General features: G+C 60.5%; 52 protein-coding genes and 2 tRNA genes (1 of these 54 running past the window's edge). 15 read left to right on the top strand and 39 right to left on the bottom strand.

The genetic code is table 11. The features are described from left to right. The 12 genes from KL786_RS21360 to rnr form a co-directional block, all read right to left on the bottom strand. A protein-coding gene (locus KL786_RS21360; protein WP_215518903.1) for a hypothetical protein crosses the window boundary here: on the bottom strand, window positions 1–9 show its 5' portion. 438 nt of this gene lie to the left of the window's left edge; only the first 9 of its 447 coding nucleotides appear in the window; it begins with the start codon at window positions 7–9; the stop codon falls past the left edge of the window. A gap of 156 nt (window positions 10–165) precedes the next feature. Then, a complete protein-coding gene (locus KL786_RS21355) occupies window positions 166–615 on the bottom strand; it encodes a hypothetical protein (RefSeq protein ID WP_215518902.1) in 450 nt (149 codons plus the stop codon). 69 nt (window positions 616–684) lie between these two features. Further along, the gene (locus tag KL786_RS21350) at window positions 685–1125 is read right to left on the bottom strand and encodes a hypothetical protein (RefSeq protein ID WP_215518901.1); all 441 of its coding nucleotides are present in this window, start codon (window positions 1123–1125) and stop codon (window positions 685–687) included. After that, on the bottom strand, window positions 1125–2042 hold the full coding sequence (gene ssp4, locus KL786_RS21345; RefSeq protein ID WP_215518900.1) for an Ssp4 family T6SS effector: 918 nt from the start codon (window positions 2040–2042) through the stop codon (window positions 1125–1127). Before ssp4 ends, KL786_RS21350 begins: the two co-directional genes overlap by 1 nt. A 250-nt stretch (window positions 2043–2292) precedes the next feature. Further along, window positions 2293–4596 (bottom strand): YgiQ family radical SAM protein, encoded by a 2304-nt coding sequence (locus KL786_RS21340; RefSeq protein WP_215518899.1) that lies wholly within the window; start codon window positions 4594–4596, stop codon window positions 2293–2295. Window positions 4597–4727: 131 nt separating this feature from the next. Further along, window positions 4728–6122, bottom strand: coding sequence for a replicative DNA helicase (gene dnaB / locus KL786_RS21335; RefSeq protein ID WP_032862036.1), 1395 nt, complete (start codon window positions 6120–6122; stop codon window positions 4728–4730). Between the two features lie 109 nt (window positions 6123–6231). Further along, window positions 6232–6678 (bottom strand): 50S ribosomal protein L9, encoded by a 447-nt coding sequence (gene rplI / locus KL786_RS21330; RefSeq protein WP_003171376.1) that lies wholly within the window; start codon window positions 6676–6678, stop codon window positions 6232–6234. 18 nt (window positions 6679–6696) lie between these two features. After that, complete coding sequence (locus KL786_RS21325) at window positions 6697–7590, bottom strand: YybS family protein (protein ID WP_029299607.1); 894 nt, start codon at window positions 7588–7590, stop codon at window positions 6697–6699. Between the two features lie 36 nt (window positions 7591–7626). Then, on the bottom strand, window positions 7627–7857 hold the full coding sequence (gene rpsR, locus KL786_RS21320) for a 30S ribosomal protein S18 (protein ID WP_003171373.1): 231 nt from the start codon (window positions 7855–7857) through the stop codon (window positions 7627–7629). A 29-nt stretch (window positions 7858–7886) separates the two neighbouring features. Beyond that, a complete protein-coding gene (gene rpsF, locus KL786_RS21315; protein WP_003217491.1) occupies window positions 7887–8309 on the bottom strand; it encodes a 30S ribosomal protein S6 in 423 nt (140 codons plus the stop codon). A gap of 332 nt (window positions 8310–8641) precedes the next feature. Continuing rightward, entirely contained in the window at window positions 8642–9397 is a 756-nt protein-coding gene (gene rlmB, locus KL786_RS21310; protein ID WP_215518898.1) for a 23S rRNA (guanosine(2251)-2'-O)-methyltransferase RlmB, read from the bottom strand. Further along, on the bottom strand, window positions 9394–12024 hold the full coding sequence (gene rnr, locus KL786_RS21305; RefSeq protein WP_215518897.1) for a ribonuclease R: 2631 nt from the start codon (window positions 12022–12024) through the stop codon (window positions 9394–9396). The genes rlmB and rnr overlap by 4 nt, the downstream gene beginning before the upstream one ends. A 224-nt stretch (window positions 12025–12248) precedes the next feature. Here rnr and KL786_RS21300 point away from each other — a divergent pair. The 4 genes from KL786_RS21300 to KL786_RS21285 all read left to right on the top strand — a co-directional run bounded on the left by KL786_RS21300 (window position 12249) and on the right by KL786_RS21285 (window position 15334). Continuing rightward, a tRNA-Leu gene (locus tag KL786_RS21300) sits at window positions 12249–12335 on the top strand. Between the two features lie 177 nt (window positions 12336–12512). Further along, window positions 12513–12599, top strand: a tRNA-Leu gene (locus KL786_RS21295). A 144-nt stretch (window positions 12600–12743) separates the two neighbouring features. Then, the gene (locus tag KL786_RS21290) at window positions 12744–13769 is read left to right on the top strand and encodes an extracellular solute-binding protein (protein WP_215518896.1); all 1026 of its coding nucleotides are present in this window, start codon (window positions 12744–12746) and stop codon (window positions 13767–13769) included. Then, the gene (locus tag KL786_RS21285) at window positions 13769–15334 is read left to right on the top strand and encodes an ABC transporter permease (RefSeq protein ID WP_215518895.1); all 1566 of its coding nucleotides are present in this window, start codon (window positions 13769–13771) and stop codon (window positions 15332–15334) included. Before KL786_RS21290 ends, KL786_RS21285 begins: the two co-directional genes overlap by 1 nt. Window positions 15335–15406: 72 nt before the next feature. Here KL786_RS21285 and KL786_RS21280 read toward each other — a convergent pair whose 3' ends face one another. The 12 genes from KL786_RS21280 to KL786_RS21225 form a co-directional block, all read right to left on the bottom strand. Then, window positions 15407–17341, bottom strand: a complete 1935-nt coding sequence (locus tag KL786_RS21280) for a methyl-accepting chemotaxis protein (RefSeq protein WP_215518894.1) — start codon at window positions 17339–17341, stop codon at window positions 15407–15409. 139 nt (window positions 17342–17480) lie between these two features. Continuing rightward, the gene (locus KL786_RS21275; protein WP_215518893.1) at window positions 17481–18770 is read right to left on the bottom strand and encodes an adenylosuccinate synthase; all 1290 of its coding nucleotides are present in this window, start codon (window positions 18768–18770) and stop codon (window positions 17481–17483) included. Between the two features lie 54 nt (window positions 18771–18824). Then, window positions 18825–20012, bottom strand: coding sequence for an ATP phosphoribosyltransferase regulatory subunit (locus KL786_RS21270; protein WP_032862046.1), 1188 nt, complete (start codon window positions 20010–20012; stop codon window positions 18825–18827). A 296-nt stretch (window positions 20013–20308) separates the two neighbouring features. Further along, a complete protein-coding gene (hflC, locus tag KL786_RS21265; protein WP_017849753.1) occupies window positions 20309–21175 on the bottom strand; it encodes a protease modulator HflC in 867 nt (288 codons plus the stop codon). Then, window positions 21175–22353, bottom strand: coding sequence for an FtsH protease activity modulator HflK (hflK, locus tag KL786_RS21260; protein WP_032862048.1), 1179 nt, complete (start codon window positions 22351–22353; stop codon window positions 21175–21177). The genes hflC and hflK overlap by 1 nt, the downstream gene beginning before the upstream one ends. A gap of 96 nt (window positions 22354–22449) precedes the next feature. After that, a complete protein-coding gene (hflX, locus tag KL786_RS21255) occupies window positions 22450–23751 on the bottom strand; it encodes a ribosome rescue GTPase HflX (protein WP_029299582.1) in 1302 nt (433 codons plus the stop codon). A gap of 12 nt (window positions 23752–23763) precedes the next feature. Continuing rightward, the gene (gene hfq, locus KL786_RS21250) at window positions 23764–24024 is read right to left on the bottom strand and encodes an RNA chaperone Hfq (RefSeq protein WP_010221594.1); all 261 of its coding nucleotides are present in this window, start codon (window positions 24022–24024) and stop codon (window positions 23764–23766) included. 95 nt (window positions 24025–24119) lie between these two features. Then, window positions 24120–25091, bottom strand: coding sequence for a tRNA (adenosine(37)-N6)-dimethylallyltransferase MiaA (miaA, locus tag KL786_RS21245; RefSeq protein ID WP_215518892.1), 972 nt, complete (start codon window positions 25089–25091; stop codon window positions 24120–24122). Further along, window positions 25091–26989 carry a DNA mismatch repair endonuclease MutL gene (mutL, locus tag KL786_RS21240; RefSeq protein WP_175403888.1) on the bottom strand — a complete coding sequence of 633 codons (1899 nt, stop codon included), beginning with the start codon at window positions 26987–26989 and terminating at the stop codon, window positions 25091–25093. The genes miaA and mutL overlap by 1 nt, the downstream gene beginning before the upstream one ends. Window positions 26990–27003: 14 nt before the next feature. Further along, window positions 27004–28425, bottom strand: coding sequence for an N-acetylmuramoyl-L-alanine amidase (locus tag KL786_RS21235; RefSeq protein ID WP_032862336.1), 1422 nt, complete (start codon window positions 28423–28425; stop codon window positions 27004–27006). Between the two features lie 17 nt (window positions 28426–28442). Then, complete coding sequence (gene tsaE, locus KL786_RS21230) at window positions 28443–28910, bottom strand: tRNA (adenosine(37)-N6)-threonylcarbamoyltransferase complex ATPase subunit type 1 TsaE (RefSeq protein WP_215518891.1); 468 nt, start codon at window positions 28908–28910, stop codon at window positions 28443–28445. After that, a complete protein-coding gene (locus KL786_RS21225) occupies window positions 28898–29758 on the bottom strand; it encodes an NAD(P)H-hydrate dehydratase (protein ID WP_215518890.1) in 861 nt (286 codons plus the stop codon). The genes tsaE and KL786_RS21225 overlap by 13 nt, the downstream gene beginning before the upstream one ends. A gap of 63 nt (window positions 29759–29821) precedes the next feature. Here KL786_RS21225 and queG point away from each other — a divergent pair, with 63 nt between their 5' ends. Next, on the top strand, window positions 29822–30901 hold the full coding sequence (gene queG / locus KL786_RS21220; RefSeq protein WP_215518889.1) for a tRNA epoxyqueuosine(34) reductase QueG: 1080 nt from the start codon (window positions 29822–29824) through the stop codon (window positions 30899–30901). On the opposite strand, the gene KL786_RS21215 is transcribed toward queG, so the two are convergent. After that, the gene (locus KL786_RS21215; protein ID WP_215518911.1) at window positions 30883–31497 is read right to left on the bottom strand and encodes a trimeric intracellular cation channel family protein; all 615 of its coding nucleotides are present in this window, start codon (window positions 31495–31497) and stop codon (window positions 30883–30885) included. The two genes, queG and KL786_RS21215, sit on opposite strands and share 19 nt — an antisense overlap. A gap of 104 nt (window positions 31498–31601) precedes the next feature. After that, the gene (gene orn, locus KL786_RS21210; RefSeq protein WP_003188046.1) at window positions 31602–32144 is read right to left on the bottom strand and encodes an oligoribonuclease; all 543 of its coding nucleotides are present in this window, start codon (window positions 32142–32144) and stop codon (window positions 31602–31604) included. 108 nt (window positions 32145–32252) lie between these two features. Here orn and rsgA point away from each other — a divergent pair, with 108 nt between their 5' ends. Then, on the top strand, window positions 32253–33284 hold the full coding sequence (rsgA, locus tag KL786_RS21205; protein WP_032862057.1) for a small ribosomal subunit biogenesis GTPase RsgA: 1032 nt from the start codon (window positions 32253–32255) through the stop codon (window positions 33282–33284). A gap of 232 nt (window positions 33285–33516) precedes the next feature. Then, the gene (locus tag KL786_RS21200) at window positions 33517–33963 is read left to right on the top strand and encodes a type II toxin-antitoxin system PemK/MazF family toxin (protein ID WP_314388102.1); all 447 of its coding nucleotides are present in this window, start codon (window positions 33517–33519) and stop codon (window positions 33961–33963) included. Window positions 33964–34026: 63 nt separating this feature from the next. On the opposite strand, the gene motB is transcribed toward KL786_RS21200, so the two are convergent. Then, entirely contained in the window at window positions 34027–35049 is a 1023-nt protein-coding gene (gene motB / locus KL786_RS21195; protein WP_215518888.1) for a flagellar motor protein MotB, read from the bottom strand. A 3-nt stretch (window positions 35050–35052) separates the two neighbouring features. After that, the gene (motA, locus tag KL786_RS21190) at window positions 35053–35904 is read right to left on the bottom strand and encodes a flagellar motor stator protein MotA (RefSeq protein WP_032862061.1); all 852 of its coding nucleotides are present in this window, start codon (window positions 35902–35904) and stop codon (window positions 35053–35055) included. A 166-nt stretch (window positions 35905–36070) separates the two neighbouring features. On the opposite strand from motA, the gene KL786_RS21185 reads away from it, so the two are divergent. Genes KL786_RS21185 through asd form a run of 3 tightly spaced genes read left to right on the top strand, consistent with a single transcriptional unit; the run spans window position 36071 to window position 39356 of the window. Further along, window positions 36071–37606: an HDOD domain-containing protein gene (locus tag KL786_RS21185; protein WP_215518887.1), complete on the top strand. Its 1536-nt coding sequence runs from the start codon at window positions 36071–36073 to the stop codon at window positions 37604–37606. 57 nt (window positions 37607–37663) lie between these two features. Continuing rightward, window positions 37664–38479: a thiosulfate sulfurtransferase gene (gene rhdA, locus KL786_RS21180; RefSeq protein WP_032862064.1), complete on the top strand. Its 816-nt coding sequence runs from the start codon at window positions 37664–37666 to the stop codon at window positions 38477–38479. A 16-nt stretch (window positions 38480–38495) separates the two neighbouring features. Beyond that, on the top strand, window positions 38496–39356 hold the full coding sequence (gene asd / locus KL786_RS21175) for an archaetidylserine decarboxylase (RefSeq protein ID WP_032862065.1): 861 nt from the start codon (window positions 38496–38498) through the stop codon (window positions 39354–39356). Window positions 39357–39482: 126 nt separating this feature from the next. Here asd and serB read toward each other — a convergent pair whose 3' ends face one another. Continuing rightward, window positions 39483–40694 (bottom strand): phosphoserine phosphatase SerB, encoded by a 1212-nt coding sequence (gene serB / locus KL786_RS21170; RefSeq protein ID WP_215518886.1) that lies wholly within the window; start codon window positions 40692–40694, stop codon window positions 39483–39485. A gap of 133 nt (window positions 40695–40827) precedes the next feature. On the opposite strand from serB, the gene KL786_RS21165 reads away from it, so the two are divergent. After that, window positions 40828–42360 carry an AhpA/YtjB family protein gene (locus KL786_RS21165; RefSeq protein ID WP_215518885.1) on the top strand — a complete coding sequence of 511 codons (1533 nt, stop codon included), beginning with the start codon at window positions 40828–40830 and terminating at the stop codon, window positions 42358–42360. Between the two features lie 175 nt (window positions 42361–42535). On the opposite strand, the gene KL786_RS21160 is transcribed toward KL786_RS21165, so the two are convergent. From KL786_RS21160 to KL786_RS21135, 6 genes are all read right to left on the bottom strand, one after another. Beyond that, complete coding sequence (locus KL786_RS21160; RefSeq protein ID WP_215518884.1) at window positions 42536–43243, bottom strand: PqiC family protein; 708 nt, start codon at window positions 43241–43243, stop codon at window positions 42536–42538. 177 nt (window positions 43244–43420) lie between these two features. Further along, entirely contained in the window at window positions 43421–45685 is a 2265-nt protein-coding gene (gene parC, locus KL786_RS21155; protein ID WP_215518883.1) for a DNA topoisomerase IV subunit A, read from the bottom strand. 10 nt (window positions 45686–45695) lie between these two features. Continuing rightward, on the bottom strand, window positions 45696–46217 hold the full coding sequence (locus KL786_RS21150) for a retropepsin-like aspartic protease family protein (RefSeq protein ID WP_032862072.1): 522 nt from the start codon (window positions 46215–46217) through the stop codon (window positions 45696–45698). Further along, window positions 46214–47197: an esterase-like activity of phytase family protein gene (locus KL786_RS21145; protein WP_215518882.1), complete on the bottom strand. Its 984-nt coding sequence runs from the start codon at window positions 47195–47197 to the stop codon at window positions 46214–46216. Before KL786_RS21145 ends, KL786_RS21150 begins: the two co-directional genes overlap by 4 nt. Beyond that, on the bottom strand, window positions 47197–49101 hold the full coding sequence (gene parE / locus KL786_RS21140) for a DNA topoisomerase IV subunit B (protein ID WP_076961594.1): 1905 nt from the start codon (window positions 49099–49101) through the stop codon (window positions 47197–47199). Before parE ends, KL786_RS21145 begins: the two co-directional genes overlap by 1 nt. 44 nt (window positions 49102–49145) lie before the next feature. Then, window positions 49146–49754, bottom strand: coding sequence for a YqiA/YcfP family alpha/beta fold hydrolase (locus KL786_RS21135; protein WP_215518881.1), 609 nt, complete (start codon window positions 49752–49754; stop codon window positions 49146–49148). Window positions 49755–49887: 133 nt separating this feature from the next. Here KL786_RS21135 and KL786_RS21130 point away from each other — a divergent pair, with 133 nt between their 5' ends. The 3 genes from KL786_RS21130 (at window position 49888) to KL786_RS21120 (ending at window position 53376) form a co-directional block, all read left to right on the top strand. After that, window positions 49888–50778, top strand: a complete 891-nt coding sequence (locus KL786_RS21130) for a LysR family transcriptional regulator (protein ID WP_215518880.1) — start codon at window positions 49888–49890, stop codon at window positions 50776–50778. Window positions 50779–51001: 223 nt separating this feature from the next. Beyond that, window positions 51002–52318, top strand: coding sequence for an MFS transporter (locus KL786_RS21125; protein WP_215518879.1), 1317 nt, complete (start codon window positions 51002–51004; stop codon window positions 52316–52318). Between the two features lie 71 nt (window positions 52319–52389). Next, the gene (locus tag KL786_RS21120; protein WP_215518878.1) at window positions 52390–53376 is read left to right on the top strand and encodes a M14 family metallopeptidase; all 987 of its coding nucleotides are present in this window, start codon (window positions 52390–52392) and stop codon (window positions 53374–53376) included. Here the strand turns inward: KL786_RS21120 and cpdA are convergent. From cpdA to KL786_RS21105, 3 genes are all read right to left on the bottom strand, one after another. Next, window positions 53370–54185, bottom strand: a complete 816-nt coding sequence (cpdA, locus tag KL786_RS21115; protein WP_215518877.1) for a 3',5'-cyclic-AMP phosphodiesterase — start codon at window positions 54183–54185, stop codon at window positions 53370–53372. The genes KL786_RS21120 and cpdA overlap by 7 nt on opposite strands. A 98-nt stretch (window positions 54186–54283) precedes the next feature. After that, window positions 54284–54733, bottom strand: a complete 450-nt coding sequence (locus KL786_RS21110; RefSeq protein WP_215518876.1) for a DUF1249 domain-containing protein — start codon at window positions 54731–54733, stop codon at window positions 54284–54286. Continuing rightward, complete coding sequence (locus KL786_RS21105; protein ID WP_215518875.1) at window positions 54724–55341, bottom strand: NUDIX domain-containing protein; 618 nt, start codon at window positions 55339–55341, stop codon at window positions 54724–54726. The genes KL786_RS21110 and KL786_RS21105 overlap by 10 nt, the downstream gene beginning before the upstream one ends. A gap of 202 nt (window positions 55342–55543) precedes the next feature. Here KL786_RS21105 and KL786_RS21100 point away from each other — a divergent pair, with 202 nt between their 5' ends. Continuing rightward, window positions 55544–56290, top strand: a complete 747-nt coding sequence (locus KL786_RS21100) for an RsiV family protein (RefSeq protein WP_215518874.1) — start codon at window positions 55544–55546, stop codon at window positions 56288–56290. On the opposite strand, the gene cytX is transcribed toward KL786_RS21100, so the two are convergent. Then, a complete protein-coding gene (gene cytX / locus KL786_RS21095) occupies window positions 56259–57548 on the bottom strand; it encodes a putative hydroxymethylpyrimidine transporter CytX (RefSeq protein ID WP_215518873.1) in 1290 nt (429 codons plus the stop codon). The genes KL786_RS21100 and cytX overlap by 32 nt on opposite strands. Window positions 57549–57671 lie beyond the last annotated feature (123 nt).

The raw sequence follows: 57671 nt of genomic DNA, 5'->3' as shown, positions 1-57671 counted from the left end.
TAGCGTCATCAATTCGCTTACTTCCTCGTAAAGTCCAATCGCGATTCAGTTCGAGTGACCGCAGAGGCCTCATTTCTGTAGGAGCGAGCTTGCTCGCGAAAAACTCACAAGCACCGAGTCTGCCCAGGCAGCTCGCATTGAGGCAGGGCGAGTGAATCCACACAATCACCATTTTTTGTACTTTGCTATCGCAGCCTGGCGCAGATGACGGACCTCGACGAGTTTCTGTCGCATTTCCCGATGACGCTTACTATTGAGCAACAGCAGCCCCAGCAATGGACACAGTAAGCTCAAACCATAGATTAATGAATGCTGCTGATCACCGAGGGTGGGCAATACACCCAGGAAGCACAGCCCCAGGAGCACCGCCAGCGGCCACACCCATTGCGCACGCCCGCGAGCAATCATGAAATTGCAATGCACGATCACTAGGGTGAGCGCGATGCCACCCAGGAACGAATACTTAGCATTGGTCTCCATGGAAAGGTCCTGAAAATAGCTGTCGAAAAACAACGGAACCGCAAACACCAGAGTAAAAATGGACGCGAATATCGCCCCCATAAAGACCGGGAAATACTTCGACAAAAAACTACGGATGCTGGGCAGCTCATTCATTGCTCGCGTTCCTAGTGCAGACCACAGCAGTTGCTACCCTCTGAATAATGTTGAGGTTGTGAGGGGGCATCATTTTTTGCGCTGTGATTTCAAGGATTGGCGCAGACGACGAATCTCCAGAAGCTGACGGCGCATTTCCCTATGACGTTGACTATTGAGCAACAACAGCCCCAGCAACGGAAACAACAGCCCTATTACATACGCAGCCATATGTGGCCGATAGCTATAGGTCGGCAGCACGACCAGAAAACAGACAACGTAGAAGGCTGCGATGGCCCAAGCCCCCCACTCTCGCCCTCTAATCATGACGAAATGGCTGAACGCCAAGAGCAATCCCAAGAAAACTGCCGCCAGAAAAGAATAACGCGCCCGCTCTGGGTCACTGCGAAAAAATGTACTTGATGCCAGTGAAATAGCGACAGAGAGAGAGAAGCAGGCAAGGAAAAATGCGCATATAAACGCTGGAAAATACTGGGCTAAAAAAGCTCTCAACGAACCTTGGCGATCCATCACTCAAGCTCCTCATACAGGCCAACTGCAACAGTTCGAATGTTGCCTGATAAGGCGCTCCCGGTAAAACCAATGGCAGCGCCCAGGGAATCTCTGATCTGCGTCACTGTAGCGTGATTGATCTCGGTCGCCGAATAGCGCTTGGTCAACTCACCGGAGCGCTGGCGCAGTTTCAAGAGCTTATTGCTCAAGCTTGGATCTTTCAGGCTTAGCAACTCCTTGGTGAGCGCCTTGCGTTGCTGACGGGTCAACCCCTTGGACAACTCGTACCAACTTCTGCCAGTCGTCACCTTTCGAGCCTGCAGCAGCCGAAGAGTCGTCAGAGTTGAGGCGCCGGCACCCAGCAGTGAAGCGGCGTCCAATACCGGCATTGCATAGCGATACCAGTCTTCGCTATCCATATCGTCGTTGGCTGCCGGGTCATTGAGTTCGTTGATAGTTCTCATGCCCCCGACTACACATTGCGCAGTACTGGCCGCTGCAGCAGTCGCGCCGATGCCCGTCACCACTAGGCTAGCGCCCCCCGTGAAAGGCACGGCGACTGTGCCGCTGAAGACGACAATCCAACCGAGGATTGCACCCGCACAAGACAGGGTCGTATTGACCGCCTCCCCCACCAAGCGAGACTCACGCGGGTTGTTAGTCACCTGATTGGCAAACTGCGCCGGCGCAATGTACTTCTGCGCCTCACGCAAAATGAGGCGCTTGGGCCTGATGCTGCAGATCGGCTTGAACTCGCGCAGGGTCACGACATTGAAGTCCGCATCGATATACACCACGCCCGCACCGACGATGCTGGGGTCGGCGTCGATGGCGGCGAACAGGCGGGGCAAGTTGATCTGGCTTTCGATGCGCTGGCGCGCCATGAACTGCGAGCGGTTGGAGTCCATGCCGATGTTGAGCAGGGGGTTGCTCATGGGGTGTTCTTCCTTGAAGGGTTCGAGTGACCGCAGAGGCCTCATTTCTGTAGGAGCGAGCTTGCTCGCGAAAAACTCACAAGCGCCGCGTTTGTCCAGGCAGCTCGCGTTATCGTTGACGCTTTTCGCGAGCAAGCTCGCTCCTACAGGTATGGCGGTTTAACGGGCGCCACCTTAACAAACAGGTTTCCCTGCCGCTAGAAAGCAAAACGCCAGCACGGAGGCTGGCGTTTGGCATTTCAGGCTGCAATCAACGCGGCACGACCGGCTTGCGCGCAGGCTTGCCGCCCTTGCCCTTGGCCGCATCAGCGCGCTCCTTGGCCGCCTGCTTGTTACGCGCCTGAGCTGCGGCCTTGGCCTGCTCACGCTTGTCCCACGGGTTGCTGCCGTCGCTGCCACGGGGTGGCAGGCCGGTGTGCTGGGTGAGGATCTTGGTGGTGGTTTCCTTGGCGACCTTATGGCTGCCCACCGGCGTCGAGTTCTTGCGACGGGCGCTCTGGTAGCTATCGGTGGACGGCTGGTGCAGCGGGATCAACTGGTCCTTGCCCGGTCCGATCAGGTCGGCGCGGCCCATGCGGGTCAGTGCTTCACGCAGCATCGGCCAGCCCTTCGGGTCGTGGTAACGCAGGAAGGCCTTGTGCAGGCGGCGCTGGTCTTCGCTCTTGACGATGGTCACCGCATCGCTCTTGTAGGTGACCTTGCGCAGCGGGTTCTTGCCCGAATGGTACATCGCCGTGGCGGTGGCCATTGGCGAGGGGTAGAACGCCTGCACCTGGTCGGCACGGAAGCCATTGCCCTTGAGCCACAGGGCCAGGTTCATCATGTCTTCATCGGTGGTGCCCGGGTGGGCGGCGATGAAGTACGGGATCAGGTACTGCTCCTTGCCCGCTTCCTTGGTGTACTTCTCGAACATGCGCTTGAACTTGTCATAGCTGCCAATGCCCGGCTTCATCATCTGGTTGAGCGGACCTTCCTCGGTGTGTTCCGGGGCGATCTTCAGGTAGCCACCGACGTGGTGGGTCACCAGTTCCTTGACGTACTCCGGCGACTCGACAGCTAGGTCATAGCGCAGACCGGAAGCGATCAAAATCTTCTTCACACCCGGCAACGCACGGGCGCTGCGATACAACTGGATCAAGGAGGAGTGGTCGGTGTTCAGGTTCGGGCAGATGCCCGGGAATACGCAGGATGGCTTGCGGCACGCAGATTCGATTTCCGGGCTCTTGCAGGCGATGCGGTACATGTTCGCGGTCGGGCCGCCGAGGTCGGAAATCACGCCGGTGAAACCCGGGACCTTGTCACGGATCTCTTCGATCTCGCGAATGATCGACTCTTCGGAACGGTTCTGGATGATCCGGCCTTCGTGCTCGGTGATCGAGCAGAAGGTGCAGCCGCCGAAGCAGCCACGCATGATGTTCACCGAGAAGCGGATCATGTCGTAGGCCGGGATCTTCTCCTTGCCGTACACAGGATGCGGGACACGTGCGTAAGGCATGCCAAACACGTAGTCCATTTCTTCGGTGGTCATGGGAATGGGCGGCGGGTTGAACCACACGTCCACTTCACCATGCTTCTGCACCAGAGCGCGGGCGTTGCCAGGGTTGGTTTCCAGGTGGAGCACACGGTTGGCGTGGGCATACAGCACGGAGTCGCCACGGACTTTTTCCACGGACGGCAGACGAATGACCGTCTTGTCACGGGTCATGCGCGGGCTGGCCAGGATCTGTACGACCTTGGCCTCTTCCGGATCATCAACCGGGCCTTTCTCTTGCTCGATAGCGCAGGCCTGGGTGTCCTGGGTATTCACGTACGGGTTGATGATCTTGTCGATCTTGCCCGGACGGTCGATACGGGTGGAGTCCACCTCGTACCAGCCTTCAGGCGTATCACGGCGAATGAACGCAGTGCCGCGCACGTCGGTGATGTCTTCGATCTTGTGGCCCCACGACAGGCGCTGGGCGACTTCGACAATCGCCCGCTCGGCGTTACCGTACAGCAGGATATCGGCGGTGGCGTCGATCAGGATCGAGTTGCGCACCCGGTCCTGCCAGTAGTCGTAGTGGGCGATGCGGCGCAGGGAAGCCTCGATACCGCCGAGTACGATCGGCACGTTCTTGTAGGCTTCCTTGCAGCGCTGGCTGTACACCAGGCTGGCGCGGTCCGGACGCTTGCCGGCCATGCCGCCCGGGGTGTAGGCGTCGTCGGAGCGGATTTTCTTGTCGGCGGTGTAGCGGTTGATCATCGAGTCCATGTTGCCGGCCGCGACGCCGAAGAACAGGTTCGGTTCGCCGAGCTTCATGAAGTCGTCTTTGGACTGCCAGTTGGGCTGGGCAATGATCCCGACGCGAAAGCCCTGGGACTCCAGCAGCCGGCCGATGATTGCCATGCCGAACGACGGATGGTCAACGTACGCATCACCGGTGACGATGATGATGTCGCATGAATCCCAGCCAAGCTGATCCATCTCCTCCCTGCTCATCGGCAGGAATGGCGCTGGACCGAAACATTCGGCCCAGTACTTGGGATAGTCAAATAACGGCTTGGCTGTTTGCATGACGGTGACCGGTGTTGAGATGAAAAATCGCGGGCGCGGAATATAGCACAAATTTTGACCAATTCCGACGGTAATGGTCGGGATTGTGGAGTGCCCTGAATTGTGAATACATTTGAAATGTGGGAGCGGGCTTATTCGTCGTCGAAGTTATAGCTGCCCGGCGCAAGGTTTTCGAAACGCGTGTACTTGCCGATAAACGCCAGGCGCGTGGTGCCGATCGGGCCGTTCCGCTGCTTGCCGATAATGATCTCGGCGATGCCTTTATGTTCGGTCTCCGGGTGATAAACCTCATCCCGATAAACGAACATGATCACGTCAGCATCCTGCTCGATCGCTCCGGATTCGCGCAAGTCAGAGTTGATCGGGCGCTTGTTCGGGCGTTGCTCCAGGGAGCGGTTGAGCTGCGAGAGCGCAACCACAGGGCAGTTGAATTCCTTGGCCAGGGCTTTGAGGGAGCGCGAGATTTCAGAAATCTCGTTGGTCCGGTTGTCGCCGCCAGAGCCAGGGATCTGCATCAATTGCAGGTAGTCGATCATGATCAGGCCGACGTCGCCGTGTTCACGCACCAGGCGCCGGGTGCGCGCGCGCATTTCCGACGGGCTGATGCCAGCGGTGTCGTCGATGAACAGCTTACGGTCGTTGAGCAGGTTGACCGCCGAGGTCAGGCGCGGCCAATCGTCGTCTTCGAGGCGACCGGCACGCACCTTGGTCTGGTCGATACGGCCCAGGGACGAGAGCATCCGCATGATCAGCGATTCACCTGGCATCTCCAGGGAGTACACCAGTACGGCCTTCTCGCTGCGCAGTACCGCGTTTTCCACCAGGTTCATGGCAAAGGTGGTCTTACCCATGGACGGACGACCGGCGACGATGATCAAGTCAGCCGGTTGCAGGCCACTGGTCATGCCGTCGAGGTCGGTGTAGCCAGTGGACAGGCCGGTAATGGCGTTGTCGGTGTTGAACAGGGTATCGATTCGGTCGATGGCCTTGGTCAGCAGGTCGTTGACGCTGACCGGGCCGCCAGTCTTCGGTCGCGCTTCGGCGATCTGGAAGATCTGCCGTTCGGCCTCATCGAGAATCTCTTCTGCCGTACGCCCTTCAGGGTTGAAGGCGCTGTCGGCGATTTCCGTAGCAATGCCAATCAACTGCCGCAAGGTGGCCCGTGCACGGACGATCTGCGCATAGGCCTTGATGTTGGCGACGGACGGCGTGTTTTTCGCCAGTTCACCCAGGTAGCCGAGACCGCCCACCTGTGAGGTCTGACCTTCCTTGTCCAATTGCTCGGCAAGGGTCACGACGTCGATGGGGGAGTTCAGGTCGGCCAGCTTGGCAATGGCGCGGAAGATCAGGCGGTGGTCATGGCGATAGAAATCACCGTCCGAGACTTGATCGAGCACGCGTTCCCAGGCGTTGTTGTCCAGCATCAAGCCACCGAGCACGGCCTGTTCGGCCTCGATGGAATGCGGCGGCACCTTCAGGGCAGCGGTTTGCAGATCGTATTGCTCAGGAGCGGAGATATCGTTCATGGCCACTTGAAATTAGGGGGTCTGAAAAAACAAAAGGCACGACCTGTAAACAGGATCGTGCCCGATGTTAACTGGCTGACACGCGAGGTGCCAGTCAGTTAGGTGCTTCTTAAGCTGCTACCACGACAACGCGTACGGTGGCTTCAACTTCAGCGTGCAGGTGCACGGCTACGTCGAATTCGCCTACGTTGCGGATGGTGCCGTTCGGCAGACGAACTTCGCTCTTCTGCACTTCAACGCCGGAGGCGGTCAGTGCGTCAGCGATGTCGTGAGTACCGATCGAACCGAACAGCTTGCCTTCGTCGCCAGCGGTGGCAGTGATAGTCACTTCCAGCTCGGCCAGTTGGGCAGCACGGGTTTCAGCCGAAGCTTTTTTGTCTGCTGCAGCTTTTTCCAGCTCAGCGCGACGCTCTTCAAACGCGGCCAGGTTGGCAGCGGTTGCAGCGGTGGCTTTGCCGTATGGCAGCAGGTAGTTACGACCGTAGCCGGCCTTAACGTTTACTTTGTCGCCCAGGTTGCCCAGGTTGGCGACTTTTTCCAGAAGGATCAGTTGCATGTGAAAATCCTCTAACTTTTAACCTTCACCGTTCGCGTTATCGGCGTCTTTCGGCGCCAGACGACCGCGAAAATCAATCAGGCCGTCGACAATGGCCAAGACCACGAGTAACGGATAGATCAGTTGCATAAACAGCAACAGCGTCACGTACAACCCCACCAGCCAGAACTTGGCCAGGCGCTTCTGCGCCACCAGCCCGTGTATCAGGGCCAGCCCGGCAATCACCAGCGGTACGCTGCACAACGGCGTCAACATGGCCATTTGCGGACCGAAGTTCGGCCCCACAAGCATGCACGCCAGCAGCAACATCGCTGGGCCTGCGGGGATTCTGATACTGCGAAACTCGCGACCAAAACCACCCGGGTTATACAACAACGCCTGCCAGTAGCGCCCAAGAATCAGGCTCAGCACACTGACGATCTGCAACAGTGCCGCTATCAGGCCGGTCAGGACCGGAGCAATCAGTGTGGCCATGCGCGCTCGCTCATCTACCGACAATTGCTGGTAGAGATCCCCGAGGGCCAGTGGCAGGATTTTTACCAACTCCTGCGACAGCGCCTCGATTTGCGGGCGGAAAGCCGCGCCAAGCACCACTGAATACACCACTCCCAATGCCACGCTGACCAGCAGCGTACGGACCCAGGACTCACTTGCGCGCAGAACCAACGCAAGGCTCGACGACCCCAGCAGTACCAGAAGTACCCGTGGATCGTCGAATTGCAGCCACCAGATCAAGGCCGGCAGCAACCCCAGGGCAAGAACGCCCAAGGCGTCCTTCAAACCGCGCCGCAGCAGCACAAGGCTTCCTGCGGCAGCACCCAACCAATACAACAACGGCAATGCTGCACATCCAGCCACTACCAGAGTGGCCTGCACACGACCGCGCATGATGAACTCAGCTAAGGCGCGCATGCATTCAATCCCTTACTACTTGTCGACTGCCCGGTCTCAGCGGCCGTGGCTGTCGGTGTAGGCCAGCAGGGCCAGGAAGCGGGCGCGCTTGATAGCGGTGGCCAGCTGACGCTGATAACGAGCTTTGGTACCGGTGATACGGCTTGGAACAATTTTGCCGGTCTCGGATACGTAGGCTTTCAGAGTGTTGAGATCTTTGTAGTCGATCTCCTTCACTTCTTCAGCGGTGAAGCGGCAAAACTTACGACGACGGAAGAAACGTGCCATTTGATAGGCTCCTTAATAAGGTCCGTGGATTACTCGTCAGCGTTATCGCTGTTGTCGCTGTCATCACTATCAGCGCTTTCAGCGCCTTCGTGCTCAGGACGGTCGCGACGCTCACGGCGCTCACTGCGGTTTTCTTCAGCCTTGAGCATCTCGGATTGGCCGGTAACGGCTTCTTCGCGACGGATGACCAGGTTACGGATCACTGCATCGTTGTAGCGGAAGTTGTCTTCCAGCTCGGCCAGGGCCTTGCCAGTGCACTCAACGTTCAGCATCACGTAGTGAGCCTTGTGAACATTGTTGATTGCGTAGGCCAGTTGACGACGGCCCCAATCTTCCAGACGGTGGATTTTGCCGCCGTCTTCTTCGATCAGCTTGGTGTAACGCTCAACCATGCCGCCGACTTGCTCGCTTTGATCCGGGTGGACCAAAAAGATGATTTCGTAATGACGCATGAATGCTCCTTACGGGTTGTAGCCTGCCGCTCAAAAACGGTCAGACAAGGAGTGAATGACACTTAGGAATCTTGCCACTGGGAGGCACATGCGTGCCCGCCGGGAAGGCAAGGGGCGCAATTGTAGAGAAGGGGGAGAAAGGGCGCAAGGCAATTGGTGATTATTTGAACAATCTCATGCACCCCACAAAGCGATGTGGGAACTGGCTTGTGTGGGAGCTGGCTTGCCTGCGATCGCATCACCTCAGTACAACTGATGTACCGAGGTGCCTGCATCGCAGGCAAGCCAGCTCCTACACAAGCCAGCACACATTTGGCCTGTACCAGACCTAATTACTTCTTGGTCTTGGACTTGGCGCCACGCTGGCGCTGGGCTTCGAACAGGCAGACGCCCGTTGCGACTGAAACGTTGAGGCTGCTGACGCTACCGGCCATTGGCAAGTGCACCAGGTAGTCGCAATGCTCGCGAGTCAGGCGACGCATGCCCTTGCCTTCGGCGCCCATGATCAGGATGGTCGGGCCGGTGAGGTCCTGGTCATAAATGCTGACCTCAGCCTCTCCCGCCGTGCCCACGACCCACAAGCCGCGCTGCTGGAGTTTCTCCAGGGTGCGCGCCAGGTTGGTCACGGCCACCAGCGGAATCACTTCCGCCGCGCCGCAGGCGACTTTACGTACAACCGGCGTCAAGGTGGCCGACTTGTCTTTAGGCACGATCACCGCCAACGCGCCGGCAGCATCTGCCGAACGCAGGCAGGCGCCGAGGTTGTGCGGGTCGGTCACGCCGTCCAGCACCAGCAACAGCGGCGCGCCTTCGGTACGGTCGAGCAGCTCGTCGAGCATCGCCTCGCCCCAGACCTGGCTTGGACTCACGTCCGCGACCACGCCCTGGTGCACGCCTTCGACCCAAACGTCCATTTCACGGCGCTCGGCCTGGCCGATGGCAACCTTGTTTTGGTTGGCCAGTTCGACCAGCGCTTGCACGCGCGGTTCACTGCGACCTTCCGCCAGCCATACCTGTTTGACGCGCTTAGGGTGGTGACGCAGCAACGCTTCTACGGCGTGCACGCCGTAGATTTTTTCCAGACTCATGACTTGGCCTTAGGTTTGCGCGACCCGCCGCTTTTCGCGGGGGCCGAACCCGCTTTAGGCGGGCCTTTACGGTGTTTACTCGGTTTGCTCGACGGCTTGTCGGCGCCCTGGGACTTTCCCCCAGACGCCGCTTTACCACCGCTTTTGGCTTCGTTGAGCAACTGCTGCTTCAATTCGCGACTCTTGCGCAGCTCGGCGTTTTTCGCCGCGGCATCGCTAGGACGATAGGCGTCGCTGACCTTTTCCTTGGCCGACGAACGGCGAGCAGGCTTGGCCGCTGGCTCGGCAGCAGCGGCAGCTTTCGCCGGAGCGCCTTTTTTCGCCGGCGCTGCAGTTTCAGCACCACGCTTCTTGCGGCCAATCGGAGCGTCGATGGTTTTTTCAGCCATCTCGAAGTCGATCTTGCGCTCGTCGAGATCGACGCGCATGACCCGTACTTCCACGGTATCGCCCAAACGGAAGCTACGACCAGTGCGCTCGCCCGCAAGGCGGTGATGCACAGGGTCGAAGTGGTAGTAGTCACCCGGCAAGGCAGTGACGTGCACCAGGCCTTCGACATAGATGTCGGTCAACTCGACGAACAGGCCAAAACCGGTCACGGCGGTGATCACGCCAGGGAACGACTCGCCTACGCGGTCTTTCATGAACTCGCACTTGAGCCAGTTCACCACGTCACGGGTAGCTTCGTCGGCACGGCGCTCGCTCATGGAGCACTGCTCGCCCAACTGTTCCAGGGCCGCTTCGTCGTACGGATAGATCCGTGCCTTCGGAATGGTCATGGCACCGGCGCGCTTGACGTGCGGGGTGTTCTGCTTGGAATGGATCACGCTGCGGATTGCGCGGTGCGTGAGCAGGTCCGGGTAGCGACGGATCGGCGAGGTGAAGTGCGTGTACGCCTCGTAATTCAGGCCGAAGTGGCCCTGATTGTCGGCGCTGTACACTGCCTGGCTGAGGGAACGCAGCATCACGGTCTGGATCAAGTGGAAATCCGGACGATCCTTGATGCTGGCCAGCAGAGCCTGGTAATCCTTCGGCGATGGGCCGTCCTTGCCTTTGTGCAGCGACAGGCCAAGCTCGCCGAGGAAGGCGCGCAGTTTTTCCAGGCGCTCCGGCGGCGGACCATCGTGGACCCGATACAACGCAGGAATCTCGTGCTTTTTCAGGAACTCAGCGGTGGCCACGTTGGCCGCCAGCATGCATTCCTCGATCAGCTTGTGCGCGTCATTACGGGTAGTCGGCGTGATCTCGGCGATTTTGCGCTCGGAACCGAAGATGATCCGGGTTTCCTGGGTTTCAAAATCGATCGCGCCACGCACATGACGTGCGCCCAACAGCACCTTGTACAGCGAGTAGAGCTGCTTGAGGTGCGGGACTACGTCTGCATACTGGGTGCGCAAAGCCTTGGCTTCGCTGGTTTTCGGCGCTTCCAGGATGGTGCTGACCTTGTTGTAGGTCAGGCGCGCCTGGGAGTGGATCACCGCTTCGTAGAACTGGTAATCGGTCATTTCGCCGGTTTTCGAGATGGTCATCTCGCACACCATGGCCAAACGGTCGACTTTCGGATTCAGGGAGCACAGGCCGTTTGACAGCTGCTCAGGCAGCATCGGGATCACACGCTCAGGGAAGTACACGGAGTTGCCGCGCACCTGAGCTTCGTTATCCAGGGCCGAACCGATCTTCACGTAGCTGGATACGTCGGCAATCGCGACGAACAACTTCCAGCCGCCGGAGAACAGGCGCAGTTTGCCGGGCTTGGCTTCGCAGTAGACCGCATCGTCGAAGTCGCGGGCATCTTCGCCGTCAATGGTGACGAACGGCAGATGGCGCAGGTCGATGCGTTTTTCTTTGTCTTTTTCTTCGACTTCCGGCTTGAGCTTGGCGGCCTCTTTAAGCACGGCCTCAGGCCAGACGTGGGGGATATCGTAGGTGCGCAGCGCAACATCGATTTCCATGCCCGGCGCCATGTAGTTGCCGACCACTTCGACGATATCGCCCTGTGGCTGGAAGCGCGGGGTTGGCCAGTGGGTGATTTTCACCTCGACAAACTGACCGACCTTGGCGGCGCCATTGCGGCCCGGGGTTACCAGCACTTCCTGCTGGACCTTCGGGTTGTCCGGAATCACGAAGCCGATGCCGCCTTCTTCGAAGTAACGACCGACGATGGACTCGTGGGCACGGGACACCACTTCGACGATCACGCCTTCACGGCGACCGCGACGGTCCAGGCCCGACACGCGCGCCAGGGCACGGTCGCCATCGAACACCAGGCGCATTTGCGCCGGGCTCATGAACAGGTCATCGCTGCCATCATCAGGGATCAGGAAGCCGAAACCATCACGGTGACCGGCAATGCGGCCAAGGATCAGGTCGAGCTTGTCCACCGGCGCGTAAGTACCGCGACGGGTGTAGATCAACTGTGCATCGCGCTCCATGGCGCGCAGGCGGCGGCGCAGTGCTTCGAGTTGGTCTTCGGTGGTCAGACCGAATTCTTCAACCAGCTGCTCGCGGCTAGCAGGCGAACCCCGATCGGCGAGGTGCGCCAGGATCAGTTCGCGGCTAGGAATAGGGTTTTCATATTTTTCCGCTTCACGAGCGGCCTCGGGATCGAGGGACTGCCAATCGGCCATTAGAGAGTTTTCACCTTGTCTATATGCGGGTTAGTTTGGCATACGCGTATTGAAACGGGAAATTTCCAGCAATAACTAGCCGGGAAATGCGTTTTACCCCCCCGGGAAACCACCTTGCGCGACCGCCTGCGAATTTTTCCAGGCTTTTTTGATGACGGGGGTTTACAGCTCAAAAGTCACTCCGTATAGTGCGCGCCATCGACGACGGCAACGTTGAAGATACTGCCCAGATGGTGAAATTGGTAGACACGCCAGCTTCAGGTGCTGGTGACCGCAAGGTCGTGGAAGTTCGAGTCTTCTTCTGGGCACCAATTCAAAACTCAAGGTCAGCCTTGAGTTTCACAAAAACCCGCGAAAGCGGGTTTTTGCGTTACAAGCCTTTGATTTTTAACTGAAAATTTGATTTATAAAATCAAATCAGGGGTTTACAGATCAAAAAGCCCGCCGTATAGTTCGCCCCATCAACAGCGGCAACGTTGTTTGATAATGCCCAGGTGGTGAAATTGGTAGACACGCCAGCTTCAGGTGCTGGTGATCGCAAGGTCGTGGAAGTTCGAGTCTTCTCCTGGGCACCAAATTCAGATCAAACCCGCGAAAGCGGGTTTTTTCGTTTCTAGGGTTTAAAAACCCCGCCAGCAATTCCAGCCCTGCCCGGACTTGAGAAGGTTTATCGTTTATCCTTGTAAGAATTTGTTGCATACAAGTGAGGAACACCCCGGATGATGATCCGCGATACCCGTCTCAAGACATCCCTTCTGCGTGGCCTGACCATCACTCTGCTCGGCCTGACTCTGCTCTCGCCCAGCGCGTATTCTGCCGACAAGGTTGAACTGACCCTGTACAACGGCCAGCACAAGGAAGTCGGCGATGAACTCGCCAAGGCTTTCGAAGCCAATACCGGCATTCACGTCAATGTGCGCAAGGGCAGCAGCAATCAATTGGCCAGCCAGGTCGTCGAAGAAGGCGAGCGCTCCCCCGCCGATGTGATCTACACCGAAGAGTCACCGCCGCTGAACAAACTCGGCGAGCAAGGCCTGCTCGCGACCATCGATGCCAGCACGCTAGATGTATTACCCAAAGAATACGTGGCCGCCGATGGCGCCTGGATGGGCGTGACCGCCCGTACCCGCGTCGTGGCCTTCAACCCGAAACTGATCAAGGAAGAAGAGCTGCCCAAGTCGGTGCTGGATTTTGCCGGGCCAGAGTGGCAGGGCAAAGTCGGCTTCGTCCCTACCAGCGGTGCCTTCCAGGAACAAGCCGTCGCCATCCTCAAGATGCACGGGCGCGATGCCGCCGAAGAATGGCTGACCGGCCTGCGCGCGTTCGGCAAGGTCTACAGCAACAACATGGTTGCGCTAAAAGCCGTGGAAAATGGCGAAGTGGCCACGGTACTGGTGAACAACTACTACTGGTTTGCCCTGAAAAAGGAAAAGACCAACCTGGATTCGCAACTGCACTACTTCACCGATGGCGATGCCGGCGGTCTGATTACCGTATCCGCAGCGGCAGCACTGAAATCCAGCAAACATCCCAAGGAAGCCCAGCAGTTGCTGGCGTTCATGGCCAGCGAAGAAGGCCAGCGCGTGATTACCAACACGTCCGCCGAATACCCATTGCGCAAAGGCATGGAATCCAATCGCGGCCTCAAGCCATTTAGCGAACTGCAACCGCCGAAAATCACTCCCGCCGACCTGGGCAATGCCGAAGAAGCCCTGGAGCTGGAACGTGAGGTTGGCCTGAACTGATGAACCCATCGCTACCGACCCCCGCCTTGCGCGGGGGTTTTAGTCCACGACGCAAGCGCCCATCAATCTGGTTGCTGTTGCCGGTCTTGCTATTGGTGGGCCTGAGCCTGTTGCCATTGGTGTATGTCGGCCTCAAGGCCTGGCAAGCCGGGTGGGCCGAGGCAGTGCATCTGCTGTGGCGACCGTATGTGTTCGGATTGCTGCGTAACACTTTGGCACTGATGGTCGGCGTGACCTTGGCCTGCGCGGTGATCGGCCTGTCCCTGGCCTGGCTGCTGGAACGCAGCAACCTGCCGGGCCGACGGATCTGGGGGGTCATTCTTTGCCTGCCGTTTGCCGTACCGGCATTTGTCAGCAGCTTCACCTGGGTGTCATTGAGCGCCCAGTTCGAAGGCCTTGGCGGGGCGATCCTGGTGATGACCCTGTCCAAGTACCCACTGGTGTTCCTGCCGGTGGCGGCCACCCTGCGCAACCTGGATCCATCCCTGGAGGAGTCGGCGCGCACCCTGGGCCTGAATCGCTGGAGCGTGTTCTTTCGCATTACCCTGCCGCTGCTATGGCCATCGCTGCTGGCTGGCGCCCTGTTGATTGCCTTGCATATGCTGGTGGAATTCGGCGCCCTGTCGATCATCGGCCTGCAAACCTTCACAACGGCAATCTACCAGCAGTTCGAGCTGGAGTTCAGTAATGCCAATGCGGCGATGCTGTCTGCGGTGTTGCTGATGATGTGCCTGACTCTGCTCTGGCTGGAATTGCGCGTGCGCGGCAAGGGCCGCCATGTGCGTACCGGGCAAGGCGCGGCGCGGCATGCCGAGCAGGTTCGACTGGGTAAATGGGCGCCACTGGGCCAGCTTTATTGCTTGATGCTGGCGATCATTGGCAGCGGCATTCCGCTGGGGATGCTCGGTTACTGGCTGGCCGTAGGTTCTTCGGCCGCCTTCCCGGTAGCACAAATCAGTGAGGCGCTGCTGTCCTCCCTGGCCTTGTCCCTGGGCGGCGCCGCACTCTGCCTGGCGCTGGCAGTGCCGGTAGGCCTTTTGGTCGTGCGCTACAAGGGCCAACTGGCGCTGTGGGCCGAACGCCTGCCCTACCTGCTGCACGCCCTGCCCGGCCTGGTGATTGCCTTGACCCTGGTGTATTTCGCCCTGCATTACGTGCCGGCGCTGTATCAGACCTCGGCACTGCTGTTGATCGCGTATGCATTGCTGTTCTTGCCGCTGGCCCAGGCGCCGATCCGGACCGCGCTGAACAAGGCGGCGCCCCAACTGGAGGAAGCGGCCCGCACCCTGGGTGCATCGTCATTCAGCGCATTTTGCCGGGTGACCTTGCCGATTATCTTTCCCGCATTGGGGGCGGCGTTTGCGCTGGTGTTCCTGGATGCGATGAAGGAGTTGACGGCAACGCTGCTGCTGAGCCCGACCGGGTTGAATACCTTGGCCACGGCGGTGTGGGCGCACACCTCGAATGTGGAGTTTGCGGCAGCGGCGCCTTATGCGGCGTTGTTGATTGTGGTGTCGGGGTTGCCCGTCTATCTGCTCACGACGCGGATGTATCTGAGCCGCTGAGCCCGCTCCCACATTAGAACGCGATTACCTGTGGGAGCGGGCTTGCCCGCGATGAGGCCCGAGCAGCCAACCTCAGGCCCGAAACTGCCCCAGGCTGGCCTTCAACTGCGCCGCCAACCCATCCAGCACCTTGCCACTGGCGGTGGTCTCCACCACCGCCTGCGCCGCACGCTCGGCCTGGGCATGGATCACCTCGACCCGACCACGCACCGCATGCGCACCCTGGGCCTGATGCTCGGCAGCTCGGGTCGCCAGGCCAATCGCCGCATGCACCTGCTCAACCGAGGCCTGCACCGTTTGCTGCAAGCGCACGCTGTCGCGCAGTACCAGCAGCCCCTCACTGGCCTGGCGTCCGGCCTTGCCGATGGTTTCCACCGCCTCGCGCGCGCCTTGCTGCAGCGCCACGATATGCGCCTGGATATCGCCAGTGGAGCTTTGGGTTTTACTCGCCAGTGCACGTACTTCGTCCGCCACCACCGCAAAACCACGCCCGGTCTCGCCGGCACGTGCCGCTTCGATGGCCGCATTCAATGCCAGCAGGTTGGTCTGCTCAGCAATGCCGTGGATCACCGTCAGCACCACTTCAATCTGTTCACTTTGCTGGGCCAGACGCTCAATCACCTTGGAGCCGGCCTGCACCTGGCCTGCCAATGCCTCAATCAGACTGCCGACCTCGGCCGAGGTGCGGGAGTTTTCATCGGTGGCCTGGCGGATATCCACCACCTGCTGCAACGCGGCCTGCATGGCATGGCTTTCGGCCTGGGCCTCATCAGCCATTTGCGACAGCGCCCGCAGACTTTCGGCCACTTCATCGCGCTGCAAGCCCGCCGCCGCATCGGCACCAGCATTGCGCAGGGTCATCGCGCCGATTTCCACCCCGGTTCGCTGGGCCACATCGCCCGCCTCACGCACAATCGGCTGCAACTTATCCACAAAGCGATTGACCGCCGAAGCCATGGCGCCGATTTCATCCTGGCTGTTGATCTGTACGCGCTTGGTCAGATCGCCCTCACCCGCCGCCAGATCATCCATGGCCGCAATCAACAGTTTCAAGCGGTTGACCACACGCCGCCCAAGCACCACGGCAATCAGCAACAACACGCCCAGGCCAACCAGCGCCAGGCCCAGGCCAATCCGCCAGCGCAGGGCCTGCGCGGCCTCTTGTACGGCGCTGGAGGTATTGGCCGTCATTTCGGTGGCCGTGGCCTGCGCTGACTGCAAGCGAGCCCCCATGGCCGCCGCACTGTCCGCCGCCGCGCCCTTGAGGCTGTCCCCGACCAATTGACCACCACTGGCGATCAACGCGGCAAAGCGCTGGTCCAGCGCCGCCAGGTCAGCCTCCACCGCCGCGGTCGAAACCCCCATGAGGACCTTGCCGATCTCTACGCCATTGGGGCTGATGGACGCCTCAACGTAGTACACCGAAGGGTCGTTTTTCGCGGCATTCAACACTTTATCCAACGCACGATCACCCTCGCCCTTCTCCAACAGCGCTTTGTTGATCGGGTTTTCCCGGTTCAGATAACGGGTCAGATGCTGGCCAGTAGCGTCGTCATACACCACAAACAGCACATTGGGATTGCGCTGGGCGCGCCGGGCGAACTCCGACAGTGCCGGAACATCACTGTCCCACATCGCACGGGGTGCAACCGAGGCCAACAACTGCGCCATGTCATTGGCGGAGTCCTTCAGGTCTTTTTCCAGGGTCGTACGCAGTTGTTGCTGCTCCTGCTTCAACCGCGCAGAAAGCCCGGCAGTCAGGCGATCGCTGGTGCTGGTCGACAGGCTGTCGAGGCTGGAGGTCACTTCCTTGCCCGCCTGGGTCAATTCGCCCGACAGTTTCTGGCTATCCACACCCAGGCGCTTGCCCAAATCAGCTTCCAGGGCCGTGACGGTGCTCCGGGTCAGGGCGACCGCCACCAGCACTTGCACCAAAAGAGCGATACCAAGGGTAACGAACACTGGCCGCAATAGACGGCTTTGTAACAATGAGAGAACGGCAGACATCGGGAATCCCTCCACCACGGGTGCCATTAAATTGATGGCACCGCGAAAGAGAGAAACATAGCAAGGGTCGTGCCGCACACACCGCAGAAACGACAAAGGGCCCCCGAAGGGGCCCTTTGCTTTTTACATCAACAGCTTATTAAGCGAACGGGTGACGCAGAACGATGGTCTCGTTGCGGTCCGGGCCAGTCGAGATAATGTCGATTGGCGCGCCGATCAGCTCTTCCACGCGCTTGATGTAGGCACGGGCGTTGGCTGGCAGCTCTTCCAGGGTCTTGGCACCCACGGTCGATTCGGTCCAGCCCGGTACTTCTTCGTACACCGGCTGCAGGCCGACGTAGCTGTCAGCGTCAGTCGGGGCGACATCGTTACCTTCTGCATCTTTATAGCCGACGCAGATGTTGATGGTTTCGAGGCCATCGAGTACGTCCAGCTTGGTCAGGCAGATGCCCGAGATGCTGTTCACATCGATAGCGCGACGCAGGATAACGGCATCGAACCAGCCACAACGACGAGCACGGCCGGTAGTCGCGCCGAACTCGTGACCTTGTTTGGCCAGGTGCGCACCGACTTCGTCGAACAGTTCAGTCGGGAACGGACCCGAACCGACGCGAGTGGTGTAGGCCTTGGTGATGCCCAGGATGTAGTCCAGGAACATCGGGCCAACGCCCGAACCGGTCGCCACGCCACCAGCGGTGGTGTTGGAGCTGGTCACGTACGGGTAGGTGCCGTGGTCGATGTCCAGCAACGAACCCTGGGCGCCTTCGAACATGATGTCTTTGCCGGCGCGACGCAGGTCGTGCAGCTCAGCAGTCACGTCCAGCATCAGCGGCTTGAGCAGTTCAGCGTACTCTTTGCACTCAGCCAGGGTCTTGTCGAACTCAATGGCCGGCTCTTTGTAGTAACCGACCAGCATGAAGTTGTGGTAATCCACCAGTTCACGCAGCTTGTCTTCAAAGCGCGGCATGTTGAGCAAGTCGCCCACACGCAGGCCACGGCGTGCAACCTTGTCTTCGTAGGCCGGGCCGATGCCGCGACCGGTAGTACCGATCTTCAGCTCGCCACGGGCCTTTTCACGGGCCTGGTCCAGCGCCACGTGGAAGGACAGGATCAGCGGGCAGGACGGGCTGATACGCAGGCGCTCGCGCACCGGTACGCCTTTCTCTTCCAGCTTGATGATCTCGCGCAGCAGGGCGTCAGGTGCAACCACCACGCCGTTGCCGATCAGGCACTGCACGCCTTCGCGCAGGACGCCCGACGGAATCAGGTGCAAGACGGTTTTTTCGCCATCGATGACCAGGGTGTGGCCAGCGTTGTGGCCACCTTGGTAGCGCACTACGGCGGCAGCATGTTCGGTCAGCAGATCAACGATCTTGCCTTTGCCCTCATCACCCCATTGGGTGCCCAGGACTACGACATTCTTACCCATAACACTTGTCCTCATTCGCGCAAACTTGGTGCCGGCGTTGGCCGGCAGGAAAACTCAAGAAGCCAGTGGCGATACTTGCCAAAGCCCGTTCTGCTGAATCAATTGCCGGTCGCAGTCCGCTTCACGGGCGGCGGCCAATGGCTGCCCAGGCAAGGCCTGGACGACACGCTGACCCTCGCTGCGCAACTGGCAGACCTGCTGCCAGAGTGCCGCGTCCGTACTGTCTGGCATCCAGATACCGCCAGACGGTAACTCGACTTCAGCACGCCCCAGGGTCACCAGGGTTTTCAAATCGGTAGAAAAACCAGTCGCCGGACGGGCCCGACCGAAGTCGGCGCCGATATCGTCATAACGACCGCCCTGGGCGATGGCTTGGCCAACACCCGGCACAAACACCGCGAACACCACACCAGTGTGGTAGTGGTAGCCGCGCAATTCACCCAGGTCAAAATACAGCGGCAACTGCGGGAAGCGCGCCGACAGCTGCTCGGCAATCGCCAGCACGTCGTCCAGCGCCGCCAATACAGGCGCAGGCGCTTTGGCCAGGCGATCACGGGCGGCGGCCAGCACTTCACGACCACCACACAGATCCACCAGCGCACGCAGCATGCCAGCCAGATCGGCAGGCACACCTTCGGTCAGGGCGATCACTTCATCGATGGCCTTGCGTTGCAGGGCATCGAACAACTGTTGCTCCACTTCACCGGACAAACCAGCCGCACGGGCCAGGCCACGGTAGATACCGACATGTCCCAGGTCCATGTGCACATCCGGCACATCGGCCAATTGCAGCATCGCCAGCATCAGGCTGATGACTTCGACGTCGCTGCTCGGGCTCGCATCGCCGTACAACTCGGCACCCAGCTGGATCGGGCTACGGGACGACGACAAGGCGCGCGGCTGGGCATGCAGCACGCTGCCGGCGTAGCACAGGCGGCTCGGCCCTTCACGGCGCAGGGTATGCGCATCGATGCGCGCTACTTGCGGTGTGATGTCGGCGCGAAAGCCCATTTGCCGGCCCGACTGCGGGTCGATGACCTTGAAGGTGCGCAGATCCAGGTCCTGGCCCGCGCCGGTCAGCAGGGATTCCAGGTACTCGATATGGGGAGTCACGACAAACTCGTAACCCCAGCTCTGGAACAGATCCAACACCTGGCGTCGCGCGATTTCAATACGCGCAGCCTCTGGTGGCAGTACTTCTTCGATGCCATCTGGCAGCAGCCAGCGGTCTACCGTTGCCATTACGCCATTCCCCTATGACCCGGCCAGCCCTTGGGCGAGCCTTGAGTGAAGCAGAAAATACCCGGCCCCTGCATAAACCACGCGCAAGAGCGACGTGACGAATGGCCTGTAAACGGCCTCGTCGGGCACTTTCCTCGAAAAACCTGTCACGCCTGCAACGCACAACAACAATCAAACATGCAGACGCAAAAAAGCCGGGAATTTCCCGGCTGCCGCATCATACACCCGTTTTCCGAAAGGATCACCCCGCCGAGCGTTTTAGCCGCCCGACGGAGTGGAACCAGCCAGTCAGCGGGTTACTTGGACTTTTCCAGGTAGCGGAAGAAATCGCTACTTGGGTCCAGCACCATGACGTCGGTTTTGTTCGCAAAGCTTTCACGGTAGGCACGCAGGCTACGGTAGAACGCGTAGAACTCCTGGTCCTGGCCATAAGCCTTGGCGTAGATCGATGCGGCTTGAGCATCACCGTCACCGCGAGCCTCTTCAGACTCACGATAGGCTTCTGCCAACAGTACGCGACGCTGACGGTCGGCATCCGCACGGATACCTTCAGCCAGTTCGTTACCCTTGGCGCGGTGCTCACGAGCCTCACGCTCACGCTCGGTGCTCATCCGCTCGAACACGCTGCGGTTCACTTCCTTGGGCAGGTCAATGGCCTTGACCCGAACATCGACTACTTCGATGCCCAGCTCTTTTTCCGCCATGGTGTTCAACGAACGCGTGATGTCAGCCATCAGCGCATCACGTTCACCCGATACCACCTCATGCAGGGTGCGTTTACCAAACTGGTCACGCAGGCCCGATTCCAGACGACGGGACAAACGCTCGTCGGCAATCTGCTTGAGGCCGGAAGTTGCGGTGTAGAAGCGCTCGGCATCCTTGACGCGCCACTTGGCGTAGGCATCAACCATCACGGCTTTCTTTTCCAGGGTCAGGAAACGCTGTGTCGGTGCATCCAGGGTCATCAGGCGGGCGTCGAACTTGCGCACCTGGTTGACGTAGGGGACCTTCACATGCAGACCTGGCTGGACATCCGCCTGGACCACGCGACCGAATTGCAGCAACACCGCACGCTCGGTCTGAGCCACGATGTAGAAGCAGTTCCAGGCAGCGATGACCACGACGACACCCACAATCAGGGCGGTCAGCGATTTATTGCTCATCAACGACTCTCCCTGGAACGTGTTTGCTGTTGCTGCAAGTCAGCGGCCGCACGGGCGCTCGCTTCGTTGGCAGCGGCAGTCGAACTGGCGGAAGACGAAGTACTGCCGGCACTACGACCACCTTCGATCATCTTGTCCAGCGGCAGGTACAGCAGGTTGTTCTGCCCACCCTTGTTGCCGGTCACGAGAACCTTGCTGGTGTTGCTGAAGACTTCCTGCATGGTGTCCAGGTACAGACGCTCACGGGTGACTTCCGGTGCCTTGCGGTACTCGGCCACCAGCTTGGTGAAGCGGTCAGCCTCACCCTTGGCGCGGGACACGACTTCGTCGCGGTAACCGTTGGCATCTTCGATGATGCGCTGGGCCTGACCACGGGCTTCCGGCACGACGCCGTTGGCGTAGGTTTCAGCCTGGTTGCGCGAACGCTGCTCGTCTTCACGGGCACGGATCACGTCATCGAAGGCTTCCTGCACTTCACGCGGTGCCGCTGCGCTCTGTACGTTGACCTGGGTAACGGTGATACCGGTGCGATAGGTATCGAGGAACCGTTGCAGGCGCTCCTTGATCTCGCTGGCCATCAATTCACGACCTTCGGTCAGCACCTGGTCCATCGCAGTGGAGCCCACGACGTGGCGCAGGGCGCTTTCGGTCGCGTGCTGCAAACTGATTTCCGGCTGATCGACGTTAAGCACGAAGTCCTGCAGGTTGCTGATCTTGTACTGCACGGTCAGCGGCACTTCGACGATGTTCTCGTCTTCGGTCAGCATCTGGCCCTGCTTGGTGTAGGCACGCTCACGCGTGACGTTCTCCATGTACTTCTTGTCGATCGGCGGGAAGTAGATATTCAGGCCGGGGCCGACAGTCTCGTAGTACTTGCCGAAGCGCAGCACCACGGCCTGCTCCTGCTCGTCGACTACATAGACCGCGCTGTACAGCCAGACAGCCGCCAGCGCCACGAGGCCGAGGCCAAGCAGGCCGTAGCCGCCGCCCTTGCTCGTGCGACCGCCGTCGTCACCACCACGTTTTTTTCCACCACCGAACAACCCATTCAGGCTTTCCTGCAGCTTTCGGAAGGCCTCGTCGAGATCTGGTGGCCCCTTGCGGTCGCCATTATTGCGGCGTTTACCACCCCAAGGATCCTGATTATTCGAGTTGCCACCCGGCTCATTCCAAGCCATAGCGCTCTCCATCTGATAAAGCAAAGACGCACCCACGGCGCGCCGACCAATGCTACAGAATGCCTGCCACAGCGGCACAACCGCTTTCTCAGGCTTTTATTGCAAAGTGTGTTGTTCGAGGAACTCTGTCGGCACAACACCCTCACGGCTCACCAGCCGATTGAGCTCCGAACGAGGCAAACGAACAGCCAGCAGGCTGACACCTTCTTCGTCGTGTTCTTCTTTCTGTACGGCGCCCAACTCAAAAAACTGAGCACGCAGTCGAGCAAAACGCTGCGGCAAGCGCAAGGTGCCGACAAACAAATCGCCGCCCAGCAACTCGGCAATCGCCTGTTCGAGCAGTTCCAGACCGCTACCGTCCCGCGCCGAGAGCCAGACCCGCTGGGGCCTGCCGTTTTCGTCGCGCTGGATTTGCGGCTCTACACCCTCAAGCAAATCGAGTTTGTTATAGACCTCAAGGATCGGCAAGTCCTGGGCGCCAATCTCGCCCAGTACCACCATGACCTGTTCGATCTGCAACATCCGGTCAGGCTCGGCCGCATCGATGACGTGCAGCAGCAGGTCGGAGTTGCTCGACTCTTCGAGCGTAGACCGAAACGCCTCGACCAGCTTGTGGGGCAAGTGGCGAATGAAGCCCACGGTGTCGGCCAGCACAATCGGCCCCAGGTCGTCGAGTTCCAGACGGCGCAAGGTCGGGTCGAGGGTGGCGAACAGTTGATCGGCCGCGTACACGTCCGATTTGGTCACGTTGTTGAACAGCGTGGATTTGCCGGCGTTGGTATAGCCCACCAGGGACACGGTAGGGATATCCGCACGCGTACGACCACGGCGCGATTGCTCGCGTTGGCTGCGTACCTTTTCCAGGCGGCCCTTGATCTGGCGCAGGCGAACCCGCAGCAGGCGTCGGTCGGTCTCAAGCTGGGTTTCACCCGGGCCACGCATGCCGATACCGCCACCCTGACGTTCAAGGTGAGTCCAGCCGCGAACCAGGCGGGTGCTCATGTGGTCAAGCTGGGCCAGTTCAACCTGGAGCTTGCCTTCATGGGTACGGGCGCGCTGGGCGAAAATATCGAGAATCAGACCGGTGCGGTCAATCACGCGACACTCGAAAACACGTTCGAGGTTACGTTCCTGACTGGGCGTGAGGATGTGATTGAAGATCACCAGATCGGCTTCTTCGGCATGGACCAGGTCGCGTAGCTCTTCGACCTTGCCGCTGCCAATCAGAAATTTGGCGGTTGGCCGATGACGCGGCACGTTAAAAAACGCGACGGTCTCGGCGCCGGCCGAATTTGCCAGCTCCTGAAACTCCTGCGGATCTTCGCGCGCCTCAGGGTCCTGTCCATCCAAGTGAACGAGGATCACTCGCTCACCACCACCGTGGCGCTCAAAGAACAAAGGAGACTCCTATCAGGCGTTACCTGGCTCAGCGTCACCCTGTTCGGATTCGGTTGCGCTAGGCAGACGAATTGGACGAACCGGCACTACTGTCGAGATAGCGTGCTTGTAGACCATCTGGCTGACGGTGTTTTTCAGCAGGATAACGAACTGGTCGAAAGACTCGATCGTACCTTGCAGCTTGATGCCGTTGACCAGATAGATGGAAACCCCAACTTTCTCTTTACGTAAAGTATTCAAGTAAGGGTCTTGTAGCGAATGCCCTTTTGACATGTGCCGCACTCCTTTAAGGATCAATAATAAAAAATCGGAAAAATAGATAGTTTGTGACCGTCACACCCCCAAGGATAGACGGCAATTGCAAGGACTCAGCTCAATATGGAGACCGTTCCCAAGTATTTCAAGGCGCGTGACAGATTGTCGCAATCCAGACTGTCCAGCCAATGCAAGTCAGTCCAGCTGCGCAGCCAAGTGAACTGGCGCTTTGCCAATTGGCGCGTGGCAATAATGCCGCGCTCCTGCATTTCGGCTGACGTCAGCTTGCCATCCAGGTGATCCCAGACTTGGCGGTAGCCTACAGCACGTATCGAAGGCAATCCCGGATGCAGATCACCTCTTGAACGCAGTGCTACGACCTCGTCCACGAACCCCTGTTCCAACATAATTGTGAATCTTTGTGCAATTCGCTCATGTAGCACCTGTCGATTCGCCGGAGCGATAGCCAGATTTGCGACAGTATAGGGCAATTGTCCCGGTCCAGAGGTGCCTGCGTCAGTACTTTGCGCAGATTGTCTGAGGCGGTGGGCTGTCATGGTCTGGCCACTCACGCGCCAGACTTCCAGGGCCCGGCTCAGGCGTTGGGGGTCATTGGGGTGAATGCGCGCGGCAGACACCGGGTCAATCGCCGCCAATTGCTCGTGCAGGGCTTGCCAGCCAAGGCGCGCAGCCTCTTCTTCGATTTCGGCGCGCACCTGCGGATCGGCGGGCGGCATGTCTGCCAGGCCTTCCTGCAGCGCCTTGTAATAGAGCATCGTGCCGCCCACCAGCAGCGGGATATTGCCCCGCGCGGTGATTTGCGCCATGGCGGCAAGGGCATCGCTGCGAAAATCCGCCGCCGAGTAGCTTTGCGACGGATCGATAATGTCGATCAGACGATGGGGATGGGCGGCCAACAGCTCTTTGGACGGTTTGGCGGTGCCGATGTCCATGTCCCGGTAAACCAGGGCCGAATCGACGCTGATCAACTCGCAGGGCAGGACCTTGGTCAGCTCGATAGCCAGGTCGGTCTTGCCGGCGGCCGTCGGGCCCATCAGGAAGATGGCAGGAGGTAGAGAGCTCATCAGCGGCCGCGCAAGAACAGTTTGTCCAGATCGTCCAGGCCCATTTGGGTCCAGGTCGGTCGGCCGTGGTTGCATTGGCCGCTGCGCTCGGTGTTTTCCATGTCCCGCAGCAGGCCGTTCATTTCCGGCAGGGCCAGGCGCCGGTTGGCGCGGATCGCACCGTGGCAGGCCATGGTGCCGAGCAATTCGTTGATATGCGCCTGGATCCGGTCACTGGTGCCGTATTCCATCAGGTCCGCCAGCACGTCCGCCACCAGCCGATTGGCTTCGGCCTGCTTGAGCAAAGCCGGGATCTGGCGGATAGCCAGGGTTTCCGGCCCCAGGCGCTGCAATTCAAAGCCCAGTTTCTGGAACACCGCCAGATGCTCTTCAGCGCAATCGGCTTCACGCTGGCTGACCGCCAGGGACTCCGGCACCAGCAACGGCTGGCCGCTCAGGCCTTCGCTGGCCATGGCGATCTTCAGGCGCTCGTACATGATTCGCTCATGGGCCGCGTGCATGTCCACCAGCACCAGGCCGTGGGCGTTTTCCGCGAGGATATAGATGCCCTTGAGCTGGGCCAGGGCATAACCCAGGGGCGGGATATCACCGCCACCTTCGGGTAAAGCCACTGCGCCCGGCTCGGCACCGGGCAGCGGCGCAAAGAACTCGCGATAGGCCGCCTGGGCCTCGGCCACCGGCACCGCCGATTGTGGGCGCGGGGTGTACTGATATTGATAGCCCGCACCCGCGCCAGAACCCGGCGCAGGGTAACTTGGCTGGGCTTGCGGCGATTGCAGCAGGTTGGCTGCCAGGCTCATTTCGCCCTGGGGCCCGAATTCACCGGCCTCTGGCCCCGTCGGGCGGACGACGGCCGTGACAATCGGCGCGCCCAACTGATCATCCGGGCGCACGTCGCCCAACGCACGGTGCAGGGTGCCGTAGAGGAAGTCATGAACCATGCGCCCATCACGGAAGCGCACTTCATGCTTGGTCGGGTGCACGTTGACGTCGACTACCGCCGGGTCCACTTCAAAAAACAGCACGAAGGTCGGATGGCGGCCATTGAACAGCACGTCGCGATACGCCTGGCGTACCGCATGGGCCACCAGTTTGTCGCGTACCGCCCGGCCATTCACAAAGAAATACTGCAAGTCCGCCTGGCTGCGGGAGAACGTTGGCAAGCCGACCCAACCCCACAAATGCAGGCCATTGCGCTCGATTTCAATCGGCAGCGCCTGCTCCAGGAAGCCCGCGCCGCAGATCGCCGATACGCGTCGGGCGCGGGCAGCATCGTCGTTGGCCTCGTGCAGGCTGAGGATGGTCTTGCCGTTGTGGCGCAAATGGAAGGCCACGTCGAAACGGGCCAGGGCCAGGCGCTTGATGACTTCTTGCAGGTGATCGAATTCGGTTTTTTCGGCCTTGAGGAACTTGCGCCGAGCCGGAGTATTGAAGAACAGGTCACGCACTTCCACCGAGGTGCCCACCGGATGAGCCGCCGGCTGGACCCGCGGCGCCATGTCGCGACCTTCGGTCTCTACTTGCCAGGCCTGTTCGGCGCCACGGGTGCGGGACGTCAGGGTCAGGCGGGCCACGGAGCTGATCGACGCCAGGGCCTCACCCCGGAAACCCAGGCTCATCACCCGCTCAAGGTCTTCCAAGTCACGGATCTTGCTGGTGGCATGTCGTGCCAAGGCCAGCGGCAGGTCATCGGAGGAAATCCCACTGCCGTCGTCGCGCACCCGCAGCAGCTTGACCCCGCCCTGCTCGACATCCACGTCAATGCGCTTGGCGCCGGAGTCGAGGCTGTTTTCCAGCAGCTCCTTGATCACCGAAGCCGGGCGCTCGACTACCTCGCCCGCCGCGATCTGGTTGGCCAGTCGCGGGCTGAGCAGTTCGATGCGCGAGGCGCTGTTCAATACCGATTCACTCATTACTGGGCTGCCAATTCAGTGCCGGGGATGGTCAACACCTGGCCGACTTTCAATTCGTCGGTTTTCAGGCTGTTGGCGCTGCGCAGCGTGGCGGCCGACACCTGGAAGCGTACGGCCAGCATGGCCAGTGTGTCGCCGGGCTGCACCCGGTGGTCACGCGGGCCCTGGGCAATTTTCCCGGAGTCGCGCAGCCAGGCGATATAGGTGCCCGGTGGCGGATTCTGCTGGAAGAACTGACGCACGCCAGAGCTGATGGAACGCGCCAGGGCCTGCTGGTGGCTGGCACTGGCCAGCTTGTTGGCTTCGTTGGCGTTGGAAATAAAGCCGGTTTCCACCAGGATCGACGGGATATCCGGCGACTTGAGCACCATAAAGCCGGCCTGTTCCACGCGCTGCTTGTGCAACGGCGTGACCCGGCCCATGTTGCTCAGGACTTTCTGCCCGACGTTCAGGCTGGAGGTCAACGAGGCGGTCATCGACAAGTCCAGCAGCACACCGGCGAGCATGCGGTCCTTGTCATCCAGGGACACGTTGCCCGCGCCACCGATCAAGTCGGAACGGTTTTCACTGTCTGCCAGCCAGCGGGCGGTCTCGGACGTGGCGCCGCGATCCGACAGGGCAAATACCGAGGCACCAAAGGCGGCCTTCGACGGTGCGGCGTCAGCGTGGATCGAAACGAACAGGTCGGCGCCCTTCTTGCGAGCGATTTCGGTACGTCCACGCAATGGAATGAAGTAGTCACCGGTACGGGTCAATTCGGCGCGATAGCCTTTCATCCCGTTGATCTGGCGCTGCAATTCACGAGCGATGGCCAGGACCACGTCCTTTTCATGCTGACCACGGGAGCCAGAGGCACCCGGGTCTTCGCCGCCGTGGCCGGCATCGATCACCACAATAATATCGCGCTTGCCGGCAGGCGCAGGCGGCAGCGGTGGCAACTTGACCTGGGGTTGCGCCGGGTTGACTGGCACGGCAGGGGTCGTGGCGACAGCCGGTGTCGGCGCCGGGGCTGGCGCGGCGTCGGCCGGGTTGTCAAACAGGTCGACCACCAGGCGGTTGCCATACTGGGCGTTCGGCGCAAGGGAAAAGCTCTTGGGCGTGACGACCTTCTTCAGGTCGATGACCACCCGCAGGTCGGTCGGCGTACGCTGGGCCGAGCGCATCGCGGTAATCGGCGTATTGGCAGTGGAGACCTTCAAGGGCGCCGCCAGGGTCGCACCGTTGATGTCGATCACCAGGCGATCGGGCGCCGTCAGGGTAAAGACACTGTGCTGGACCGGGCCAGACAGGTCGAACACCAGTCGCGTGTTATCCGGCGCTCGCCACAGGCGCACACTTTTTACCTGTGAAGCGGCCAGAGCATTGACAGTCATTGCCGCAAGCAACACCCCCACGACAGCAACCAACGCGCGAAAGCGCATACCTAACCCACCCATTATTAGAATTCCAAAGCCAAAGCGGCGCACCAGGACTCACTGCGCGCGCTCTGGGACAACAATTTCAACTGACGTCCATGGTTATGCGGGGTAATGGTAATGGTCAGGTCGGGCTTTGGCAAAAAGCCTGTGCCCTTGTCCGGCCACTCGATCAGACATAAAGCGTCGCCATCGAAATAATCGCGGATGCCCATGTACTCCAGTTCCTCCGGATCCACCAGGCGATACAGGTCAAAATGGAACGCCCGCACGTCACCAATCTCGTAAGGTTCTACCAACGTAAACGTCGGACTTTTCACTGCACCGGTATAGCCGAGCCCACGAATAATGCCGCGCGACAGCGTGGTTTTACCGGCACCCAGGTCGCCGTGCAAAAAGATCAGGCCCGTGCCGCGAGTCACCTCGGCAATACGTTTGCCAAAAGCCACCATGGCCTCTTCATCCGCCATAAACAGTGTTACTTCAGACACGGTGACTGCTCCTCCAACAACTGACGAATGACCGAAATCAGGTCGCTGGCCGCCAGGCCACGACCAAAGCTGCCCTGGCGATCACCCGCCGTGGCGTGCAGCCACACCGCCAGGCTGGCCGCTTCAAACGCCGACATGCCCTGGGCCAGCAACGCGCCGATCAGGCCGGCAAGCACATCGCCTAGACCCGCCGAGGCCATTGCCGGATGCCCCTGATCACAACGCGACACCCGCCCATCCGGGCTGGCGATCAGGCTGCCCGCGCCCTTGAGCACGGTGACCGCATTGAATTTCTGGCTCAGCGCGCGCGCCACCTTAAGCCGGTCGGCCTGAACCTCGGCTGTCGAGATGCCCATCAGCCGCGCCGCCTCGCCCGGATGGGGGGTGATCACGCAATCGGCTGGCAGGTCTACATGGCCTGCGGCCAGCAGGTTCAGTGCATCAGCATCCCAGACCTGGGGTTGCCGGGCATTGGCAGCCACCGACAGCAGGCTTTTGCCCCAGGCCATGTCGCCCAACCCAGGGCCGATAACGATCACCGAGACTTTTTCCAGCAAGCCCATCAACTGATTGGCTGAGTGCACGCCACGCGCCATGACTTCCGGCAAGCGGGCCAAGGCCGCTGGAATATGTTCACTGCGAGTCGCCAGGGACACCAGGCCAGCACCGCTGCGCAGCGCGCTTTCAGCAGCAAGCAGGGCCGCACCGCCCAAACCCTGGTCGCCGCCAATCACCAGGACATGGCCGAACTGGCCCTTGTGGGCGTCCGGGGAACGGCCAGCCAGTTGCGGCAAATGGCCAGGCAACAGGGGCTGAACGTCGGTTATTTCGTGTTTTGTCTGCGGCATACGTCTTCAAGCTCCGATGTCTGGCAGAATTATACGCATCTAACCTGCGGTTTCTCTCGTCTCATGCCTGCTATTACCACCGATCTGCCCGCCCTCGCCCAATCGATCAAAGACTGGGGCCGCGAACTGGGCTTCCAACAAGTCGGCATCAGCGGCCTGGACCTGGCCGAGCATGAGCAGCACCTGCAACGCTGGCTCGACGCGGGCTATCACGGCGAGATGGACTACATGGGCGCCCACGGCAGCAAGCGCTCGCACCCCGACGAACTGGTACCCGGCACCTTGCGCGTGGTCTCGCTGCGCATGGATTACCTGCCCGGCGACACGCAAATGGCGCAATTGCTGGCCCAACCCGAAAAAGCCTACATCTCCCGCTACGCCCTGGGCCGCGACTACCACAAGCTGATCCGCAAGCGCGTGCAACAACTGGCCGACCGCATCCAGGCGCAGATTGGCCCGTTTGGCTTTCGCGCCTTTGTCGACAGTGCCCCGGTGCTGGAAAAGGCCATCGCTGAACAGGCCGGCCTGGGCTGGATCGGCAAAAACACCCTGGTCCTCAACCGCAAGGCAGGCAGTTACTTCTTTCTCAGCGAGCTGTTTGTCGACCTGCCACTGCCCGTCGACCTGCCCCACAGCACCGAACACTGCGGGCGCTGCACCGCCTGCCTGGATATCTGCCCGACCAATGCGTTCGTCGGGCCTTATGTGCTGGACGCCCGGCGCTGTATTTCCTACCTGACCATTGAACTCAAGAGCGCGATCCCCGAAGACCTGCGGCCGTTGATTGGCAACCGCGTGTTTGGCTGCGATGACTGTCAGATCGTTTGCCCGTGGAATCGTTTCGCGCGACCTTCAGGAGAAAGCGATTTCAAGCCGCGCCACAACCTGGATAACGCCGAGCTGGCCGAATTATTTATGTGGGATGAGGATAAATTCCTCAGCAGCACCGAAGGCTCGCCCCTGCGCCGTGCCGGTTATGAGCGCTGGCTGCGCAACCTGGCGGTCGGCCTGGGCAATGCGCCCTCCAGCATTCCAGTGCTGGAAGCCTTGAAGGCCCGCCGGGATTACCCTTCGGAGCTGGTTCGCGAACATGTGGAGTGGGCGCTGAACCAGCACGCAACGCGTCAGTGTTCGTCGTTGTAGACGAACTTGGGCATTTCCCAGTGAAAGCGGATCGCCAGCAGGCGCAATAGAAAACCGCTGAACAGGGTGAGCAGGATCGCTTGCTCACCGGGCAATTCCAGGTAGATGCACAGCATGTAGCACCAGGCAGCCAGGAACGACACGCTGGCATACAACTCGCGACGGAAGATCAGCGGAATATCGTTACAGAAGATATCCCGCAGGATTCCACCGAACACACCAGTAATCACCCCACTGACCGAAGCCACCAGCATGCCGTGGCCCATTTCCAGGGCCGTCATGCAGCCGATCAGGGTAAACGCCACCAGGCCCACGGCGTCCAGCGCCAGGAACAACGAACGCAGATGGCGCATCAGCGGGGCGATAAAGATCGTGACCAACGCTGCAACCGAGGTCAGCACCAGGTATTCCGGGTGTTTGACCCAGGTCAGCGGGTAGTGGCCGAGCAGCACATCACGCACCGAGCCGCCGCCAAGGGCTGTGACGCACGCGATCAGCACCACGCCAAACCAGTCCATGCCACGACGGCCGGCCGACAAGGCACCGGTCATGGCTTCAGCGGTGATGGCGATGAGGTAGAGCATCAACAGCATGATGGCGATCCTTGCAATGAGGCGCGCAGTCTAATCATTTGGCGGAGGCACCAAAAGGGGGCGCGCGGCGAAAGACCCCGTCGCACCCAATCGCGAACACCATAGAATCAAGCCTTGATGAAATGCTTGCGGTAATGCTGCAACTCGGCAATCGACTCACGAATATCGTCCAGGGCCAGGTGGGTGCTGCCCTTGTGGAAGCTGTCCTTGACCTCCGGCGCCCAGCGCGCGGCCAGTTCTTTCAAGGTCGATACGTCCAGGTTGCGATAATGGAAATAGCTCTCCAACCCCTTCATATGGGTATAAAGGAAGCGCCGGTCCTGGCAGATGCTGTTGCCGCAGATCGGCGACTTGCCCTTGGGCACCCATTTTTCCAGGAAGGCAATGGTCTGGGCTTCAGCCTCGGCCATGCTGATACGGCTATCGCGCACGCGCTGGGTCAAACCCGAGTTGCCGTGGGTGCGGGTGTTCCACTCGTCCATGGTGGCCAGCACCGCATCGCTATGGTGGATGGCGATCACCGGACCTTCGGCCAAGGTGTTGAGGTTGCTGTCGGTGACGATGGTCGCCATCTCGATGATGACGTCGGTGTCAGGGTTCAGACCGGTCATTTCCAGATCGATCCAAATCAGGTTCTGTGGGTTTTGCATGTCGTGGTTCCTTGGCACCTTGGCGTAGCTGCGCAGTTTAGCAGGCGGCGGCGTGCTAGACTCGCGACCGTTTTACCCAACCTTTTGCATTATCGACACGGAACACCAATGGCCAAACGCCAGCTCAACCGTCGCCAAAACTGGCGCATCGAAAAGATCCAGGGTGAACGCGCTGCCCGCGCCGCCAAACGCGAATCCTCTGCCGTGGAAGCGCTGGAGGGTGGCGACCTGGGCCCCGAGCAAACGGGCCTGGTGATCGCGCACTTTGGCGTGCAGGTCGAAGTCGAGGCGTTGGAAGGCGAACTGGCGGGCCAGGTTTTCCGCTGCCACTTGCGCGCCAACCTGCCGGCACTGGTAACCGGCGATAAAGTCGTCTGGCGTGCCGGCAACCAGGGCATCGGGGTGATCGTCGCGCAGCTGCCGCGCACCACCGAACTGCGTCGCCCGGACAGTCGCGGCCAACTCAAGCCGGTGGCGGCCAACGTCGACATGATTGTCATCGTCTTCGCCCCGCTGCCCGAGCCGCACGCCAACCTGATCGACCGCTATCTGGTGGCGGCCGAACACGCCGGCATCCGCCCGCTGCTGCTATTGAATAAATTCGACCTGATCGACGAACAGAACGCGCCAGCGCTCAATGCATTGCTCGCGGTTTATCGGCAGTTGGGTTACCCGGTGCTGGAAGTCTCGGCGCACCATGGCAATGGTATGGAACAACTGCAACAACAGTTGGATGGGCGCATCAGCGTGTTCGTCGGCCAGTCGGGCGTGGGCAAGTCGTCGCTGGTCAACAGCCTGCTGCCGGAAGTCGAAACCCGCGTCGGCCCGCTGTCGGAACTGTCCGGCCAGGGCACGCACACCACCACCACCGCCCGCCTGTTTCACTTCCCGGGTGGCGGCGAGTTGATCGACTCACCAGGCATCCGTGAGTTCGGCCTGGGTCACGTCAGCCGCAGCGACGTGGAAGCCGGCTTCATCGAGTTCAACGACTTGATCGGCACCTGCCGCTTCCGCGACTGCAAGCACGACCGCGAGCCGGGCTGCGCCTTGCTCAAGGCACTGGAAGACGGACGCGTGCAGCAGCAGCGGATGAACAGCTATCGCTCGATCATCGCCAGCTTGCCGGAGAGCAGCTATTGAACAGCCATGCCTTGATACATATAAATTGCGCCCTAAGACCCGCTATTCCATTGATTTAATGAGGGTTGGCATCAAGACTTCAGAGCAACTGGGTGGCTCATCATGCAAGCCCGCTTGAATTCGAAATTCCTGATGCCCATAATCGCTCCGTCACCGGCACAAGCCGGCAGGAGTCTGGATCCTTTGCGAAGTTGATCCAGCGGCGCAGAAGGGGCGAAGCAAGCTCCACTGCGTGTCGAATGAAGCCGCCTTCGGGCGGCTTTGCTTTTTGCAGGACATTCGATTGACTCTCTACTATCACCCCAAACAAGGCGACGTTCTTCTCTGCGACTTCACACGTGGCTTTGTCGCCCCTGAAATGCTGAAGATCCGTAAAGTCGTGGTGATATCCCCTACCGCCACTCACAATCGCAAACTCTGCACAGTGGTGCCGATCTCTTCAACAGCCCCCGAGATCCAGCATGATTGGCACCATCTGCTACGCACCAACCCGCTTCAATCAGATGGCTACAAGGAGCTTTGGGTGAAATGCGACATGATTTATACCGTGAGCTTCGAGCGCCTCGACAAACTCCACAGGAAAACCCGATCAAAGGGGCGAGAGTACTTCGTACCGCGCCTGCATACCGATGACATGCAAGGCGTGATCGGTGGCGTCAAAGCCTACCTCCCGCTCTGACCAGAAATGAAAACGCCCCGATTGATCGGGGCGTTTTCATTGAGGTGATATGTCATGACCCGCTTAGGAGCCCGGCGTAGGCAGCGTAGGCTCCTTCACCCCACCCTCATCAAACAGGTTGAGCTTTTGCCGCAACTCATGGGCCGGCAATGGCTCCTGATCTGGCGGCAAGGCGTTCGGGTCCACCGGCACTTCGCCCGGCGCGCCCTCGCCCTGGGTCGGCACTGGCGGCGTTGGCACCTGGTCACCTTCAATCGCACGCTGGGCCTTCTTGGTCAGCACCACAATATCAATGCGCCGGTTGACCGGGTTGAACGGGTCCTGGACATCAAACAGCTGCGATGAAGCAAAGCCCACTACGCGCGCTACTTGTGGATCCGGATAACTGCCGGCCACCAGGGCGCGGCGCGCAGCGTTGGCGCGGTTGGCGGAAAGCTCCCAGTTTCCAAAGTCGCCCTGGCCCGAATAAGGCTTGGCATCGGTATGGCCGCTGACGCTGATCTTGTTCGGCACCGCCTTGATGGTGTCGGCCATGGCCAGCAGGATGTCTTCGAAATAGGGCTTCAGACGTGCGCTGCCCGAGTCGAACATCGGTCGGTTGGCGGCATCCATGATCTGGATGCGTAGGCCATCCGGAGTGATCTGGAAGTGGATCTGGTCCTTGAATTTTTGCAGTTGCGGATTCTCATCCACCTTGTTCTGCAACTCTTGCAGCAGCAACTCCAGGCGTTCCTGCTCGACCTGCTCGGCCATGCTTTCGACGGTCTGGCGCTCGATCGGGATGTTTTCCTGGGGCGCTTCGGTCTGCACCTCCGGGTTGATGGTCCGTTCGGGGGCCAGTTCTGGGGAGCCACCCAGGTCGATCACAAACGGCGTGCCGCTCTCGGAGAAACCGATGGGGTCCTTGAAGTAGCCGGCAATGGCGATTTTCTGTTCCGGGGTTGCGGTGGACATCAGCCACAGCACCAGGAAGAACGCCATCATCGCTGTCGCAAAGTCGGCGAACGCAATTTTCCAGGCGCCGCCGTGGTGCCCGGCAGCGAAGCGCTTGACGCGCTTGATGATGATTGGCTGGTTGTTTTCCATGACTTAGCGACCGCGAACTGCTTGTTCCAGCTCGGCAAAGCTTGGACGGTGCTTCGGATACAACACCTTGCGCCCGAATTCCACCGCCAGGGATGGCGGCATGCCCGAGGCGGAGGCCACCAGGGAGGCCTTGATCGCTTCGTAGATGTTCAACTCTTCCTTGGCATCGTGGGCCAGGGAGGTGGCCAACGGGCCAAAGAAACCGTATGCGGCGAGAATACCGAAGAAGGTACCCACCAACGCGGCACCAACGTGCATGCCGATCGCAGCCTGGTCGCCTTCGCCCAGGGATGCCATGGTCACCACGATGCCGAGTACTGCCGCGACGATACCAAAGCCGGGCATGCCGTCGGCGATGCCGGTCACCGCGTGGGAGGGGTGTTCGAGTTCTTCCTTGAGGCTGAACAGCTCCATGTCGAACAAGCCTTCGAGCTCGTGCGGGGCCATGTTGCCGGAGGACATGATGCGCAGGTAGTCACAGACGTACGCCGTCATGCGGTCGTCCTTGAGCACGGCCGGGTACTTGGCGAAGATCGGGCTCGCCGCAGCGTCCTCGATATCAGCCTCGATGGCCATCATGCCTTCGCGGCGGCTCTTGTTGAGGATCTCGTAGACCAGGCCCAACACCTCCAGATAAAAGGTGTGGGAGAAACGTGAGCCGAACATGCCCAGCGATTTCTTGATCACGTGCATGGTCATATAGCTTGGGTTAGCCTGCAGGAAAGCGCCAAACGCCGCACCGCCGATGATCAGCACTTCGAAGGGCTGGATCAGCGCAGCAATTTTACCGTGGGACAGAACATATCCGCCGAGCACGCTTGCGATGACGACGATGATGCCGATAATTTTAGCCATAGGGGATGAGTACTTGCGCCGTCGGGTTCATGGACATATTCGGAAGATCTAAAAACTCTTCTTCTACTTATCGGCAAATCTGCGCCAGACTATAGCCCGTTAAGGCGAAAAGCCAGTTCGGCCCACTCCGGGCGTGTTGACCGCAAGTGATGATCGCGCCCCAATCATGGCAAATGAAACGACAGTCCCAACTGCAAAACCCAACTCCCTGGCTGGCTGGATCAAGCGTCTGGACGAGGTTCACCTGCCCGTCCCGCAAGCGAGCCACATTGCCGTGTGCAAGGCCATCGGCGACAGTCGCCGTTCGTTGCGAGATATTGCAGAGCTGATGCAAGACAGCCCGGCGCTGGTCCTGAGCGTCATGCGCGAGGCCAACAACCAGGCCCACGGCAGCCTGGCAGAGCCCGCAGAAAACCTTGAAGTGGCGATCAACCGCCTGGGTTTGAAGCGCACTGAAGAACTGCTCGCCCGCCTGCCGTCAGTCCCGCTCAATGAAATCCCCGTGGCCCTGCGCCAACTGCAACTGGTCAGCCAGCATGCCTCGCAACAAGCCAGCGGCCTGTTCGCCAGCCGGCTGGCACGCCTGTGGCAAGACATTCACTGGGGCAGCCTGCTGTTTCTCTCGCCGTTGTGGCCGATGGCCGTTGCCTACCCCAAGCTGCTGGAAGAATGGGAACTGCGGGTGATCCACAAGGGCCAATCGGCGCACAAGGTCGAGCAGGAATTGTTTGGCGTGCGCCTGCTGGAGTTGTGCCTGGGCTTGACCGAAGCCTGGCGCCTGCCGATCTGGGTCTCCCAGGGCTACCAGTTACTGCTCAAGGAACAACGTTTGCTGGTCAAGGCCCTGCATATCGCCCGCGATGAAGCGCCGTTGAGCCAGCAGCAAAAACTCGATGCCGACCCGACGCTGCGGCGCTGGCTGAACCAGCCCGCCAACACTGTGCTGCTGGCCAATGGCATGGCGCTGGCGGCGCAGGAATCCTGGACCTGCCCGCACACCCAGCGCTGGCAATACCTCACCGCGCTGTACCTGCAACAACCGCTGGCCGACGTTCAGCAACAGGTGCACCAACAGGCCGTGATCAGCGCCCGCCACACCTTGAGCGCCGGTCTCTGGCATCCGGCGCTGGCGCTGATCTGGCCGTGGCATGTGCAACGGGTCCATCGCGGCCTGCTGCCAGCACCGCCACCGACCGCCGAAGCCCTGGCGATCTGGCGCAAGCGCTGCAGCGAATTACTGGTGGAGCCGAGCCGCTTCGCCAACGCCATGCACTTGACCACCTGCGCCAAGGAAGCCCTGGCGGCCAGCGGCATGCAGCGCGTCATGCTGCTGATGGCCGACAAGGCCCTGGCCACGTTGCGCGTGCATCAGGTCGATGGCCTGCCCAAGGACGCCGCCAACCTGACCCTTGAGGCCGCACAAAGCACGCTGCTGCAACGCTTGCTGGAGAAGTCTGCGCAGGTGCGCCTGACCCCGGACAATCACGCGCAATTCGCAGCACTGCTGCCTGCCTCATTGCGCCGCCTGTTCGTTGGCGAGCACCTGCTGTTGCGCTCCCTGAGCTGTAACGGCCGGGTGGTGATGCTGATGATTGCCGACCAGGGCGGCGGGCCGTTCTCCGAAACCACCGTCCAGGCCTTCGGCAAAACCGCCCAGTGCATCGAAAAAGCCCTGCACTGCTTTACCAACCGCAGCGCCTGATGCTTGCGTTACAATCGCCCTCTTTTATCGCTCAACCTAGTGCCCGGGAGACCTCACATGCCTGACTTTTCTGGCTTGCCGCTGGTGATCGAGCCCAGCGACCTGCTTGGCCGGCTTGCCGCCGAGCCGTTGATTCTGGTGGATCTCACCAGCGCCGCACGCTACGCCGAAGGGCATATCCCCGGCGCGCACTTCGTTGACCCAAAGCGCACCCAACTGGGCCAGCCACCCGCACCAGGGCTGCTGCCAGCCAAGGCCGATCTGGAAAAGCTGTTTGGCGAACTGGGCCACACCCCGGATGCCACCTACGTGGTGTATGACGACGAGGGCGGCGGCTGGGCCGGGCGGTTTATCTGGTTGCTCGACGTTATTGGTCACAAGAAGTATCACTACCTCGATGGCGGCCTGCTGGCGTGGCTGGATGAAAAACACCCGGTATCCACCGAGGTCGCCGCACCCGTCGGCGGCCCGATCAGCCTGACCCTGCACGACGAACCCACCGCCACCCGCGAGTACCTGCAAAGCCGCCTCGGCGCTGCCGACCTGGGGATCTGGGATGCACGCGGGCCGTTGGAATACTCGGGAGAGAAAGTCCTTGCGGCCAAAGGCGGGCATATTCCCGGCGCCGTGAACTTCGAATGGACTGCGGGCATGGACAAGGCGCGCAACCTGCGGATCCGCCGCGACATGCCGCAGATCCTCGAAGACCTGGGCCTGACCAAAGACAAAGAAATCATTACCCACTGCCAGACTCACCACCGTTCTGGCTTCACCTACCTGGTGGCCAAGGCGCTCGGTTATCCGCGAGTCAAAGGTTATGCCGGTTCCTGGGGCGAATGGGGCAACCACCCCGACACCCCCGTCGAGATTTAAGGTTTAAGGACAGTTCATGAAAAAGCGTTTGTTTATCCTCAGCCAGTACCTGCTGCCTCACCACCTGCTGTCGCGCCTGGCCGGCTGCATTGCCGAGTGCCGCGTGCGCTGGTTCAAGAATGCCTTCACCACGTGGTTCGCCAAGCGCTATCAGGTGGACATGTCCCAGGCCCTGGTCGAAGACGTGACCGCTTACGAGCACTTCAACGCCTTCTTCACCCGCGCCTTGAAAGAGGGCGCACGCCCACTGGATCAAACCCCTGGCGCAATCTTGAGCCCGGCAGACGGCGCCGTCAGCCAGCTCGGCCCGATTGAACACGGCCGAGTGTTCCAGGCCAAGGGGCACAGCTTCAGCGTGCTGGAATTGCTCGGTGGCGACGCCGCTGTTGCCGCACCCTTCATGGGCGGTGACTTTGCCACCATCTACCTGTCGCCAAAGGACTACCACCGCGTGCACATGCCACTGGCCGGCACCCTGCGGGAAATGGTCTACGTGCCTGGGCGGATTTTCTCGGTCAACCAGACCACCGCCGAAAACGTGCCGGAACTGTTCGCACGTAACGAGCGCGTTGTCTGTGTGTTCGATACCGAACGTGGGCCGATGGCCGTGGTATTGGTCGGTGCGATGATTGTGGCGTCGATCGAGACCGTATGGGCCGGGCTGGTGACGCCGCCTAAGCGCGAACTAAAAACCGTCCGTTACGACGAAGCCGCCCGCGCACCGATCCACCTGGAAAAAGGTGCGGAACTGGGGCGTTTCAAGCTGGGTTCGACCGCCATCGTGCTGTTTGGGCCGGATCAGGTGAAGTGGGCCGAAGAACTGGCGGCGGGTACGCCGGTGCAGATGGGCCAGGGTATCGCGCTGCCGAAAGCCTGATCCCCCACAGATTTGAAGCCGGAACCCAATCAATGTGGGAGCTGGCTTGCCTGCGATGACGATGGTGAGTCCAACACCGCTGTCGCAGGCAAGCCAGCTCCCACATTGATGAGCACGTTCCTGTCGTTATTGGCCGTCGCGGTCGCGAAAGCCCAACAGATACAGAACACCGTCCAGCCCCAGGGTCGAAATCGCCTGCTTGGCCGATTGCTTGACCAAAGGCTTAGCACGGAACGCCACGCCCAGCCCAGCGATTGCCAGCATCGGCAAGTCGTTGGCGCCGTCGCCGACCGCAATGGTCTGCTCCAGGCGCAAACCTTCCTTGTGCGCCAACTCCCGTAGCAGATCAGCTTTGCGCTGCGCGTCGACAATCGGCTCGACTGCCACGCCCGTCACCTTGCCATCCAGCACTTCCAGCTCGTTGGCGAACACATAGTCGATGCCCAACTTGGCCTGCAACTGCTTGGCGAAGTAGGTAAAGCCGCCCGACAGAATTGCCGTCTTGTAGCCCAGGCGCTTGAGTTCGGCGAACAGGGTCTCGGCACCTTCGGTCAAGCGCAGGGATGCGCCGATGGAATCCAACACACTGACGTCCAGGCCCTTGAGCAGCGCCAGGCGCTCCTTGAAGCTGGCGCGAAAGTCCAACTCGCCGGCCATCGCGCGCTCGGTGATCGCGGAAACTTGCTCGCCAACGCCGGCGGCCTTGGCCAACTCGTCGATGACTTCGGCTTCGATCAGGGTCGAGTCCATGTCGAATACCGCCAGGCGGCGGTTGCGACGGAACAGCGAGTCTTCCTGGAAGGCGATATCGACATTCAACTCCTGGGCGACGCTGAGGAACTCGGCGCGCAGGGCCTGCGGATCGGCCGGCTCACCGCGCACGGAGAACTCGATACAGCCCTTGCCCTGGTCTGCCGGGGTATCCAATGGCATGCGACCCGACAGACGGTCGATATGATCGATGTTCAAACCGTACTGCGCGGTGATCGAGCTGACACGTTGCAATTGCTCGGCGGTCACTTTGCGCGTCAACAGCGTGACGATGTGGCGTTTTTTGCCTTGGCCGGCCACCCAGTGCTGGTAATCCTCTTCGGAAACCGGGGTGAAACGCACCTGCTGATCCAGCTTATAGGCCGTAAACAGGATGTCTTTGAGCACGGACGAGGCCTGCTCGGTACTCGGGATCTCGACCAGGATGCCGAACGACAGGGTGTCGTGGATCACGGCCTGGCCGATGTCGAGAATGGTCACGCCACCCTGGGCCAGAACACCAGTGATAGCCGCGGTAAGACCCGGACGGTCCTCACCTGTGATGTTAATCAGGACAATTTCGCGCAAAGCGCACCCCCGGGCTGGAAAAAAACCGCATTCTACCCACTTTCAGTGACCATCGGGCACAGCCAGCGCTTTGCCGGTCTTGGGCCTGTCGCTATACTGCGCGTCAACTTCACGGACCAAGAGCCGAGCGCAAGTGAACCGGCCCACGCCAGTAAAAACCGATAACTTCTTCCTGCTGATCTTCCGGGCACTGCGCCACCGCCGTGTACCGATCGCATTACGCATCGCCAGCCATAACGTGATCCTGGTCGCCCTGGCCTTGGTGATCTATGCGTGCGTGATGGGTTTGCAGTTCAAACAGGCCATGCACGAGCAAGCCGACGCCCTGGGCGAAAGCTTGACGACCCAGACCGCCACCTCGGCGACTGAGTTGCTGGTGTCCAACGACATCCTCAGCCTCAACGTGCTGCTCAACAACCTGACCAAGAACCCGCTGGTGGCCCACGCCGCCATCTACAGCGTGGACAACCGGATCATGGCCGAGGCCGGGCAACGCCCGAAGAACGGCCTGCTGGGTGAAGCCGAAGGCCTGTACCAGAGCAATATCACGTTTCAGGATGTGAAAGCCGGTCAATTGCGTATCAGCCTGGACATGCAACAGTTCCAGCAGCCGATGACCATCAGCCTGCAAAGCATGGGGATCCTCAGCGCGATCCTGCTGGCGCTGGCCCTGGCCTTGAGCCTGCGCCTGGGCCGGCATATCTCCACGCCCCTGATGCAACTGCGCATCTGGCTGCGCGATATCGACGAGCACACCCCGGCCACTGACCGCCAGGATGAAATCGGCGACCTCGCCCGCCAGTTGCACACCAGCTTCGCTCCAGAGCCGGTGGTACAGGAAGTCGAGCCTGAACCGGAGTTTGACGACACCGATTACGACGACGAACCCGAGTTTGAAGTGCGCAACCTGCGCGACCCGAGCTTCGACGAGTCCGCGCCGGTGGCAGGCCTCAAGCCGGCTCCACGCCCAACCATCAAGGCCGGCGAAGACGACCTGGACGATGACGACCCGTTTGCCGACCTGCGCGACGAGTCGGCGCCGACTCCGGTGGTGGCGCCAAAACCTGCGGCCTCACACAACACACAGCCACAGCAAAGCGCGGTACTGGCGGTGCAACTGGGCGCCCAGGAACAGCTGCGCCGCCTGCCCCGCGCACGCCTGACCGAGCTGCTGGAACGCTACCGCGACTGCCTCGACCAGGCGGCCTCGCTGTACCAGAGCGAGTTGCACACCCTGAACGACGGCAGCACCTTGATGCTGTTCCATAGCGAAGACAGCGGCGAAGACTACCTGACCAACGCCATCTGCTGCGGTGAGCTGTTGCGGGCGCTGGGCCATGCGTTGCAGATCGAAGTCGCTGATAGCGGCATCACCCTGCAACTGCAACTGGGCCTGACCCTGGGCGACGACCTGTATGGCATGAGCCAGATCGACCTGCTGCTGACCGAAAACGCCCAGGACGCACTGGCCTTGTCGCAACACAGCCGCAACCTGTTGCTGGTGGAGCGCAAGATCAGCGACGACGCCTTGATCCGCCAGCGTGCGCGGATCCGCCCGATTGCAAGCCCCGAAGGCGCGTGCTGTGTAGAGCGGTTGATGGAGCCTTATCCGTCGATGCTGGAGCGCCAGTTGGCACGGATGCATGAGACCCGTAGCAAGGGTTGAATCCTCCCCCAATAAAAAGCCCACCCATGATCACTCATGGGTGGGCTTTTTATTGGGTCTGTGTAGGAGCGAGCTTGCTCGCGAAGATCGTCAACGATAACGCGCTTATCCTGAATGAGCGCGGGGCCCTTGAGGTTTTCGCGAGCAAGCTCGCTCCTACAAGGGGCCTTTTATCTTAGAAGCGATACACTTCCATGTCCGTGCGAATCGGCGAGGCCATCGGGATCTTTGGCTTTTCCGGGGCTGCCGGCTTGGCAGGGGTCGGGGCCTGTTTGCGCGGGGCCTCGGCGATCGGTGGCTGGTTGGCCAGCGGCTTGAGGGCTACCGACAGTTGTTCTGCCAGGCGCTGCAGCAACACACCCTGGGCCTGGACCTGGGAAGCGGTACTACCGGCGTGTTGTTCCTGCAGATGCACGATGCGGTTGTCCCGCACCTGGCCGCGGCGGTCGATCAGGCGCCATTGCGCATCAAGGATTGCCGGCTGCGATGCCCCGGAGTCCAGGCGCGTGATGGTCAGCAAGACCTGCACATCGGGCGAGAAGCTGGTGGGCGCCGGCGACAGCACCACACGCTGGCTGTCGAGGTGGCCAGCCACCTGGCGCAGCATCAACTGGTTGATATCCGACGACAGGCTGCCCGCCCAACGGCCATCGACGGAGCCTTGCAGGCTGCCATCGTCCTGGCGTTGCAGCAGGGTTTCACGTTGTAGGTAATCGGCAACCACGACCGGCCCGAGCAAGACCGCCATGCCAGCACTCTGTGCTGGCTGCGCAGGGTTTCCGCTATCCAGCTGGTACAGCGACACCGGTTGGTGCGTAGCGCAACCCGCCAACCCCAAAAGGCCAGCGAGCATCAAAAATAAAGGAAGGCGTGGAGCAGTCATCATCCCATCCAGGTGGCTGCCACAAGGCAAACCACAATGTAATACTAAAAATAACCTATACGCGCTCAGCCACGCCGGCGCTGGAAAGGCCATATCATCCGTGAATATGCGCCATGACTCCAGCGCGAAAGCGCCGATCTACGGGTTAAATTCGTAGATCGGGTGCTCTATATCGCCTTAAGCCGGTGTTTCCACCAGCAATGCATCTACTCGCTGGAAGCCACGGGGCAATTTGTTCCCGCGGCGACCGCGCTCGCCCTTGTAGTGCTCAAGATCGTCAGGACGCAGCGACAGCGTGCGTTTGCCGGCTTGCAGCACCAGGGTCGAACCTTCCGGGATCACCGCGATGTCGGTCACGTACTCTTCGCGACTGGCCACCCGTTCTCCTGGAATCCCAATGATCTTGTTGCCCTTGCCTTTGCCCAGTTGCGGCAGGTCGCTGATCTTGAACACCAGCAAGCGCCCTTCTGTGGTCACCGATGCCAGCCAATTGCCTTCGCGGTCCTCGACCGGACGCGGCAGGATCACCTTGGCGTTGTTCGGCAAGCTCAACAGGGCCTTGCCCGCCTTGTTCTTGGCCTGCAAGTCCTCGCCCTTGACCACGAAGCCGTAGCCGGCGTCGGAGGCGATGACGTACAGCGAGTCATCATCAGGCAGCAATACACATTCAAAACTTGCCCCTGGCGGCGGCGTCAGGCGCCCGGTCAACGGCTCGCCCTGGCCTCGCGCAGACGGCAGGGTATGAGCCGGCACCGAATAACTACGCCCGGTGGAGTCGATAAACACCGCAAACTGGTTGGAACGCCCAGCCGCAGCAGTCTTGAACCCATCGCCGGCCTTGTACGACAGGCCAGTGGCGTCAATATCATGCCCCTTGGCGGAGCGAACCCAACCCTTTTCCGACAAAACGACGGTAATTTTCTCGTTGGGCAACAGCTCGGTTTCGGTCAGGGCCTTGGCTTCGGTACGTTCGACAATCGGCGAACGACGGTCGTCACCATAGGTTTCTGCGTCCTTGATCAGCTCGCTGCGCACCAGTTTCTTGAGCTTGGCTTCGCTACCCAGCAGCGCTTGCAGCTTGGCTTGTTCCTTGAGCAACGCGTCCTGCTCGTCGCGCAACTTCATCTCTTCCAGGCGCGCCAACTGGCGCAAGCGGGTATCGAGGATGTAGTCGGCCTGGATCTCGCTCAACTCGAAACGCGCGATCAACTCGGCTTTCGGGTGCTCGACGGTACGGATGATATGAATCACTTCATCCAGGTTGAGATAGGCAATCAGCAAGCCGTCCAACAGATGCAGGCGACGCTCGACCTTGTCCAGGCGAAATTGCAGGCGGCGGCGTACGGTATTGACCCGGAACTCCAGCCACTCCACCAGCAGGTTGCGCAGGTTTTTCAGCTGCGGCTTGCCGTCCAGGCCAATGATGTTGACGTTGACCCGGTAACTGGATTCCAGCTCGGTGCTGGCAAACAGGTGCTGCATCAGCACTTCATGATCGACCCGGCTGTTGGTCGGAATGATCACGATGCGGCACGGGTTTTCGTGGTCGGATTCGTCACGCAGGTCAGCGACTTGCGGCAGCTTCGACGGCTTGGCCTGCATCAGCGCGGCAATCTGTTCCAGCACTTTGGCGCCGGAGACCTGGTGCGGCAAGGCGGTGACGATGATGTCGCCATCTTCGATGTGGTACACGGCACGCATACGCACCGAGCCCTTGCCGGTCTCGTACATTTTCAGCAGGTCGGCGCGCGGGGTGATGATTTCCGCTTCGGTCGGGTAATCCGGGCCCTGGATATGCTCGCACAACTGCTCGACCGTGGCCTTGGGCTCATCGAGCAAACGCACGCAGGCCGTGGCGACTTCGCGCAGGTTGTGCGGCGGTACGTCAGTGGCCATGCCCACGGCGATGCCAGTGGTGCCGTTGAGCAGGATATTGGGCAGGCGCGCCGGCAAGACCAGCGGTTCGTCGAGGGTGCCGTCGAAGTTCGGGCCCCAGTCTGCGGTGCCCTGGCCCAGCTCGCTGAGCAGTACTTCGGAATAGCGCGACAGCCGCGCCTCGGTGTAACGCATGGCGGCGAACGACTTGGGATCATCCGGCGCACCCCAGTTGCCCTGGCCGTCGACCAGGGTGTAGCGGTAGCTGAACGGCTGGGCCATCAGCACCATGGCTTCGTAGCACGCCGAGTCGCCGTGGGGGTGGAACTTGCCGAGCACGTCACCGACGGTACGCGCCGATTTCTTGTGCTTGGAGTCGGCGTCCAGGCCCAACTCACTCATGGCGTAGATAATGCGCCGCTGTACTGGTTTCAGGCCGTCGCCGATATGCGGCAGGGCACGGTCCATGATCACGTACATGGAGTAGTTGAGGTAGGCATTTTCGGTGAAGTCAGCCAGCGACCGGCGTTCTACGCCGTCTAAGCTGTCTGCAAGGATGTCACTCATGCGGGCCTCATCATTGTCTGGTCTGGCGCAGCAGCATGGTGCCGCCGCGCTGGGTAAATTCAAGTTGTTTCAATGCGCTCATGCCCAACAGCACTTGCTCGCCACCCAGGCCCGGCGCCACCAGGGCACGCACGTCCTGCAAGACGATATCGCCCAGTTGCAGGCGGTCGAGGTGGGTACGATAGCCCTGGCTGCGGCCGTTGGCGGTGCTCAAAGTCACCGGCAAACCGCGCTTGAGCCCCAGGCGTTCGGCCAACTCGGCCGGTACCGCCACGTCGGTGGCGCCGGTATCGAGCATGAAATCCACCGGCTGGCCGTTGATCTGGCCAGTGGCGACAAAATGCCCCTGGCCGTTGCCGACCAGTTTCACTTCTATATAACCCGCGTGTTGCTGCGAGGTGACCACGGCGTTGGGGTTTTCCTGACGCGCTTCCCATTGCCCAAAAAACCGTGTTGCCAGAAACAGCCCGGCGCCCCATGCCACGAACATCAAAATACGTCCGGCGCGCTTGCCAGGCGCTTGCGCGCTCATGGCTGGGCGCTCCAGCCACCGGCCGGGGCGGCAAAACGATAGACCATCGGGCGTTTTTCACCATCGGCACGGGCGCCGAAATTATTGTCGATGCCCACCCAGGCGCCCTCGGCGTCAATCAGCAAGGCTTCCGCCAGGCCATAGCTCTGGGGATAACGTCGATTCGGCACCAGGGCCTCATCGGCGTACGACCAGCACCGCTCGACCTTGGCCGTCACGCTGTCGCGCCGGCAGATCTGGAACGCATTGCGCTCCAGGGTAAACAGCTTGCCGTTGAACAGCGCAAGGTCAGCAAAATCCTTGGAAACGGCCTTGGCGCCCGGAAACTGCGCGGGTTGCATTTCCTGGCCAGCCTCGCTCAACAGCACGCACGGCCCGTCACAATCCCAAACGCTTTGCCCGCGCTTGATCGAAATCAGCCCGCGCCGTTCACGTTCGGCCGCCAGCCAGATCTGATTGCCCTCGGGGTTGACCGCCAGGCCTTCAAACAAGGCATTGAAGTGCAGCAACAGGCCACTGGCCCGCGCCTCGCGAACCATCCCTGGGGCAATCTTCAGCCATTCCGGATCCCCGCTTGCCGGCACCTGCAGCACCGCCGCGTGGGCTTCGCTGACGATATAACGATTACCCGCAGCGTCACAGCTGATGCCTTCAAAATCCAGGTCGCCACCACGAATCACCGAAGCCGCCGTGGTGCGCGCGCGCAAACCCCACGGCAGGCCCGATTCAGGCACTGGCGGCACGTTGATCCTGACCGTTTCGGCCTGCCAGGTCTCGGCACGGGTATCGAGGCGGTAGATCTGGTCGTCGTCGCGGTCGGAGACCGTCCACAAGTCCTTGCCACACAAGGCCAGGCCCGACAGGTTACCGCCGCGCATGCCCTCGACCGGGTGTTCGGACAACAACTTGAGCTCAACCGCAGGTTCGGCCACTGCCAACCCGCTCAACAACAGTATCGCCAGGGCGAAACCGCTGCGCATCAGCCCAATACCTCGGCCAGGTTGCCTTTGGATTCCAGCCAGGCCTTGCGGTCACCGGCGCGCTTCTTGGCCAGCAACATGTCCATCATTTCCGAGGTGGCGGCGTAGTCTTCCAGGGTCAACTGCACCAGGCGCCGGGTGTTCGGGTCCATGGTGGTTTCCCGCAGTTGTGGCGGGTTCATTTCACCCAGGCCCTTGAATCGAGTGACTTGCGGCTTGCCACGTTTCTTCTCGGCCACCAGGCGGTCGAGGATCCCGTCGCGCTCGGCTTCGTCCAGGGCGTAGTAGATCTCTTTGCCCAGGTCGATACGGTACAGCGGTGGCATGGCGACATAGACGTGGCCGGCATCCACCAGCGGGCGGAAATGCTGGACGAACAGTGCGCAGAGCAAAGTAGCAATGTGCAGGCCGTCGGAGTCGGCGTCGGCGAGGATGCAGATCTTGCCGTAGCGCAGCTGGCTCATGTCCTCGGCGCCCGGATCAACACCAATGGCCACGGCGATGTTGTGCACTTCCTGGCTGGCCAGCACTTCGCTGCCGTCGACTTCCCAGGTGTTGAGGATCTTGCCGCGCAACGGCAGGATCGCCTGGAACTCTTTATCCCGCGCTTGCTTGGCGGAACCACCGGCAGAATCACCTTCCACCAAAAACAGTTCGGAGCGCATCGGGTCCTGCCCGGCGCAGTCTGCCAGTTTGCCGGGCAATGCCGGGCCCTGGGTGATGCGCTTGCGCTCGACCTTTTTGCTGGCCTTGAGGCGACGCCCGGCGTTGTTGATCGCCAGCTCGGCCAGGGCCAGGCCCAGTTCCGGATGCTCGTTGAGCCACAGGCTGAAAGCATCCTTGACCACGCCCGAGACAAACGCCGCCGCCTCACGGGACGACAGGCGTTCCTTGGTCTGGCCGGAGAATTGCGGCTCCTGCATTTTCATCGACAGGACGAAGGCGATGCGCTCCCAGACGTCTTCCGGCGCCAGCTTCACGCCGCGCGGCAGCAGGCTGCGGTATTCGCAGAACTCGCGCATGGCATCCAGCAAACCCTGGCGCAAACCGTTGACGTGGGTGCCGCCCTGGGCAGTGGGGATCAGGTTGACGTAGCTTTCCTGGACGCTGTCGCCGCCCTCGGGCAACCACAACAGCGCCCAATCAACCGCTTCTTTATTGCCCGCCAAACTGCCGCAGAACGGTTCGTTGGGTAGGCGCTCGAACTCACTGACCGAATCTTCGAGGTAAGAGCGCAGACCGTCTTCGTAGTGCCACTCGACCTTTTCGCCGGTGCCTTTGTCTTCAAAACTGACCAGCAACCCCGGGCACAACACGGCCTTGGCCTTGAGTACGTGCTTGAGGCGGCTGATGGAGAATTTCGGGGAATCGAAGTATTTCGGGTCCGGCGCGAAGTACACACTGGTCCCGGTGTTGCGCTTGCCGACGGTGCCGACCACTTCCAGCTCGGTGGCTTTGTAACCATCGGCGAAGGTCATCTGGTACTCGTTGCCGTCGCGCTTGACCTTGACCCGAACCTGCGTGGACAGGGCGTTGACCACGGAAATACCCACACCGTGCAAGCCGCCGGAAAACTGATAGTTCTTGTTGGAGAACTTACCACCCGCATGGAGCTTGGTGAGGATCAGCTCGACACCCGACACCCCTTCTTCCGGGTGAATGTCCACCGGCATGCCGCGCCCGTCGTCGGACACTTCCAGGGAATGGTCGGCGTGCAAAATGACCTGTACCGACTTGGCGTGCCCGGCCAAGGCTTCGTCGACGCTGTTGTCGATGACTTCCTGGGCAAGGTGGTTCGGCCGACTGGTGTCGGTGTACATGCCGGGGCGTTTACGCACCGGGTCGAGGCCCGAGAGGACTTCGATGGCGTCGGCGTTATAAGAGCTAGCGCTGGGAGTGGCCATGGGGTCTCGTCGTGAGTCGTTCGATTAAAAAGTAACCTGCGGTTTCACAATGCCGTGAAATCGAAGGATTGGTACTGATCTGCGCCAATGCCGGCAAAACTCAACAGCGCCGGCAACTGTCGGCCAAAGCCCTGGTAACTGTGGTCGCCGCCGGCCTGGATACGCAAGGCACAGGCCCGGTAATACTGCTCGGCGAGGCGATAATCCAGTGTTTCGTCCCCGGTCTGCAACCATACCTGATAGCGCTGGGCATCCCGGGGCGCCGCCACTTCAAGCTCAGCCAGGGCCGCGACGTGATCGTGGGTCAACTCCCAGGTTTCATCGGTGTAGAGGTTCTTCTGGGTGCCCAGGTAACCGTCGAACATGCGATGGGGGCTGACCGCCGGGTTGACCAACAGGGCCTTGAGGCCATGGCGTTCGGCAAGATGGGTTGCATAGTAGCCGCCGAGTGAGCTGCCGACCAGCAGTGGCCGCCCCAGCTCACTGATCGCCTGCTCCAGCTGGGCAATCGCCTGGCGCGGGTGGTGATGCAGGGCCGGCACCCGTAGCTGGTCGGCCAGACCGAGACTGTCCATCACGCCCATCAGTTGGCTGGCCTTGGTCGAGGCTGGCGCGCTGTTGAAACCGTGGATATACAAGATCGAAGCGGACATGCCGGGCTCTCCGTGCGTTATCGGCCAAAGGGGCGCAGTTTACAGGGAACGGGGGGGTTGTGGGTGCAGCCCATCGCCGCTGGCGGTACTATCGGTTCCGCCGCGTTGATGAGCCGCCAGGCAGGAAAACCGCATGCAACTTGAATGGCTTGAGGATTTTATCGAACTGGCCCGCACCCGCAGCCTGTCGCGTGCCGCCGAAAATCGCTGTGTCACGCACCCCGCGTTCGGCCGACGTATACGGGCGCTGGAAGAATGGGTCGGCACGCCATTGATCGAGCGCAAACAACCCCTGTCACTGACGCCTTGCGGCGCGCTGTTCCTGGATGCCGCCACACAATCACTGCAATTGCTGACCGCTGTCAGAGCGCAATTCAAAGGCACCACCCTGAGCCGCGACGAACCCGTGCGCATCGCCACCGGTCGGACCCTGGCCTGCGATTTTTTCCCGGACTGGTACGAGTCATTGCACCAGCGCCTGGGCAATTTTGCGGTGTCATTGGTCACCAGTGGGGCGCAAGAAGCGATCAGTAAGTTGTCCGCCGGCGAGGTCGACCTGCTGTTGAGCTTTTCCAGCCCATTGACCCATACGCTGTTGGACCCGGAGCGTTTCGACTCCCGAGTACTGGCCAATGAGGAACTGCTGCCGGTCAGCGCGCCAGACACAAAGGAGCAGCCGCGGCAGCGGATATCCATCGATCATAACGCCCCGAGCATCCCGTGGCTGGCCTTCTCACCCTCCCTGGCCCTACGCGGCGTGCTGGCCCAGCACCTTGAGCGGCTGCCACAGCACCTAGCGTTGCGGATGGTCTACCAGGCTGATTCTTATGACGCCATCCTGGAAATGGCCAAGCGTGGCAGAGGCCTGGCGTGGCTGCCGCGCATGGTGGTCAAAGGTGCGCTGGCCTCGGGCGAGCTGGTGATTGCAGGCGGCCCCGAGTTTCACGTGGCCTTCGACGTCTCGCTGCATCGCCTGCGCGCCAACCAGAGCGAAATGGTCATGAATATCTGGGAAGGCCTGTGACGCTGTCGTTGCGTCAACTTAAAGACGCGTAAATCCCAATGCCTGTCGGCCCCGTGCCAAAACAGCTCAAACCTGTGCCGAAACAGCAATTGCTGTTGGCCCGCACTTGATTCAATTTCACCCGGGCTTTCACCCATAACAATTAATGCCTTCGATCTCGCCAGGCCGCGCTGCGGCTCGGCAAATCCGAATGCCAACTGTGAAACAGACCCGGTGCACACCCATGACAGTCCCATCATCCGTCTTATCATCGGCACAGGCTCCAACCCAGCGAGGTCCATGGAAGGAAATCATTGCTGCCAGTGTCGGCAACGCGCTGGAGTTTTATGATTTGCTGATCTACGGCTATTTTGCGGTAGTTATCAGCAAACAGTTTTTCCCGTCCGATAACGAAACCACCTCACTGTTGCTGGCCGTAGGCTCGTTTGGCATTTCCTTCCTGATGCGCCCGCTAGGTGCCATCGTGCTCGGTTCATACACCGACAGGGCTGGCCGAAAGGCATCGTTGACGATGTCCATCATGATCATGCTGATCGGCACCGCAATGATCACCTTCGCCCCGACCTATGAGCAGATCGGCCTGGCAGCACCACTGTTGATCATCGTTGCGCGCATGCTCCAGGGGTTTTCTACCGGCGGGGAGTTTGGTGCGGCCACCGCGTTTATGGTCGAACATGCAGATGCCAAGCGTCGTGGTTTCTTTGCCAGCTGGCAATTGTCGACCCAGGGGCTGGCAACAGTACTGGCCGCAGGTGTCAGTGCAATCCTCAGCTATATGCTGTCGGATGTGCAGTTGAACGACTGGGGTTGGCGCGTGGCATTCGGCTTCGGCCTGCTGATCGGGCCGGTGGGCTTCTACATTCGCACGCAAATCGATGAAACCCCGGACTTCAAGAAAACCGCAGCCAGCACAGTGGTGAGGACACCGCTGCGAGATGTGTTGATCAAAGGACACGTCAGCCTGTTACTGGCTATCGGGGTGGTGGCCGGTGCGACAGCGTTCAACTACGTGCACAAGCTGTACATGCCTATCTACGCCCTGAAACAACTGAACATCACCGCCACCTCCTCGTATCTCGGGGCGCTGATGACCGGCATCACGCTGATGCTGATGGCTCCGATATTTGGCGGTTTATCCGATCGCCACGGACGGTTTCGGGTACTGACGATCGCATTGCTGATTACCGGGTTTTCGTCTTATCCGATGTTCGTTCTGCTTAATACCTTCCCAAGCTTCACTACGCTGCTGATCGTGCAAGCGATTGTCGGCGTGCTGATCGCCGCCTGCCTGGGGCCGATTCCGGCGATGCTTGCCGACATCTTCCCAACCAGTATTCGCGGGACCGGTCTGGCGCTGAGCTACAACTTTTCCGTCACTCTGTTTGGTGGCTTTGCGCCATTGATCGTGACCTGGATGATCGACGCCACCGGCAGCAAGCTGGCCCCCAGTTTTTACGTGATGGCGACCATTTTGATCAGCGTACTGGCGATTGTCTGCCTGGGCCGCCGCATGCGCGGCACCCACCCCGCTGCCAATTAAACACACTCTTCCTGCTTGTCGCGCCCCACCCCCTCGCGACAAGTACACACATCGGTCAGTCGGAGACTGAAATGAAAACCCTTGAGCAGGTTCGTGCATCACTCAAACCCTACCCCGTGGAAGTCCAGTTCCCTGATCTGAGCCAATGGAAAACCGGTAACTGTGGAATCGACTACATCCACAGCTTCGACAGCGGCAAACCAGGACCGCATGTGCTGGTCATGGCGCTGACCCATGGCAATGAAGTCAGTGGGGCAATCGCGGTGGATACCCTGTTACGCAGTGGGGTGCGCCCGCGCCAGGGTCGGTTGTCACTGGGGTTTGCCAACATACAGGCCTATCAACGCTTCGACCCACAGGACATTGATGCGACCCGCTTTATTGACGAGGACATGAACCGTGTCTGGCTGCCATCAAGCCTCGACGGCCCGCGCGACTCCGCCGAACTGCGCCGCGCACGGGAGTTACGACCGCTGATCGACAGTGTTGATTTATTGCTCGATATCCACTCAATGCACGAAGAATCCCCGCCGCTGATGATGTGCGGTGCATGCGCCAAAGGCTTGGAGTTCGCCCAATCATTAGGTGTACCTGCAACCATCGTCGCAGACGCCGGCCATGCCAACGGCCGGCGTATGCGCGACTACGGTGGGTTTGGTGATGCCGCCAGCCCCAAGAATGCGCTGCTGATCGAGACGGGCCAGCATTTTTCAAAAAAGAGTGAATACGTCGCCCTCGATGTGACAGCACGCTTCCTGATTGCGACTCAAGCAGTTGCCGAGGCTGATGTGTCGAGGTTTCTTAGCCAGGAAACACCTGCAACCCAGCAATGCTTGCAAGTCACCGACCCGGTGATCGCCCACAGCATGGACTTCAGCTTCACTGATGATTTCCGTGGCCTGGAGCAGATCACTCACGCTGGAACGGTGATCGCCCGGGATGCTCAGCGCGAAATCGTCACACCGTATGACAATTGCGTGCTGATCCAGCCATCGCTGCGGCATCTGGGGCAAGGCGTCACGGTGGTGAGGTTAGCGCGGGACTATCGCCATCAGTAGCCAGTGCTACCGTAATCGACGGTGAATGCAAACCCCTGGACCCGCTCCACGCCTGTTTCCAACCGTCCATCGGTATGCAGACGCAACCAGCGATAGCCCGGAGCCTCTTCGCTGACCTTGAAATCCTCACTGCCCGGGGCGAACTGGATGCAGGTCGACGGCGACGCCAGCAGGCGCACGCCGTTGCGTTCCCGGTCGATCTCCTGGTGCACATGCCCCCACAACACCGCCCGCACATGGGGAAAGCGGTCGAGCACAGCAAACAGCGCCTCGGGGTTACGCAAACCGATGGGCTCCATCCAGGCACTGCCAATGGGCACGGGGTGATGATGGAAGCAGACCAGATGATGGCGACCCGGCGCTTCACTCAAGGCTTGCGCCAGCAGTTGCAGTTGCGGCTCGGCCAGATAACCCGGCACCGAACCTGGCACGGCGGAGTCCAGCAAGGTAATGCGCCAGTTGCCCACATCCACCACCGACTCCAGCAACGCACTGCCCATGGTCGCCTGGGCCATGATTTGCGGTTCATCGTGGTTGCCCGGAATCCAGCGCGCCGGGGCGCCGATTGGCTGGGTCAGGTCGCGAAACAGCTGGTAGGACTCAAGCGTACCGTCCTGGGACAAGTCGCCGGTGGCCAGCAGCAAATCAATCTGCGGTTGCCGGGCCCGCACCAGCTCGATCACCCGTTGCAGGCTGTCACGGGTATTCATGCCCAGCAGCGTACCGTCGGCCTCGGCAAACAAGTGGCTGTCAGACAGTTGCACCAGCAACGCCGGTGCATCAGGGTTCACAGTGGATACGCTCGGCAAGGCGTTCTCCCAGGGCGATCACGAAAAATGGGCAATGGGCGCAATTATGCTGGGGCAGGACGCAAAGAGGAAACCTGTGAAGCAGACGCAGTTCACATCTACCGCACGACTTCAAACTCATGGCCCAAGGCCAGGCAATGGCTCAACCATTCACCGAGGAACACATTGAGCTGTGCTTTCTCATCGGGCTGGTGCATGAACACATTGGGATAAGGATAGATGCTGCGAAAGCGCCGCGCATGTTCGGCGCTGATCACCTCGGCCATCCGCGCATCGTGATACACCTGCACTTCCAACTGCGGCACCGGCAGCCATGGCAGGCTGTGTTCCTGGCGCACGCGCAAGGTGCTGGTGTACGGGCAGGTGAGGATCACTTCCAGGGTCAGCACGCCGAGCATCTGGTCGCCATGGGTCACGGCAATCCGCCGCGCCTCGGGCGTGTGGCGCATGTCTGGCAGCAAGCGCATCAGCCGCGCGTAGTTGGCCTCGCAAGCGGCTTGCAAGCCGATCAGGTCGACCCGGTAACGTTCCCGTACCTTCACTGCCATAGCCCCCTCACTTCCGCGCGATTAAGCGCAAGCCATTGCAGGGCGATAATGCTGGCTGCGTTGGAAATCTTACCGTCGCGTACCGCTTGCAGGGCATCTTCAAAGGCCCACACGGTGACGCGGATGTCTTCTGCCTCTTCAGCCAGGCCATGAATACCGCCAGCACCGCTACTGTCGCAACGCCCCAAAAACAGGTGGACGAATTCAGTGCTGCCCCCTGGCGATGGGAAATATTTGGTGATCGGCCACAGCGCAGAGAAGGTCAGCCCAGCTTCCTCTTCGGCTTCGCGGTGCGCAACCTCCTCCGGTTGTTCGTCCTTGTCGATCAGCCCGGCAACCATCTCCACCAGCCAGGGGTTGTCGGTGCGGCCCATGGCGCCAACACGAAACTGTTCGATCAGCACCACTTGATCACGTTGCGGGTCGTAGGGCAGTACACACACCGCGTCATGGCGCACAAAGACTTCACGGTTGATCACCCGGCTCATGCCACCTTCGAACAGCTCGTGACGCAGCTGCACGCGATCGAGCTTGTAGAAGCCCTGGTAGGCATTGTCGCGCTGAACCACTTCAATTCTGTTCGGCGTCGATTTCGCACTGTCGGTCATATCAACCCTCGTTTATTACGGTGTGTGTCTTGGCATCGCGCCATCCTACAGCGCCCGCGTCCCTCGGTGCAGCCCCTTTGCGGTTGCCGGGACAGGCGGCTCAGGTCAAACTCACTGTAATCAGCTTAGTGGCGAACTGACTGGGATGCCGGTAGTCGAAGCCCCATATCTTTCGCTCTTCTCCGCTTTATGAAGGACGCCCATGTCGCTGTTAAAAGTCGCCTCCGTGGCCTGTATTGCCTTGACCCTCGGCGCTTGCCAGAGCCTGTTCCAACCCAACTACCGCGCGCCGCTGGAAGCCACCCGCGATGCATCCGAAGTGGTGCAACCCGGCTGCACCACTGCCGATTGCCCACTGGTGAACATCGATACGGTGCATTTCGCCAGCGAGCCCAAGCTCGATGCGCTGATCGAGCAGCGCCTGCTGGAAATGACCCGCACCTCCCCTGGCGTCCCGCTGCCGGCGACCTTGAGTGCCTATCGGGAAAAATTCCTGCGCGAATCCGGCCCGCGCAACAGCATGTACTTGCAGGCCAAGGTACGGGAGCAGCATGACGGCTTGGTGATCATCGAGCTGTCCAGCTACCTGGACACCGGCGGTGCCCATGGCGAACCTGGCCGCGGCTTCATCAACTACTCGCGCCAGCAGCAAAAAAACCTGACCCTCGCGGACATGCTGCGCCCCGGCAAGGAAGACGCGTTCTGGAAAGCCGCCCAGGTGGCCCACAACAGTTGGCTGATCAGCACCCGCCTGAGCCTGGAGCCGGACTACGTGAAAAGCTGGCCCTTCCAGAAAACCCCGAACGTGGCGCTGACCTACGGCGCCGTGGTGCTCAAGTACCCTACGACCACGATTGCGCCCTACGCCATGGGCCACGTCGAGTTGCAGATTCCTTATGCGCGCCTCGACGGCATCATCAAGCCTGAGCTGGTGCCCGTACGCCCCTGAAGGCCCGCCCGAGGATAAATTGCAGCAGCCCTGCCAGCGCCAGTGCCGGTAGGGTCGCGCCAATATCCGGGTACAGATTGGCCAGCAGATGATAGGTGCTGATACCGCCCAGCCAGGCCAGCAGCGCCGGCCAGCGCAGGCTTGCAGGTAGCGCCTGGCCACGCCGGCGCAGGATGAAGTGATCCACCAGCACCACGCCAAACAGCGGCGCGAATACCGAGCCGATCAACAGCAGGAAGTTCTGATACTGGGCCAAGGGCGCGAAACAGGCGATCAGCGTGCATACAAGCCCGATTGCCAGTGCCAGGTGCTCGACTTTCACCCGCAGCAGCATGCCGCTGGACACCGCCGCCGAGTGGATATCGGCGAAGGCGTTTTCTGATTCATCCAACAGAATCAACAACAGCGGAATCCCCAGGCCAGCCCCGGCCAACGCCAGCAACAGCGCATTGACTTCACCGCTGGGCGCAAACGCCAGGGTGTAGGCCACGCCCAGGCTCATCAGCCAGAAATTGCCGATAAAAAAGCCCAGGGCCGTGCCGCCAAACACTCGGGTTGCGCGTTTGCCGAAGCGTGAGTAGTCGGCAATCAGCGGCAACCAGGACAATGGCATGGCAATGGCGATATCAAACCCGACGGCAAACGGTAGCGAACCATCGCCCGCCTGGGCCCACAACGCGGCCAGGTCGGCCTTGGCGAACAGGTTCCAGGTCAGCCACAAACAAGCCGCCAGCAGTAGCCATATCCCCCACTTGCGCAGGATCTTTCGCACGAAGGTCAACGGGCCACTGACCGCCAGCAAGGTGGCAAGGCCGCCGAAGAACAGGGTCCACAGCAGCGGGCTGGCCCATAGGCTACCTTCGCTGAACGCCCGTGTACCGAGCAAACTGGCGGCATCACGCATGACGATGATTTCAAACGAGCCCCAGCCAATCAGTTGCAGCAGGTTCAACAGCGCCGGCAGGCTAGCGCCTTTGGCGCCGAGGCTGACTTTAAGGGCGGCCATGGATGACAGACCGGTGTCGCTGCCAATCACCCCGACGGCGGCCAACAGCAGCACGCCTACCAGAGTGCCGAGGAAAATCGCCAGCAACGAGCCGGAGAGCCCCAAGCCCGGCGCCAGCAACGCACCGGTCTGCAGGACCATCAGGCCGATGCCGAGGGAGAACCACAGGGAAAACAGGTCGCGGGCGCCGAAGATACGTTTGTCTATGGGGACTGCAATGTCGGGAGAGTAGGTACTCGGTTGAATGCTCAAGGGTGGAATCTCTGAGGAGTATTTGTTGTTTGAGAGATTGCTTTCGCGAGCAAGCCCGCTCCCACATTCTGGACTGCCCCCAAGAAGTTGGACACCAATCCAATTTCTTGGGGTGTTCACATG

The organism is Pseudomonas sp. TAE6080 (assembly GCF_018732265.1).
GTDB classification, from domain to species: domain Bacteria; phylum Pseudomonadota; class Gammaproteobacteria; order Pseudomonadales; family Pseudomonadaceae; genus Aquipseudomonas; species Aquipseudomonas brenneri.
This window is presented reverse-complemented; position numbering and strand designations above follow the sequence as displayed.

What these genes read in the sequence shown, in the direction of transcription:
- KL786_RS21145 (WP_215518882.1), bottom strand. Translation starts at nt 47,197, where the DNA reads ATGCGCAGCGGTTTCGCCCTGGCGATACTGTTGTTGAGCGGGTTGGCA.
- ssp4 (WP_215518900.1), bottom strand. Translation starts at nt 2,042, where the DNA reads ATGAGCAACCCCCTGCTCAACATCGGCATGGACTCCAACCGCTCGCAG.
- hflK (WP_032862048.1), bottom strand. Translation starts at nt 22,353, where the DNA reads ATGGCTTGGAATGAGCCGGGTGGCAACTCGAATAATCAGGATCCTTGG.
- KL786_RS21160 (WP_215518884.1), bottom strand. Translation starts at nt 43,243, where the DNA reads ATGACTGCTCCACGCCTTCCTTTATTTTTGATGCTCGCTGGCCTTTTG.
- KL786_RS21185 (WP_215518887.1), top strand. Translation starts at nt 36,071, where the DNA reads ATGGCAAATGAAACGACAGTCCCAACTGCAAAACCCAACTCCCTGGCT.
- parE (WP_076961594.1), bottom strand. Translation starts at nt 49,101, where the DNA reads ATGGCCACTCCCAGCGCTAGCTCTTATAACGCCGACGCCATCGAAGTC.
- miaA (WP_215518892.1), bottom strand. Translation starts at nt 25,091, where the DNA reads ATGAGCTCTCTACCTCCTGCCATCTTCCTGATGGGCCCGACGGCCGCC.
- rpsF (WP_003217491.1), bottom strand. Translation starts at nt 8,309, where the DNA reads ATGCGTCATTACGAAATCATCTTTTTGGTCCACCCGGATCAAAGCGAG.
- KL786_RS21340 (WP_215518899.1), bottom strand. Translation starts at nt 4,596, where the DNA reads ATGCAAACAGCCAAGCCGTTATTTGACTATCCCAAGTACTGGGCCGAA.
- rhdA (WP_032862064.1), top strand. Translation starts at nt 37,664, where the DNA reads ATGCCTGACTTTTCTGGCTTGCCGCTGGTGATCGAGCCCAGCGACCTG.
- KL786_RS21135 (WP_215518881.1), bottom strand. Translation starts at nt 49,754, where the DNA reads ATGTCCGCTTCGATCTTGTATATCCACGGTTTCAACAGCGCGCCAGCC.
- KL786_RS21280 (WP_215518894.1), bottom strand. Translation starts at nt 17,341, where the DNA reads ATGTCTGCCGTTCTCTCATTGTTACAAAGCCGTCTATTGCGGCCAGTG.
- KL786_RS21290 (WP_215518896.1), top strand. Translation starts at nt 12,744, where the DNA reads ATGATGATCCGCGATACCCGTCTCAAGACATCCCTTCTGCGTGGCCTG.
- KL786_RS21130 (WP_215518880.1), top strand. Translation starts at nt 49,888, where the DNA reads ATGCAACTTGAATGGCTTGAGGATTTTATCGAACTGGCCCGCACCCGC.
- motA (WP_032862061.1), bottom strand. Translation starts at nt 35,904, where the DNA reads ATGGCTAAAATTATCGGCATCATCGTCGTCATCGCAAGCGTGCTCGGC.
- KL786_RS21125 (WP_215518879.1), top strand. Translation starts at nt 51,002, where the DNA reads ATGACAGTCCCATCATCCGTCTTATCATCGGCACAGGCTCCAACCCAG.
- KL786_RS21150 (WP_032862072.1), bottom strand. Translation starts at nt 46,217, where the DNA reads ATGAGCGCGCAAGCGCCTGGCAAGCGCGCCGGACGTATTTTGATGTTC.
- rsgA (WP_032862057.1), top strand. Translation starts at nt 32,253, where the DNA reads ATGGCCAAACGCCAGCTCAACCGTCGCCAAAACTGGCGCATCGAAAAG.
- KL786_RS21110 (WP_215518876.1), bottom strand. Translation starts at nt 54,733, where the DNA reads ATGGCAGTGAAGGTACGGGAACGTTACCGGGTCGACCTGATCGGCTTG.
- rnr (WP_215518897.1), bottom strand. Translation starts at nt 12,024, where the DNA reads ATGGCCGATTGGCAGTCCCTCGATCCCGAGGCCGCTCGTGAAGCGGAA.
- KL786_RS21100 (WP_215518874.1), top strand. Translation starts at nt 55,544, where the DNA reads ATGTCGCTGTTAAAAGTCGCCTCCGTGGCCTGTATTGCCTTGACCCTC.
- KL786_RS21225 (WP_215518890.1), bottom strand. Translation starts at nt 29,758, where the DNA reads ATGCCGCAGACAAAACACGAAATAACCGACGTTCAGCCCCTGTTGCCT.
- KL786_RS21325 (WP_029299607.1), bottom strand. Translation starts at nt 7,590, where the DNA reads ATGCGCGCCTTAGCTGAGTTCATCATGCGCGGTCGTGTGCAGGCCACT.
- KL786_RS21235 (WP_032862336.1), bottom strand. Translation starts at nt 28,425, where the DNA reads ATGCGCTTTCGCGCGTTGGTTGCTGTCGTGGGGGTGTTGCTTGCGGCA.
- hfq (WP_010221594.1), bottom strand. Translation starts at nt 24,024, where the DNA reads ATGTCAAAAGGGCATTCGCTACAAGACCCTTACTTGAATACTTTACGT.
- KL786_RS21120 (WP_215518878.1), top strand. Translation starts at nt 52,390, where the DNA reads ATGAAAACCCTTGAGCAGGTTCGTGCATCACTCAAACCCTACCCCGTG.
- KL786_RS21350 (WP_215518901.1), bottom strand. Translation starts at nt 1,125, where the DNA reads ATGGATCGCCAAGGTTCGTTGAGAGCTTTTTTAGCCCAGTATTTTCCA.
- KL786_RS21355 (WP_215518902.1), bottom strand. Translation starts at nt 615, where the DNA reads ATGAATGAGCTGCCCAGCATCCGTAGTTTTTTGTCGAAGTATTTCCCG.
- orn (WP_003188046.1), bottom strand. Translation starts at nt 32,144, where the DNA reads ATGCAAAACCCACAGAACCTGATTTGGATCGATCTGGAAATGACCGGT.
- motB (WP_215518888.1), bottom strand. Translation starts at nt 35,049, where the DNA reads ATGGAAAACAACCAGCCAATCATCATCAAGCGCGTCAAGCGCTTCGCT.
- rlmB (WP_215518898.1), bottom strand. Translation starts at nt 9,397, where the DNA reads ATGAGTCTGGAAAAAATCTACGGCGTGCACGCCGTAGAAGCGTTGCTG.
- KL786_RS21285 (WP_215518895.1), top strand. Translation starts at nt 13,769, where the DNA reads ATGAACCCATCGCTACCGACCCCCGCCTTGCGCGGGGGTTTTAGTCCA.
- rpsR (WP_003171373.1), bottom strand. Translation starts at nt 7,857, where the DNA reads ATGGCACGTTTCTTCCGTCGTCGTAAGTTTTGCCGCTTCACCGCTGAA.
- rplI (WP_003171376.1), bottom strand. Translation starts at nt 6,678, where the DNA reads ATGCAACTGATCCTTCTGGAAAAAGTCGCCAACCTGGGCAACCTGGGC.
- KL786_RS21275 (WP_215518893.1), bottom strand. Translation starts at nt 18,770, where the DNA reads ATGGGTAAGAATGTCGTAGTCCTGGGCACCCAATGGGGTGATGAGGGC.
- queG (WP_215518889.1), top strand. Translation starts at nt 29,822, where the DNA reads ATGCCTGCTATTACCACCGATCTGCCCGCCCTCGCCCAATCGATCAAA.
- parC (WP_215518883.1), bottom strand. Translation starts at nt 45,685, where the DNA reads ATGAGTGACATCCTTGCAGACAGCTTAGACGGCGTAGAACGCCGGTCG.
- hflC (WP_017849753.1), bottom strand. Translation starts at nt 21,175, where the DNA reads ATGAGCAATAAATCGCTGACCGCCCTGATTGTGGGTGTCGTCGTGGTC.
- dnaB (WP_032862036.1), bottom strand. Translation starts at nt 6,122, where the DNA reads ATGAACGATATCTCCGCTCCTGAGCAATACGATCTGCAAACCGCTGCC.
- KL786_RS21270 (WP_032862046.1), bottom strand. Translation starts at nt 20,012, where the DNA reads ATGGCAACGGTAGACCGCTGGCTGCTGCCAGATGGCATCGAAGAAGTA.
- KL786_RS21105 (WP_215518875.1), bottom strand. Translation starts at nt 55,341, where the DNA reads ATGACCGACAGTGCGAAATCGACGCCGAACAGAATTGAAGTGGTTCAG.
- asd (WP_032862065.1), top strand. Translation starts at nt 38,496, where the DNA reads ATGAAAAAGCGTTTGTTTATCCTCAGCCAGTACCTGCTGCCTCACCAC.